The organism is Dermabacter sp. HMSC08H10, from assembly GCF_001807585.1.
Lineage (GTDB): Bacteria > Actinomycetota > Actinomycetes > Actinomycetales > Dermabacteraceae > Dermabacter > Dermabacter hominis.
The window spans coordinates 1-57,671 of record NZ_KV789415.1 but is presented as its reverse complement, the minus strand read 5'-3'; the positions used below and the strand labels follow the sequence as shown (position 1 = coordinate 57,671).

The 57,671-nt window shown below is 63.4% G+C and carries 48 protein-coding genes and 1 tRNA gene (1 of these 49 running past the window's edge); 15 read left to right on the top strand and 34 right to left on the bottom strand.

The window, feature by feature from the left end; all coding sequences use genetic code 11:
* A protein-coding gene (locus tag HMPREF3176_RS00745; RefSeq protein ID WP_070457430.1) for a formate/nitrite transporter family protein crosses the window boundary here: on the bottom strand, window positions 1-671 show its 5' portion. Its footprint begins 235 nt before the window's first position; 671 of the gene's 906 nt are visible here — the first part of the coding sequence; its start codon is at window positions 669-671; the stop codon falls past the left edge of the window.
* A 101-nt stretch (window positions 672-772) separates the two neighbouring features.
* Complete coding sequence (locus HMPREF3176_RS00740) at window positions 773-3,031, bottom strand: HAD-IB family hydrolase (protein ID WP_070457428.1); 2,259 nt, start codon at window positions 3,029-3,031, stop codon at window positions 773-775.
* 83 nt (window positions 3,032-3,114) lie between these two features.
* On the opposite strand from HMPREF3176_RS00740, the gene HMPREF3176_RS00735 reads away from it, so the two are divergent.
* The 3 genes from HMPREF3176_RS00735 to HMPREF3176_RS00725 are packed head-to-tail and all read left to right on the top strand — an operon-like array spanning window position 3,115 to window position 6,340.
* Window positions 3,115-3,933, top strand: a complete 819-nt coding sequence (locus HMPREF3176_RS00735) for an SDR family NAD(P)-dependent oxidoreductase (protein WP_034370987.1) — start codon at window positions 3,115-3,117, stop codon at window positions 3,931-3,933.
* Window positions 3,930-4,640: a lysophospholipid acyltransferase family protein gene (locus tag HMPREF3176_RS00730; RefSeq protein ID WP_070435657.1), complete on the top strand. Its 711-nt coding sequence runs from the start codon at window positions 3,930-3,932 to the stop codon at window positions 4,638-4,640. The genes HMPREF3176_RS00735 and HMPREF3176_RS00730 overlap by 4 nt, the downstream gene beginning before the upstream one ends.
* The gene (locus HMPREF3176_RS00725; RefSeq protein WP_070457426.1) at window positions 4,637-6,340 is read left to right on the top strand and encodes an FAD-binding oxidoreductase; all 1,704 of its coding nucleotides are present in this window, start codon (window positions 4,637-4,639) and stop codon (window positions 6,338-6,340) included. Before HMPREF3176_RS00730 ends, HMPREF3176_RS00725 begins: the two co-directional genes overlap by 4 nt.
* A gap of 345 nt (window positions 6,341-6,685) precedes the next feature.
* Here HMPREF3176_RS00725 and HMPREF3176_RS00720 read toward each other — a convergent pair.
* From HMPREF3176_RS00720 to HMPREF3176_RS00700, 5 genes are all read right to left on the bottom strand, one after another.
* A tRNA-Arg gene (locus HMPREF3176_RS00720) sits at window positions 6,686-6,761 on the bottom strand.
* A 123-nt stretch (window positions 6,762-6,884) separates the two neighbouring features.
* Window positions 6,885-7,862, bottom strand: a complete 978-nt coding sequence (locus HMPREF3176_RS00715; RefSeq protein WP_070457424.1) for a hypothetical protein — start codon at window positions 7,860-7,862, stop codon at window positions 6,885-6,887.
* 79 nt (window positions 7,863-7,941) lie between these two features.
* A complete protein-coding gene (locus HMPREF3176_RS00710) occupies window positions 7,942-8,787 on the bottom strand; it encodes a hypothetical protein (protein ID WP_070457422.1) in 846 nt (281 codons plus the stop codon).
* A 59-nt stretch (window positions 8,788-8,846) separates the two neighbouring features.
* Window positions 8,847-9,677, bottom strand: coding sequence for an SGNH/GDSL hydrolase family protein (locus HMPREF3176_RS00705; protein ID WP_070457419.1), 831 nt, complete (start codon window positions 9,675-9,677; stop codon window positions 8,847-8,849).
* A 1-nt stretch (window position 9,678) separates the two neighbouring features.
* Entirely contained in the window at window positions 9,679-9,990 is a 312-nt protein-coding gene (locus HMPREF3176_RS00700) for a cell division protein CrgA (protein ID WP_083286148.1), read from the bottom strand.
* Between the two features lie 200 nt (window positions 9,991-10,190).
* Between HMPREF3176_RS00700 and HMPREF3176_RS00695 the strand changes: the two genes are divergently transcribed.
* Both HMPREF3176_RS00695 and HMPREF3176_RS00690 read left to right on the top strand, forming a co-directional pair.
* The gene (locus HMPREF3176_RS00695; RefSeq protein WP_016663348.1) at window positions 10,191-10,886 is read left to right on the top strand and encodes a class E sortase; all 696 of its coding nucleotides are present in this window, start codon (window positions 10,191-10,193) and stop codon (window positions 10,884-10,886) included.
* Window positions 10,886-11,065: a hypothetical protein gene (locus HMPREF3176_RS00690; protein WP_016663347.1), complete on the top strand. Its 180-nt coding sequence runs from the start codon at window positions 10,886-10,888 to the stop codon at window positions 11,063-11,065. The genes HMPREF3176_RS00695 and HMPREF3176_RS00690 overlap by 1 nt, the downstream gene beginning before the upstream one ends.
* Before the next feature lie 64 nt (window positions 11,066-11,129).
* On the opposite strand, the gene HMPREF3176_RS00685 is transcribed toward HMPREF3176_RS00690, so the two are convergent.
* From HMPREF3176_RS00685 to HMPREF3176_RS00650, 8 genes are read right to left on the bottom strand one after another with little or no spacing between them, the layout of a single operon-like run.
* Complete coding sequence (locus HMPREF3176_RS00685) at window positions 11,130-11,855, bottom strand: anthranilate synthase component II (RefSeq protein ID WP_371327098.1); 726 nt, start codon at window positions 11,853-11,855, stop codon at window positions 11,130-11,132.
* Complete coding sequence (gene pknB / locus HMPREF3176_RS00680; protein WP_305790910.1) at window positions 11,806-13,974, bottom strand: Stk1 family PASTA domain-containing Ser/Thr kinase; 2,169 nt, start codon at window positions 13,972-13,974, stop codon at window positions 11,806-11,808. Before pknB ends, HMPREF3176_RS00685 begins: the two co-directional genes overlap by 50 nt.
* On the bottom strand, window positions 13,971-15,299 hold the full coding sequence (locus tag HMPREF3176_RS00675; RefSeq protein ID WP_070457417.1) for a serine/threonine-protein kinase: 1,329 nt from the start codon (window positions 15,297-15,299) through the stop codon (window positions 13,971-13,973). Before HMPREF3176_RS00675 ends, pknB begins: the two co-directional genes overlap by 4 nt.
* 1 nt (window position 15,300) lies before the next feature.
* Window positions 15,301-16,746 carry a peptidoglycan D,D-transpeptidase FtsI family protein gene (locus HMPREF3176_RS00670; protein WP_070457415.1) on the bottom strand — a complete coding sequence of 482 codons (1,446 nt, stop codon included), beginning with the start codon at window positions 16,744-16,746 and terminating at the stop codon, window positions 15,301-15,303.
* Window positions 16,743-18,152, bottom strand: coding sequence for an FtsW/RodA/SpoVE family cell cycle protein (locus HMPREF3176_RS00665; protein ID WP_070457413.1), 1,410 nt, complete (start codon window positions 18,150-18,152; stop codon window positions 16,743-16,745). The genes HMPREF3176_RS00670 and HMPREF3176_RS00665 overlap by 4 nt, the downstream gene beginning before the upstream one ends.
* Entirely contained in the window at window positions 18,152-19,438 is a 1,287-nt protein-coding gene (locus HMPREF3176_RS00660; protein ID WP_070457412.1) for a PP2C family protein-serine/threonine phosphatase, read from the bottom strand. Before HMPREF3176_RS00660 ends, HMPREF3176_RS00665 begins: the two co-directional genes overlap by 1 nt.
* Window positions 19,435-19,950, bottom strand: a complete 516-nt coding sequence (locus HMPREF3176_RS00655) for an FHA domain-containing protein FhaB/FipA (RefSeq protein WP_070457410.1) — start codon at window positions 19,948-19,950, stop codon at window positions 19,435-19,437. Before HMPREF3176_RS00655 ends, HMPREF3176_RS00660 begins: the two co-directional genes overlap by 4 nt.
* Before the next feature lie 7 nt (window positions 19,951-19,957).
* A complete protein-coding gene (locus tag HMPREF3176_RS00650; RefSeq protein WP_051120598.1) occupies window positions 19,958-20,707 on the bottom strand; it encodes an FhaA domain-containing protein in 750 nt (249 codons plus the stop codon).
* A gap of 47 nt (window positions 20,708-20,754) precedes the next feature.
* Here HMPREF3176_RS00650 and HMPREF3176_RS00645 point away from each other — a divergent pair, with 47 nt between their 5' ends.
* The 3 genes from HMPREF3176_RS00645 to HMPREF3176_RS00635 all read left to right on the top strand — a co-directional run bounded on the left by HMPREF3176_RS00645 (window position 20,755) and on the right by HMPREF3176_RS00635 (window position 24,061).
* Complete coding sequence (locus HMPREF3176_RS00645) at window positions 20,755-21,630, top strand: serine hydrolase domain-containing protein (RefSeq protein WP_070435201.1); 876 nt, start codon at window positions 20,755-20,757, stop codon at window positions 21,628-21,630.
* Window positions 21,631-21,692: 62 nt separating this feature from the next.
* A complete protein-coding gene (locus tag HMPREF3176_RS00640; protein ID WP_070457408.1) occupies window positions 21,693-22,877 on the top strand; it encodes an NAD-dependent epimerase/dehydratase family protein in 1,185 nt (394 codons plus the stop codon).
* The gene (locus HMPREF3176_RS00635) at window positions 22,868-24,061 is read left to right on the top strand and encodes a glycosyltransferase family 4 protein (RefSeq protein ID WP_246826599.1); all 1,194 of its coding nucleotides are present in this window, start codon (window positions 22,868-22,870) and stop codon (window positions 24,059-24,061) included. Before HMPREF3176_RS00640 ends, HMPREF3176_RS00635 begins: the two co-directional genes overlap by 10 nt.
* A gap of 11 nt (window positions 24,062-24,072) precedes the next feature.
* Here HMPREF3176_RS00635 and HMPREF3176_RS00630 read toward each other — a convergent pair whose 3' ends face one another.
* The 9 genes from HMPREF3176_RS00630 to hemE are packed head-to-tail and all read right to left on the bottom strand — an operon-like array spanning window position 24,073 to window position 32,972.
* Window positions 24,073-24,594 carry a hypothetical protein gene (locus HMPREF3176_RS00630; RefSeq protein WP_070457406.1) on the bottom strand — a complete coding sequence of 174 codons (522 nt, stop codon included), beginning with the start codon at window positions 24,592-24,594 and terminating at the stop codon, window positions 24,073-24,075.
* Window positions 24,595-24,598: 4 nt separating this feature from the next.
* Window positions 24,599-25,885, bottom strand: a complete 1,287-nt coding sequence (gene hemL, locus HMPREF3176_RS00625; RefSeq protein ID WP_070457405.1) for a glutamate-1-semialdehyde 2,1-aminomutase — start codon at window positions 25,883-25,885, stop codon at window positions 24,599-24,601.
* Window positions 25,886-25,910: 25 nt separating this feature from the next.
* The gene (gene hemB / locus HMPREF3176_RS00620) at window positions 25,911-26,921 is read right to left on the bottom strand and encodes a porphobilinogen synthase (RefSeq protein WP_070457403.1); all 1,011 of its coding nucleotides are present in this window, start codon (window positions 26,919-26,921) and stop codon (window positions 25,911-25,913) included.
* Window positions 26,921-27,676 carry a uroporphyrinogen-III synthase gene (locus tag HMPREF3176_RS00615; protein ID WP_070457401.1) on the bottom strand — a complete coding sequence of 252 codons (756 nt, stop codon included), beginning with the start codon at window positions 27,674-27,676 and terminating at the stop codon, window positions 26,921-26,923. The genes hemB and HMPREF3176_RS00615 overlap by 1 nt, the downstream gene beginning before the upstream one ends.
* The gene (gene hemC, locus HMPREF3176_RS00610) at window positions 27,673-28,617 is read right to left on the bottom strand and encodes a hydroxymethylbilane synthase (protein WP_070457399.1); all 945 of its coding nucleotides are present in this window, start codon (window positions 28,615-28,617) and stop codon (window positions 27,673-27,675) included. The genes HMPREF3176_RS00615 and hemC overlap by 4 nt, the downstream gene beginning before the upstream one ends.
* On the bottom strand, window positions 28,614-29,744 hold the full coding sequence (locus tag HMPREF3176_RS00605; RefSeq protein ID WP_070457397.1) for a ferrochelatase: 1,131 nt from the start codon (window positions 29,742-29,744) through the stop codon (window positions 28,614-28,616). The genes hemC and HMPREF3176_RS00605 overlap by 4 nt, the downstream gene beginning before the upstream one ends.
* Window positions 29,741-30,436 (bottom strand): hydrogen peroxide-dependent heme synthase, encoded by a 696-nt coding sequence (gene hemQ / locus HMPREF3176_RS00600; RefSeq protein ID WP_016663327.1) that lies wholly within the window; start codon window positions 30,434-30,436, stop codon window positions 29,741-29,743. The genes HMPREF3176_RS00605 and hemQ overlap by 4 nt, the downstream gene beginning before the upstream one ends.
* Window positions 30,433-31,905: a protoporphyrinogen oxidase gene (hemG, locus tag HMPREF3176_RS00595; RefSeq protein WP_070457395.1), complete on the bottom strand. Its 1,473-nt coding sequence runs from the start codon at window positions 31,903-31,905 to the stop codon at window positions 30,433-30,435. Before hemG ends, hemQ begins: the two co-directional genes overlap by 4 nt.
* Before the next feature lie 11 nt (window positions 31,906-31,916).
* Window positions 31,917-32,972, bottom strand: coding sequence for a uroporphyrinogen decarboxylase (hemE, locus tag HMPREF3176_RS00590; protein WP_070457393.1), 1,056 nt, complete (start codon window positions 32,970-32,972; stop codon window positions 31,917-31,919).
* Between the two features lie 103 nt (window positions 32,973-33,075).
* On the opposite strand from hemE, the gene HMPREF3176_RS00585 reads away from it, so the two are divergent.
* Together HMPREF3176_RS00585 and HMPREF3176_RS00580 are read left to right on the top strand one after the other, a co-directional pair.
* On the top strand, window positions 33,076-34,509 hold the full coding sequence (locus HMPREF3176_RS00585; protein WP_070457391.1) for a glutamyl-tRNA reductase: 1,434 nt from the start codon (window positions 33,076-33,078) through the stop codon (window positions 34,507-34,509).
* Window positions 34,502-34,822, top strand: a complete 321-nt coding sequence (locus HMPREF3176_RS00580) for a hypothetical protein (protein ID WP_083286147.1) — start codon at window positions 34,502-34,504, stop codon at window positions 34,820-34,822. The genes HMPREF3176_RS00585 and HMPREF3176_RS00580 overlap by 8 nt, the downstream gene beginning before the upstream one ends.
* A 38-nt stretch (window positions 34,823-34,860) precedes the next feature.
* Here the strand turns inward: HMPREF3176_RS00580 and HMPREF3176_RS00575 are convergent, their stop codons facing one another.
* The 4 genes from HMPREF3176_RS00575 to HMPREF3176_RS00560 form a co-directional block, all read right to left on the bottom strand.
* Window positions 34,861-36,963, bottom strand: coding sequence for an acyltransferase family protein (locus HMPREF3176_RS00575; protein ID WP_083286146.1), 2,103 nt, complete (start codon window positions 36,961-36,963; stop codon window positions 34,861-34,863).
* Window positions 36,964-37,002: 39 nt separating this feature from the next.
* Entirely contained in the window at window positions 37,003-38,316 is a 1,314-nt protein-coding gene (locus HMPREF3176_RS00570; protein ID WP_070457388.1) for a M18 family aminopeptidase, read from the bottom strand.
* A gap of 84 nt (window positions 38,317-38,400) precedes the next feature.
* Window positions 38,401-40,455, bottom strand: coding sequence for a DUF6541 family protein (locus HMPREF3176_RS00565; RefSeq protein WP_070457387.1), 2,055 nt, complete (start codon window positions 40,453-40,455; stop codon window positions 38,401-38,403).
* Window positions 40,456-40,574: 119 nt separating this feature from the next.
* Entirely contained in the window at window positions 40,575-42,965 is a 2,391-nt protein-coding gene (locus tag HMPREF3176_RS00560) for an acyltransferase family protein (RefSeq protein WP_070457385.1), read from the bottom strand.
* Window positions 42,966-43,078: 113 nt separating this feature from the next.
* On the opposite strand from HMPREF3176_RS00560, the gene tgt reads away from it, so the two are divergent.
* Both tgt and HMPREF3176_RS00550 read left to right on the top strand, forming a co-directional pair.
* Window positions 43,079-44,338 carry a tRNA guanosine(34) transglycosylase Tgt gene (gene tgt, locus HMPREF3176_RS00555; RefSeq protein ID WP_141742306.1) on the top strand — a complete coding sequence of 420 codons (1,260 nt, stop codon included), beginning with the start codon at window positions 43,079-43,081 and terminating at the stop codon, window positions 44,336-44,338.
* A gap of 35 nt (window positions 44,339-44,373) precedes the next feature.
* Window positions 44,374-45,867: a DUF3375 domain-containing protein gene (locus HMPREF3176_RS00550; protein ID WP_070457383.1), complete on the top strand. Its 1,494-nt coding sequence runs from the start codon at window positions 44,374-44,376 to the stop codon at window positions 45,865-45,867.
* Here HMPREF3176_RS00550 and HMPREF3176_RS00545 read toward each other — a convergent pair.
* The 3 genes from HMPREF3176_RS00545 to HMPREF3176_RS00535 all read right to left on the bottom strand — a co-directional run bounded on the left by HMPREF3176_RS00545 (window position 45,845) and on the right by HMPREF3176_RS00535 (window position 47,702).
* The gene (locus tag HMPREF3176_RS00545) at window positions 45,845-46,444 is read right to left on the bottom strand and encodes a hypothetical protein (protein ID WP_070457382.1); all 600 of its coding nucleotides are present in this window, start codon (window positions 46,442-46,444) and stop codon (window positions 45,845-45,847) included. The two genes, HMPREF3176_RS00550 and HMPREF3176_RS00545, sit on opposite strands and share 23 nt — an antisense overlap.
* Window positions 46,441-46,869, bottom strand: coding sequence for a hypothetical protein (locus tag HMPREF3176_RS00540; protein ID WP_070457380.1), 429 nt, complete (start codon window positions 46,867-46,869; stop codon window positions 46,441-46,443). Before HMPREF3176_RS00540 ends, HMPREF3176_RS00545 begins: the two co-directional genes overlap by 4 nt.
* Before the next feature lie 236 nt (window positions 46,870-47,105).
* A complete protein-coding gene (locus HMPREF3176_RS00535; RefSeq protein WP_070457378.1) occupies window positions 47,106-47,702 on the bottom strand; it encodes a hypothetical protein in 597 nt (198 codons plus the stop codon).
* A 117-nt stretch (window positions 47,703-47,819) separates the two neighbouring features.
* On the opposite strand from HMPREF3176_RS00535, the gene HMPREF3176_RS00530 reads away from it, so the two are divergent.
* Both HMPREF3176_RS00530 and HMPREF3176_RS00525 read left to right on the top strand, forming a co-directional pair.
* A complete protein-coding gene (locus tag HMPREF3176_RS00530) occupies window positions 47,820-48,578 on the top strand; it encodes a DUF4194 domain-containing protein (protein ID WP_246826597.1) in 759 nt (252 codons plus the stop codon).
* Window positions 48,575-51,994 carry an ATP-binding protein gene (locus tag HMPREF3176_RS00525; RefSeq protein ID WP_083286145.1) on the top strand — a complete coding sequence of 1,140 codons (3,420 nt, stop codon included), beginning with the start codon at window positions 48,575-48,577 and terminating at the stop codon, window positions 51,992-51,994. Before HMPREF3176_RS00530 ends, HMPREF3176_RS00525 begins: the two co-directional genes overlap by 4 nt.
* On the opposite strand, the gene HMPREF3176_RS00520 is transcribed toward HMPREF3176_RS00525, so the two are convergent.
* The gene (locus HMPREF3176_RS00520) at window positions 51,978-53,381 is read right to left on the bottom strand and encodes a phosphotransferase (RefSeq protein WP_070457376.1); all 1,404 of its coding nucleotides are present in this window, start codon (window positions 53,379-53,381) and stop codon (window positions 51,978-51,980) included. The genes HMPREF3176_RS00525 and HMPREF3176_RS00520 overlap by 17 nt on opposite strands.
* 93 nt (window positions 53,382-53,474) lie before the next feature.
* Here HMPREF3176_RS00520 and HMPREF3176_RS00515 point away from each other — a divergent pair, with 93 nt between their 5' ends.
* On the top strand, window positions 53,475-55,457 hold the full coding sequence (locus HMPREF3176_RS00515; protein WP_070457374.1) for an Ig-like domain-containing protein: 1,983 nt from the start codon (window positions 53,475-53,477) through the stop codon (window positions 55,455-55,457).
* A gap of 6 nt (window positions 55,458-55,463) precedes the next feature.
* Here HMPREF3176_RS00515 and HMPREF3176_RS00510 read toward each other — a convergent pair whose 3' ends face one another.
* Together HMPREF3176_RS00510 and HMPREF3176_RS00505 are read right to left on the bottom strand one after the other, a co-directional pair.
* Window positions 55,464-56,954 (bottom strand): beta-N-acetylhexosaminidase, encoded by a 1,491-nt coding sequence (locus tag HMPREF3176_RS00510; RefSeq protein ID WP_070457373.1) that lies wholly within the window; start codon window positions 56,952-56,954, stop codon window positions 55,464-55,466.
* Between the two features lie 226 nt (window positions 56,955-57,180).
* Window positions 57,181-57,671 (bottom strand): C40 family peptidase (locus HMPREF3176_RS00505; RefSeq protein WP_141742304.1); only part of this gene is annotated, 491 nt, incomplete at its 5' end.

Genomic DNA, 57,671 nt, shown 5'->3' with positions numbered 1-57,671 from the left:
AGCCAGCCCATCGGGAGCATGAACATGTTTGCGACCGAGTGCTCGAAGCCGGTGGACACGAAGATCACGAGCGGAACGACGATCGCGAGGCCCTTATCGAGGAACGAGCGACCCGCGAAGGTGAGCCACACGGCCATGCACACGAGGAAGTTACAGAGAATACCGAGCACGAAAGCATTGCCCCAGTCAAGCGAGAGCTTGCCCTTCGTAACGTTGAGGACGATGAGACCCCACGCGCTCTTGTTCGTGGCCGGGGTGTTCGCGAGAAACACGAGGATCGCAATCGTCACCGAACCGATGAAGTTCGCGACGTAGGAGAGGCCCCAGTGGCGGAACAGCTGGCCTGCCGTGATGCGCTTCGACAGGAGCGGCATGATGTTGAGCGTCGTGCCCGTGAAGAGGTCAGAACCGGAGTTGATGACCATGATGAGGCCGGTCGCGAAGAATGCGCCACCGATCATTTTCGTGATGCCGAGCGGCCACTCGCCGGGAGCCCCCTGCTGAGTGGTCACGAACATGATGAAGCCGAACGCGATGTAGGCGCCGCCGGTGAGGCCCAGCCAGAAAATCTTCCAGGCCGGCATCGTGGCCTTCGCGTACATGCCATCTTCGACGGCCTTCGCCATGGCAGGCGCAGGCGGAATATTGAGCTTATTTGCGAGGTCGTCCATGGGACGTCTCCTTTAGGGATCAGGGGTAAAGGGACCTTTGGCGCATTAAGCGCCCTGGTCATAGCCTACGCCTTCGCCCCAGCTTTAGTGGAAATTGGCGGCTATTTCCACTCGACGATTGGCCAGCGGTTCTTCTTCGCCTCGGCGTAGAGGCCCAGGTCGGGCGAGATCGCCGTGGGGTTCCCGAGCACCCCGAGCCAGGCGGCGTCGGCATGCGAATCACCGTAACCGTAGGAATGAGCGAGATCGTAGTTCCCGTTTTGCGTGTACTTCTTTAGCCAATTTGCGCGGGCTTCACCGACCACCGGGGGAGTGGCGAGATAGCCCGTGAGGACGCCGTTTTCTTCGTGCATGTGGGTTGCCACGACCTCGTCGAAGAGATCCGCGAGAGGCTCCACCAGGATGTCGAGGGCTCCCGTGATGAGGATCGTGCGGTGCCCGGCGGCGCGGTGCTCCTTGAGGCGTTCGAGTGCCTGGGCCTTAATCTGGCCGCGAACCTTCTCGCCGAGCTCACCTGCGAGAACGCCCTTGAGTTCCGCCGTGGTGAAACCGCGGTAGCGGCGCATGACGCTTCGAATGAACTCCGAGCGCGAGTGCTGCTCATTGCGCAGGTACTGGGGGAGTGCCCCCGCGAGCTTGACGACTTCCTTTGCGCCATCGGCGCTTGAACGGGTCTCCTTCACGATCGCGAGATACTGCTGCACGATGTTCTGCGCGATCACGGTGCCGTCGAGGTCAAACACGGCGAGAGTGTCGCTCGAGGCGGTCAGCTCACTCGGCTTGCGTTCGGCTCGAGCCTTGCGGGCCGCCTTTTGGCGTGAGTAGGCGTTCGTAAGCTCGGTGACAGCGGGCAGGTGGTGATCGCGGAAGTACGAGGTCCAGTCGAGATCCGTGATGTCGAAGTCGTACTTCTCGAGGAACTCCTTGGGGAGCGATTCGCGAAGCGCGCGCGTGTTCGCGTCGTCAAAGACCATTTCGGTCTTCGTGTACGCCTTGTAGAGACCCATGAACTTCTTGAGGGTGTCGAGGGCGGAGGAGCTCTTGTGGAGCTTGCCAGCCCAGGCGCGGGTAGTGCGAGTGCCGGGGAGGCGTCCGACGGCAACCTCGGCTGCCTTGACTGCCGTGTTTGTGGCCCAGAACTTCGCCTCTACCAAATCGACCGACGGGAAGGTCCACATGGGAACCGCGATCGGCTCGCCCTTGTCGTCCGTCAGAGGGTTCTCCACGAAGTAGTCGTGGACGATGCTCACCATCTCGTGGAGGGGGAGTGGGTTCGAGTTGCCCGAGGCGACCTGATAGTACGCCTCATCGCCCGTGCGCTCAACGTTCTGAGTTGCCAGCGCAAGGATGACACCGACGATGTGATCGACGGGGATGATGTCGAGGATCGAATCGGGCAGGCCCGGGAACTCCGAGAGCCGACCCTTGCCGTAGGCCATGATGAGCGGGTCGGCGACCTTGTACCCGTCGATCCAGCCGGGGAAGGGGTGAGAGACAGCAGATTCGATGATGGCGGGACGCACGAAACTCAGGCGGTGGCCGGAATCGGCCCACATCTCTTCGCCGACGCGCTCGGCCATGGCCTTCGTGAACGTGTAAATGTCGGTCCAGCCAAGTGAGTTCGCGCGCTGGAGACCGTAGTCCTGCAGGCGGGCGCGCACCCACGCGCGGCGAGCGTCCTCCGCGACCGAGGCGATCGCCTTCGGGCCCATCTTGCCGCTCTTCAGCTCGGCGAGGCGCAGGTTCTTCTTGATCTGTTCGGGCGTGCGCGAGAGTGCATCGACTTCGCGTGCCGCCGCAAACGCGGCGTCGTATTCTTCGCGCCAGTTCACGTCGTGCGTGAGGCGGCCTTCACGGCACAGACCCTTGGCGAGACCGCTCACGTACGAGGTGGACACGTGAATGACGTGGGGATTCTGGCCGCCCGGCAGCGTCTTCTTCGATTCGAGGAGAGCCTCATACAGGTTCTTCGCTCCACCCACATTCGTGGCGAAGGCTTCGTTAATGGGCGGGTCGAAGCTCACCGAGCTCGCCGAGTGCACAACGACATCAAACGTCCGCTCAAGCGGGGGGAGATTCGTCAGGTCACCCTCGATGACGTCGGTGCGTTCCTCGAAGGCTTTGCGCACGGCGTCTTCGCCTACGCGATCACTCCACGAGGTGAACGATGGCTTGCGAAGCAAGGTTGCAAGCCGCTTCTTACCCGTGAGCGTCCCCTTGGGACGCACGATAGCCGTCACGCGAACCTCGGGGAAATGCTCGAGGAAAGCCTGGAGAACAGCCTGGCCCAGGAAGCCTGTCGCCCCCGTGAGAAGAACTTCGCGATACTTGGTATTTGCGCTGGTAGAGGGCACAGACATGCGGTTAAATCCTCGCGATCGAGCAATGGTGAAAGTATTGGGGCGCCCGCGTGGGCATGCGCGCCTAGTGTATCGTAGAGGCCATGCATAGGGCCCTCATCACCGGCGGCACCTCTGGTATCGGGGCCGCTTTCGCGCGCGAATTCGCCAAGCGGCGTGTCGACCTCGTGTTGGTCGCCCGCAACGCCGATCGTCTTTCGCGTTTCGCACAAGACCTCCGCAGCCGCTACGACATCGATGTTGAAGAAATGGTGTGCGATCTCGAAGTTGTCGCAGATCGCGATCGCGTCGAAGCGCGTCTGGCCCAAGAAAGCAGCGAGTACCCGGCGGTCGACATCCTCGTGAACAACGCGGGCTTCAGCGTGCGTAGTGACATCCTCGGCGAGGATCTCTCGCTTCACGACTCGGGTATCGACGTGATGATCAGGGCCGTCCTTCACTTCTCTAACGCAGCCGGCCGCGCCATGGCTCGCCGCGGTAAAGGGTGGATCATCAACGTGAACTCCGTTTCCGGGTATCTCCCGCAAAACAACTACTCCGCGATCAAGGCGTGGGGCAATACCTACACCGAAGCGCTCGCGGTTCGTCTCGCGGGCAGCGGTGTGCACGTGACCTCGCTCCAGCCGGGCTGGGTCCGTACCGAATTCCACCAGCGTGCGGGTATCTCCGGCTCCTCGATCCCCGATTTCCTGTGGCTCTCGCCAGAGCGCCTCGTGAGGGAGTGCCTGCAGGATGTGGCGCGCGGAAAGCTCATTTCGGTCCCCTCAAAGCGTTTTAAAGTGCTCGCCCTCCTCGCCCGGATCGCTCCCCGGAACATCATGCATTCAATCGCGGCGTGGTTCACGAAACGGCGCAACAGCGAGAAGCCGCTTTCTCAATCCGCCACGAAGGGAAGCAAGTGAGCAGGTATCACGACCCCTCCCTTTACCGCTCGACCTGGCGCGCGTATCTTCGCGCGCTGCTCGTGCGAGTCGGATTCAAGGGCGTCGTGAAGAGCGCCGTGACGCAGAAGATCGTCGTCGATCCCGCAGTGAAAAAGGTACGCGGTGCCTACCTGCTCGTCGCAAACCACTCGAGCCACCTCGATGCGCCCATGCTGGCGCAGGGCCTCCCCTTTACCCAGGGAAAATACCTCTCCACGGGCGTCGCGCGAGAGTACTTCTTTGACATTTGGTATCGCCGCATCTTCGTGCGAGCGCTCTTCAATGCCTTCCCCATCGACCGCGACGGCTCCCGCAAGCACTCGGGCATCACGCGAACACTGCTCACCGCGGGCATCCCCGTGCTTGTTTTTCCCGAGGGGACACGGTCGAAGACGGGGAAGATGGCCGAGTTCAAACCCGGCGCCGCATCACTCGCCATCAGCGAAAACGTGCCCGTTATTCCAGCTGCACTGATCGGTGCGCATGAAGCGATGCCCAAAGGTCGCAGCTGGCCAAAGCCGGGAAAGCCCCCGGTCGGGGTCGTCATTGGTGCGCCCCTTCGAGCTGAGGAAGGCGAGAGCGCACTCAGCTTCAACGCGAGGATTCAGGCGGCCGTCCGAACTCTTAAAGCCCACAATTACGAAGCCATCATGGGAACCCAACCACCCGAGGAGCAAGCGTCATGAACAGCCCCATTTCGGCACGCGAGGTCAAGCGACACAAGTGGTGGGGGTGGGGTCTTGACGACATCACCTTCCGCTGGGACAACAAGCCCGCTTTCCCTGGCTTCGCAAAGTCGAAGATCGGCATGGACCTTGAGAAGCTCACGCCGACCCCGGAGCCGCAGCTGAGCGACTACGACGTTCCCGCGAGCCGCCTCGGCGCCGAGGACCGCGCCGCTCTCGCTGGCATCGTTGGCGAAGAGAACCTTCTCGATGACGACGAGTACCGCGTCGTTCACTCTTTCGGTCGCTCCGTGATCGACCTGTTCCGCGCGCGCACCGGGGACTTTGCTCGCATCGTCGACGCCGTGGTCTACCCGAAGAGCGACGATGAGGTCCAGCAGATCCTCGCCTACATCGTCGACCACGACCTCGTGGCGATCCCGTACGGCGGCGGCTCCTCGATCTCCGGGTCCGTCACCCCGAACGTTGGCGAACAGCGCCCCATCATCACGATCAACCTCGGCCGTATGCGCGAGGTCATCTCGATCGACGACACCTCCGGCCTCGCCCGCGTTGAGGCCGGCGTGTACGGCCCCGATCTCGAAGAGCAGCTCAACGAGCTCGGCTGGACGATGGGGCACTTCCCCGACTCGTTCACCTATTCGACGCTCGGTGGCTGGGCCGCGACACGCTCGACCGGCATGCAGTCGGATCGCTACGGCGACATTGAGGACATCGTGCGGGGTCTCAGGGTCGTGCGCCCCGACGGCATTGTGGAGACCAAGCCGATCCCCGGCCGCGACTCCGGTTCGAGCATCCACGAAATGATCCTCGGTTCCGAAGGTCGCCTCGGCATCATCACGGAATGCACCGTGCGCGTGCACCGCATGGCAGAAAACCGCGTCGTCATCGCGTACATGTTCCCCGATTGGGAGTCTGGCATCCGAGGCATGCACGCCATTGCCCGTAGCGAAGTCCACCCCGTGTTCACGCGCCTGAGCGACGGCCCGGAGACCGCCTTCAGCCTGTCGATGCTCAAAGAGCCCAAGGATAAAAAGGGCGAGATCACCCGCAAGGTCCAGGACACTCTTTTCGCATATCTGCGCAAGAAGGGCTGGGACACCGAGAACGAGATGTGCATGAGCTACGTGTGCTTCGAGGGATCGAAAGCTCAGATCAGCCGCGAGCAGGCCGCAGTGAAGAAGATCGTCAAGAAGGCCGGCGGCATTACCCTCGGTGCGGGTCCCGGGGCGATCTACGATCAGAAGAAGTTCGATACCCCCTACCTTCGCGACTTCCTCCTCGGGCTCAACGTGTTCGGCGACGTCTCCGATACTGGCACCACGTGGGCACGGATTAACGAGATGCACTCGAAGGTGTATGACACGTTCTACGCGAAGCTCGATGAGCTCGGGATTCCCGGCTTCTTCTTCTGCCACATGAGTCACAGCTACCACCAGGGTGCATGCCTGTACTTCACGTTCGCCGTTCCCTACGCGAACAACAAGGTCATGCTCGAGCAGTACACGGCGATCAAGCATGCGGTGCAAAGTGAGTTCCAGAAGCACGCCGGCACTCTTTCGCACCACCACGCGGTCGGAACCGAGCACCAGCCTTGGATTGAAGAAGAGGCGGGCCCGCTGGGCGTCAAGATGATGCGTGATCTCTACGAGACCCAGGATCCGGGCAAGAACCTCAACCCCGGCAAGATCGTTTCCTGACGCTTGCCTCGCGGCCATTGAGGCTGCACGAAAACGCCGCGCCTTCGCGCCCATGCCGGGCGGGGTGCGGCGTTTCTTTGTGGGGCGATGGGGGAGGGCAAGCGTCGGATCCCGGCCCGGCACCGCGGACCCGCCATGCACATATCGCTCTGCCCGCTGGCCACCCCTCCGGCCCGGCTCACCTCTTCCGCCCGGGCTTCTCGGCCCTTTTCCTCATCTAGGAAACTAAACCCAACGTTTGTGGCGGAATGCGGCCGGATACCGCCACAAATGTTGGGCACAGATTCACGTATCGACGATGGAGAACGCAAAAAGACCCTCCACCGAAATGGAGGGCCTTTCTGCTGGCGCGCCCGGAGGGATTCGAACCCCCAACCTTCTGATCCGTAGTCAGATGCTCTATCCGTTAAGCTACGGGCGCTTTTTGCCTGTTCTCTCGAACTGACTTGTATTACTTTACTCCGGTACGTCCCGAAGTGCGAGCCGAGGGCCCGTGAGTCTAGTCACGAGCCCTCGGCTGCGATGCGCTCAGGGCGCGGAGGGGTTACTGCTTACCGAAGGTCTGGCCGGGATTGTCCTGGGGGCCCTGATTGCCAGGGTCGCCGAACGGGTTCTCCTGGAATCCCTGGTGAGGAGGCTGCTGTCCCTGCTGCGGTGCTTCGTAGCTGCCCTGCTGGGGAGCCTGGTAGCTCGGCGGCTGGGGCGCGTTCGAGGAGCCCTGCGAGGGCTGCTGGTCGAAGCTCGGCTGCTGGAAGTCGTTCGCGGAACCCTGCAAGGGCTGCTGGCCGAAGCTCTGCTGGCCCTGCGCGTAGCCCTGCTGACCCTGCTGCTGGAAGGAACCTTGCGCCGGGCTTTGGTTGAAGCCCTGCTGCGAGAAGTCTGCCTGTCCGGCACCGGACTTCTTCTTGCGCTTCATGAACACGAGGGCGCCGATGACGACCGCCGCAAGGACAAGGAGAAGAACAACAACGACCACGATGATGACGATGAGCCAGGGGAAGCTGCTGCCCTCGGCCTTGATATTGATCTCTGAGAAGTATTCTTTCGTGTCGGTGATGTGGACCTTGTTGCCGTCGATCTTGCCGACGCTCGATTCGGTGACCTTGCCGGGGAAAACGAAGGTGAAATCAACCTTGAAGCCGGCAGCCGCCGCCTGGTCGCCAAACGACCCTTTGGAAGCTTCCTTGTAGGTGTAGGTGTCCGATTCCTTGTCGTACTTCAAGGCATCGCCCATGGGGTTCTTTTCGTCCTTCTGGCCAGAGAAGGTGCACACGACCTCGTCGTCTTTCTCCTCTAGCTTGAGATCCGGCTTGGTCTCACCAGTAAATTCCTCAAGAGCTTCATCGCCGCAGAACTGCGAGGGGGTCATGCCGATTTCCTCGAGTGAGGATTTCTTTATTGAGACGACGCCCTCGAGGGTGATCTTTTCGGGGCTCTCGATGGTGACCGTCGCGTCGAGCTTGCCGCAGCCCGCAACGACGAGCATGAACGGGATGAGCATCAACGCTGCGATCTTCTTCAAAGGGTTGGCCTTTGGTGCTGTCACAGGGAACCTCTACTTTCGTGGAATCCGGAATGTGGTGGACAAATCTGTGGGTACGTCAGCGACTTACGGGGCCGGGGCCCTGATCGCTATCGATACTGGGCTGACCGTTGTGATGTCGAGAATCGGAGCACTCAGAACCGCGGTAGTTGGGTTCGTGCATCTCGAGCTGCTGGCCTTGCCTACTTTGTTGCGTAGATGAGCTGTTGTGAAACGTTTGGGCGTTTGCGGCAGGGGCCTTTTTCCTTTTGCGAGCGATGACAATGAGAGCCGTGATGGCGAGGGCCACAAAGAAGAGGAGCACAAGTACTACCGCGATAATGATGACGACAATGAGCCACGGAAACCCAGGGCCTTCGGACTTGATCTCGTAGTCCGAGAGAAAACTCCTGATATCGCCGATTTGAACCTTATTACCGGCGATCCTGCCGACGTTCGATTCAGTAACCTTGCCTGGCATGACGATGGTGACGCAAGCCATGAAGGCGCCAAGTGAGAGCCGCTCGGCGATTTCGGGGGCAGGCATGATGCCCTTCAGCGTGTAGGTGTTCGAGTCCTTGTCGTAAGTGAGGATCTGCTTGAGCTGTTCGGGATCCTCTATCGTAGTGCTGAATTCGCACTCGAAGATGTCGCCTGTTTCGGTCAGCTTGGTCTCGAGTGTGCCTTCGAAGGCTGGTCCACCAGCACCCGTCGTATCTTTCGAGGTACAAACATCCGCGGGTTTCATGCCGTATTTTTCAAGCACCGAACTGTACCCCCGAGCAACGCCTTCGAGGACAACTTTGTCGGCGCTTTCTACTGTCATGGTTGCTTTGAGGTCCCCGCAGCCGGCGATGAGGAGGAGAAAAGGAATCACTAAGAGCGCAGCGAACTTTCTCAGGGGGTTCGACTGAGTCGTCGTCATGGGGAGACCTTGCGTGTAAAGGGACGGGCGCGGCTGTACCCTATCGCACAACCATGGTCTTATTCTTCGCCTTCCCGTGAGGCTGAGCCCGGAGGCATGCCCTGCCCGAACACGGGGGAGGCTTCTGGGCGCTTCGGGTGAACCGCATCTCCCGAACTCTCGCCGCGAATACGCCGCATAACCCAGGGGCCGAGGTGATCGCGAGCCCACACGAGATCTTTCTCGGCAGCCTGGCGCCACGTGCGCCTCGGCGGCTCATGTGGGGTGAACTCGCGTAGATCATTCGGCACATCGAGCGTGGCAAGGACCTCGCGCGCGATGGTGTGATGGCCGAGCGGCGAGAAGTGCAAGCGGTCCTCGGCCCACATGCTTTCGTGGACGAGCTGGCGGGCTGCCCACAGGTCCACGACGAACGTGTTGTAGCGCTTCGCGATCGTGCGCATGTTTTCGTTGTAGATCGCGGAGCGGCCTCGGATGAGATTGAGAACGGGGGTGTCGCCAACGTCGGGACCCGTCCAGAGAATAATGTCGGCGCCAGTCTCAGCGAGGCGTGCGATTGCTGAGTCGATGTCCGAGGCGATTGCGTCGGGGTCACCACGGCGGATCACGTCGTTCCCGCCCGCGAAGAAGCTTACGAGATCGGGCTTGAGATCGATCGCGGGCTCGAGCTGCTCGTCAATGATCTGTTTGTAGAGCCGGCCGCGGATGGCGAGGTTTGCGTAGGCGAAATCGGGGCACGTGCGCCCGAGCTCTTCAGCGACGCGATCCGCCCACCCACGAACACCACCGGGGACGTTCGGGTCGGGGTCGCCGATACCTTCCGTGAAGGAGTCACCGATGGCCACGAAGCGGTGCCACGGGTGAAGTGGTGCCTGGGGGGTTTCGGTCATGCTACCTCCAGAAGGTGAGAAGCCCGCCGCCCGCGAGAAGGATGCCGATGCCAACGGCGAGGTTCCAGTCGCCGATGGGGAGCGGATACTGCGCGCTCGAAATGTAGTACACGACCATGTACAGGATACCGAGGATGAGGAGTGTGACTGCGGTGGGCACGAGCCACGTGGGGCTTGGTTTGTAGGCTTCGGCTGCGCTCTCTTGGGCGCGGCGGGAGCGGCGGGTTTCGGCCTCGGCGCGTGTCACTCGATCCCGTGCAGGTTGGTTCTGCTGGGTGGGGATGGTCGAGGAGCGCCGAACTTTCTTGGCCATGGATAACCTTTCACAACTTTAACGAATGTGCCGGGCCTGCTCCGAGGGGTGGGAGCGGTGCCGGCAGCGGCATATATTAGGGTACAGTGCGCGAAGGAATACGTTGGTTTTATTCCGACGCCTGCCGATTAACCCCCTGCCGAATCGGAGACATTGTGCCTTCTTCCCGCCATAGGCGAGCGCCCGAGCGTAAACGGAGCGTGGCCTCGAGCATCATCGGTGTGCTCGGTGAACTGTTGATTACCGTCGGAGCTTTCCTCCTTCTTTTTGTTGTGTGGCAGCTGTGGTGGACGGATGTCATCGCTGACCGCGAGCATGCCGTGATCATCCAGGAGCTCCAGTCGAAGTGGGGCGGGCCTGCGCCGAAGACGGTCGCGCCACCTGAAAAGGGCGAACCGCCGAAGATCGAGAATGTCAAAGAAAACGAGGTGTGGGGGGAACTCCACGTGCCGAAGTTCGATAAGGTCACGTCTCCCATGGCCGAGGGCGTGAGCATGGAGAAGGTCCTTAATGTGATCGGCAACGGGCACTACCCCGGCACGGCCCTCCCGGGTGAAGTGGGGAACTTCGCTTTTGCGGGCCACCGTTCTACATATGGGCGTCCACTTCACGACATCGCGCGCCTTCAGCCCGGTGACCCGGTCATCGTTGAGGGGCCGAAGGCCTATTACGTGTACTACGTAACGGGATCGGAAATTGTGAAGCCGAACGATGTGCAGGTGATCGCCCCGGTTCCGAATAAGCCGGGGGAGGAGCCAACGGAACGGATGCTCACCATGACGGCGTGCCACCCCATGTATTCGGTTGCGGAGCGGTACATCACGTACGCGAAGTATGACCACTGGGTTGATCGCAGCAAGGGAATCCCGAAAGAGCTCGCGGAGGTTAAGAAGTAATGTACGGCTGGCTCTACCGGATTATTCCTGGCCCGTGGTGGGTCAAGGTCTTGGTGCTTTTGATCGTGTTCGCGGCGATTGTCGTGCTGCTCTTCGGGTGGGTGTTCCCCGTGATCGCACCGTACATGCCGTTTAACCAGGTCAACCAGGGTACGATTTCAGCGCTCGGCGCCCTGTAGCCGCGGCGTCGACAACGGCATAGGCAGTCCCTGCTTTACGGGGTCTACCTCCCTTTCCTCCCCCTCAGTGAGGGGCCGCAGAGGTGAGCAGCGGCGCGAGAGTGCGGGCTCGCTCGCCAGCCCCCGTTCCGTCTCGACCTTCTGCGAGTTCGAGGAAGTGCGCGAGGATCGTGTGCCCGCCGTTAGTAAGCACGCTCTCCGGGTGGAACTGGACACTGTGGAGCGGGAGGCTCCTGTGTGAAAGCCCCTGGATGCTGCCGTCGTCGGCGCGAGCCGTGATCTCGAGAACTGCCTCGTCGACCGTGTCGGGCACGACAGCGAGCGAGTGGTAGCGGGTCGCCTGAAACGGTGAGGGCAGCGACGCAAACGGCCCTTGGCCTTCGTGGTGGATGAGGCTTGTCTTGCCGTGCATGAGCTGCGGCGCATGCGTCACGGTCGCCCCGAAGTAATGGCCGAGACACTGAAGCCCGAGGCATACCCCAAACATAGGAGTCGACGTGCGGGCACATTCACCGATCACGTCGAGGCTTCGCCCGGCGGTGAGGGGGTTGCCAGGACCTGGGGAGATGAGAACGCCGTCAAATCCCGAAAGATCGGGGACGCCGGACGAGGTTTCAGATACTGCGTCGTTGCGGACAACTATGCACTCGGCTCCCATCTGCTCGAGATACCCGATGATCGTGTACACGAACGAATCGTAGTTATCGACCACGAGGATGTGGCATGAGGTGCCGGTGGGGTCAGTTGCCGCCATTGCCGCGGCCTCGCCCGTTGCCGGCTCCATTTCCATTGCCATTTCCGTTGCCGTTGCCGTTGCCGTTTCCTTCACCGTCGACCGGAGTGACCGAAGGCGCGGCGGGGGTTGTCGTCGCGGTCGGCGTGGGGGTAGGCGTGGGCTCAGGGCCCTTCGACACGATGATCGTGACGCTCGACCCGGACTTTACCTCGGAGTTGACCTCCGGATTCGTGCGGATCACCCGGCCCTTTTCAACAGTCGGGGAGAACTCCTCCTGCACCTGCGTGCCGAGATTAAGCTCAGGGACGCTCAAGCGTGTGCGCGCTTCCTCGAGAGTTTGACCCACGACATTCGGAATGGTCACGGGGCCGGCTTCAGCCGCGACGACGAGGCGCACGGTCGAGCCCTTCATTGCGGTGCCGTCGGCGGGCGTCTGTTCGAGAACGGTGCCGACGGTTTCCCCATCCTTTGCCTCGCGGCTCGCCACGGTGACCTCGAATCCGGCATCCTTGAGAGCCTGTTCGGCGTCGGCCTGAGTGAACCCAACTACGCTCGGGACGGTGAGCTGACCGCTCGAAATCCAGACCTTGACGGCGCTGCCTTGCGGGGCGCTCGCGCCGTCGCCCGGCTCGGAACGGATCACAACATCCTTATCGAACTCGGTTGAATCTTCGGTGCCGGCAACGGTCATCGTGAAGCCGGCGTCCTCGAGAGCCTTCTGTGCCTCATCCTTCGTGAGCCCTTCGAGCTTAGGCACGCTGGCGGAGTCCGGGCCGCTCGAGACCACGACGTTGACGGTAGAGCCTTTGACGACCTGGGCCTTTGCTTCAGGATCGGTTGAGATGACGAGCCCTTCGTCAACCTCTGTGCTCGCCTTTTCAGTGAACTTCGGGGTGAGCCCTGCTTCGGTAAGGGTGCGCTTCGCATCGTCTTCCGCCATGCCCACGACCGACGGTACACCCACCTGTTCGGGCTCGCGATTCTGCTGCGCGATGAACCACCACGCGGCGCCCGCCACAATAAGCAGCAGGAGGATCAATCCGGCGACCCACGCGCCCACGTGGCGTTTCTTTTCCTCTTCCGGCGCAATCTCATCGAGCGCGCTTCTCGGCCCCTGCGGCGTGGGCGACGCTTCCGCCGCGGCTGCAGGAGCGGACGGGGCCATCGGAGCCGTATGCGTGGGAATGACCTGGGTTTCCTGGTCCTGGAACGCCGTCGTGTTCTCAAACTCCGTGGGGCTCAGCACCTGGGTTGCCGCTTCGGCACTAGCGGGGCCCGCAGCGCCTGCGGCAAGGGTGCCAAGAATCCGTGGCTCGCGGCCCGCCGCAGCGTCGCTAATATCCTTCGCGAAATCAGAGGCGCTTTGATACCGCACCTCGCGGTCCTTCGCGAGGCCGTGGAGCACGACGGCATCCATGAATTTGCTGATGTTCGGGTTGTAGGTCGAGGGGACCACCGGAGTTTCGCGCACATGCTGGTACGCGATCGACACCGGCGAGTCGCCCGTGAAGGGCGGGCGCCCCGTGAGGAGCTCGTAGAGAACAACCGCCGCAGAGTACACATCGCTGCGCGCATCCACCTGCTGGCCACGCGCCTGCTCCGGCGAGAGGTACTGTGCGGTGCCCATGACGGCTTGCGTCTGGGTCATGGCCGCGGTCGCTTCGGATACCGCGCGTGCGATACCGAAGTCCATGACCTTGACCTCGTTGTTCTTCGTGATCATGATGTTGCCGGGCTTGATGTCCCGGTGAACGATTCCCGCGTTATGTGAGTACTGGAGGGCGCCCAGCACACCCCCCATAATCGCGCACGCGCGCTGCTCGCTCATGGGGTTTTCCGCCGAGATGAACGATCGAAGCGTGTCGCCCTCGACGTACTCCATGACGATGTAGGGGATCGTCACCTCTTCGCCCGTGGGCTCAGTGCGGTGGTCTTCGCCAGTGTCGTAGACGCCCACGATCGTGGGGTGGTTGAGACCCGCGGCCGACTGTGCCTCACGGCGGAAGCGTTCCTGGAAGTGGGGATCGCGCGCGAGGTCCGAGCGCAACACTTTGAGGGCGACCGTGCGATGCAAGCGCGTGTCGCGCGCAAGATACACCTCAGCCATGCCGCCACGCCCAAGGAGACGCCCAATCTCGTAGCGGTTACTGAGTAACATGCGGTCTTCGCTCACGATGCCACCGTAGCCTTCCTCAAGAGTGCGCTCACATCAGCGCCCGTCCATTCTAATGAGTGTGTACTCGCACCAAGGGATACCGTTCCGGTTGCCACGAGAATCGCCACAATAATGGCGATCGCAACGACGGCGATCACGATCAGAAGTGGCAAGCTGACCCTACCGACACTCTGTCCCGTGGATGTTCCGCGCCGCGCTGCTGCCCTGTGATCACGACTTGCGCTACTCGCAGAGTTAGCGCTCGCCGCCGAACGCGCGCTCGGTGCCGACGCTGCCGTTGACGAGGACCTGATGGTGACCGGCTTTGAGCCGACGCCCGCGAGCGGCATCGCCGCCGTTCGGGTTCCAGTGGGCGAAATCGGGTTCGCCGTGCGCGAGTTGGCTTTCGAGGTGATTTTGCGGCTCGAATGGCTGCCGTCGCGCTTGGAGGCGGAGGCGGAGGCATCGGAACGCCCGCCAGAGGCGCGCACGCTGCTCGTCCCGAACCGGGGCTCCTCGCCTCGTTCGATCGAATCGAGAATGCGGGCGACAACCGCTGCCGACCTAGGGCGATTGGCGGGCGCTTTCGCGAGCATCATCATGACGAGACGGCGCAGGTCCGGGTTGATGCGCTCGGGAAGCTCCGGTGGCGCCTCCTTAACCTGGGCCATCGCAATCTCGACTTGGCTCGTGCCCGTGAATGGGCGTGAACCGGTCAGCATTTCGTAGGCGACGATGCCGAGCGCGTAAATGTCGGAAAGACTCGTAGCTTGCTTGCCCATGGCCTGCTCGGGAGACAGGTATTGGGCGGTGCCCATGACCAGACCGGTCTTCGTGAGCTTCGCCTGGTCGTTGGAGCGGGCAATCCCGAAGTCGGTGATCTTGAGCGCCCAGTCGTTCGTGTCGTCCACGAGAACGTTCTCCGGCTTGACGTCGCGGTGGACGACGCCTTTGACGTGCGCGGCATCCAGCGCTTTCGCGAGTTCCTTGAGCACGGCGATCACGCGATCTTCGTCGAGGCCGTCTGGGTTTTCTTCGATGATGTCGGAGAGAGGGCGGCCCTTCACGAGCTCCATGACGATATAGGCGCGCCCGTCAAGCTCTCCGTAGTCATAGAGGCCGGCGATCGCGTCGTGCGCGAGCGCGGCGGTATGGCGCGCCTCGGCGCGGAAACGCTTGAGGTAGCCCTCTTCGCCCGCGAACTCTTCGCGCAGAACCTTGACGGCAACGGGGCGGTCGAGCTCCTGGTCCTTGCCTTCCCAGACCTGGCCCATGCCACCCGTGGCAATGAGGCGAGTGAGTTCGTAGCGTCCTTCGAGAACGAGTCCTTTACGTGTTTTCATGCTATTCCTCGATCACTGCCTTCATGAGGTCTCGCGCGATGGGGGTGGCAACGGCGCTTCCGTAGCCACCCTCCTCGACGACAACGGCCACCGCCACCTTCTTATCGCCCTTCATGGCATAGCCAACGAACCACGAGTGCGGCTTTTTCCCTTTCGCCCACTGCGCCGTTCCGGTTTTTCCGCCGACCTCGGCGCCGTCGATCTGAGCGCGCTTTGCCGTTCCATCCGTCACCGTTGCTTCCACCATTTGCCGCATCTGCGCGGCGTGAGCGGCGGACAGCGGCTGGCTCTTCTCGCGCGGAGCGAGTGCCTTGACCTCTTTGAGGTCGCCCGTGCGAACAGACTTGACGAGCTGGGGTTCCATGACGATGCCGTCGTTGGCGAACGAGCCCGCCATCATTGCCATCTGCAGGGGGGTCACCTTGTCCTCGTATTGCCCGATCGAGCTCAGGGCGAGTTGTGCATCGTCCATATCGGAGGCCATCGACGATGGTGTCACCGAAAGCGGGATCTGCATTTTCGTGCCGAATCCGTATTCCGCGGCCTTGTTCTTCAGAGCGTCTTCGCCGAGCTGGACGCCGAGCATCGCGAACGAGGTATTGCAGCTTTGCTGGAGCGCCGACTGCAAGCTCGACACGTCGTTCGGGCCGCACGGGGAAGTATCGCCGTTCGGGTGGTTCGACATCGACGTGGACGAGTTCGGGAGCTGATAGCTTCCGGGCCCGGGAATTTCCGATTCGGGAGTGTAGCTGCCGGATTCGAGCGCTGCCGCGGCGACGAGGAGCTTAAACGTCGAGCCCGGCGGGTAGAGGTTACCCGCAATCGCCCTGTTATTCAGAGGCTTATTTGGGTCGTCATTGAGTTTGGACCACGCCTTGCGGACAGACTTCGAATCGTGTGAAGCCAGGGCGTTCGGATCGTAGCTCGGGGTCGAGACCATCGCGAGAATCGCGCCTGTATCGGGGTCGATTGCAACGGCCGCGCCGCGATGGTCGCCGAGAGCCTCGTAGGCGGCCTTTTGCGCCTTCGCATTGATCGTGAGTTCGACTTGCGCGCCCTGGGGGTCGTGGCCCGAAAGCACGGTCATGAGGCGGTCGTAGAAGAGAGAGTCGGCCTTGCCCGAAAGCTCTTCGTTCATGGCTTTTTCCATGCCGCCGAAGCCGTACACGACGCTGTAGTAGCCCGTGACGGGTGCGTACGGGCCCGGCTCAGCGTATTCACGCTTGAGCCCGTAGCGGTTGTTGACTTTCGTGCTGGAGGCAACGGCAACACCGTCGACGACGATCGGCCCGCGCGGCCGCCCAAACTCGTTGTAGATCGTGCGCGCGTTGCGGCCGTTCGCGTTGAGTTCCTCCGCTTTGATGACCTGGAAATAGGTGGTGGAGCCGAAGAGGAAGAGGAGCAATACGGTGAGCACGAGCGAGACGTGGCGAAGCGGTTTGTTCATGCTGTGACCTCCGCACTCATCGCGTGCGGCGCGCGTTGATCGGCCGCGACGTGCTTTTCGGTTTCGCCAAGGCTGCGTGCCGCGGGCCTTCGTGCGGCGTCGCTCAGTTTCATGAGGAGCCCCACGATGATCCAGTTGGCCACGAGGCTTGAGCCGCCCGCGGCCATGAAGGGAAGCGTGAGGCCGGTCAGGGGAATCACGCGCGTCACGCCACCCACGACGATGAACGTTTGAAGGCCCAGAGTGAACGAGAGCCCGGCCGCGATGAGTTTCCCGTAACCGTCGGAAATGCCGACCGCTGCGCGCAGCCCGCGCTGCACGATAATCGCGTAGAGCGTGAGAAGCGCGAACACGCCCACGAGCCCCACCTCTTCGGCGACCGACGCGAAAATGAAGTCAGACTGCGCGAACGGAACGGTGTCCTGGCGGCCTTCGCCGAGGCCGACGCCGAACAGGCCGCCATTCGCGATGCCGAAGATGCCGTTGTTAATCTGCCCGCAGTTGCTGAAGTTTCCGCTGCCCATGGGGTCGAGCCAGCACTCGAAGCGGCGCTGCACGTGACCGAGCTTGAGCACGTAGTAGATTCCCGGGGGTGCGAACATGAGGGCGCCGATGATGAACCAGCTCAGGCGGTCCGTTGCGGTGTACAGCATGACGACGAAGAGCCCGAAGAACAACAGGGACGTGCCAAGGTCATTTTGGAAGACGAGAACGGCGGTCGCGCCGGCCCACGCGAACAGGAGCGGGCCGAGATCCGACCAGCGGGGCAGGGTAATGCCAAGGACGCGCGGTCCCGCTAGGGCCAGTGTGTCGCGCCTCGAGACGAGGAAGCCGGCGAAGAACATCGCGAAGAGGATCTTCGCGACTTCGGCGGGCTGGAATGAATAGCCCGCGATCCGGATCCAAATCCGTGCGCCATAGTTGGCGGCGCCAATGCCGGGGGCAAGCGGCAGGAGTAGGAACAGGAGTCCGACGGCACCTGTGATCCAGGTGTAGCGGCGGAGCTGGCGGTGATCCCTCATGAGCATGAGAACGGCGACGACGCACGCGAGGCCGAGCGCTGTCCACATGACCTGGCGCGAGGCGAAACCATGCGCCCAGGACGTGTATTTCTCGTAGACGAGATCCACGCTCTTGATCGTGGCGAGGCCGATGAGGTTGATCAGGAGAGCGGTGGGCAGGAGCAGCGGATCGGCATACGAGATGCGCGCTGCCGCAACGATGTACACGATGAGCGCCCCGACACCGAGCCCGCCAATCTGCCACCAGGTTGATGTGGCGATCTGTTCATTGCGCCCGAGGTCGACGAGGACGTTCGCGCCGAGACCGATCGCGAAGGCAGCCAGAAGCAGAACAAGGTGCAAGATGCGCCGTGTTCGTGTCTGGTAGCTGATGACCGTCGCCATTAGCGCCCGCCGTCCGAGGGAGCCTGGCCGGTTTCGGCCCCGCCGCCACTATCGCTTGCGCCGGTCTGCGGGTCTTTCGAGAGGCGCCCCTCCGCCGCGAGCTGCGCGACGATGCGGTCGGCGTCGTCTCTGTTCTTTGCGCTGATGGTGTTTGTGACCTGGGTTTGGGTCACGGGTTGAAGGTCGCTGAGGACCACGTCGGTGACGGCCTCTTCGTGGGAGAGCGAGAGGGGGCCGAGGTCTTGCGCGATGCCCTTGTAGATGACGACCTGTGAGCCGTTGGTGCCGACGTAGTACTGATCTTGCGTCCAGTTGTAGGCGAACCAGGCACCACCGACGAGAAATGCGGCGATGAGGGTGAAGAGCGCCGCCACCGGCCAGTTCGAGCGCCGCGGGGGTTCCTCTTCGTAGTCTTCGTCTTCGTACGGCGCCTCTTCGCGCGTGAGCGCGGCGGCGCGTGCGGCGGGTCCCGTCGCGGCGGTGGGGCGATGGCGGTCGCGGGCGGCGGCACCAACGACGATGTTTCCACTCGAGGGCCCGGGATCGCCCTTGTGAAGGTCATCGATGTCGATGACGTCGGCGATGACGCACGTGATGTTGTCGGGGCCGCCCGCTTTGAGGGCGAGTTCGACGAGGTGCTCGGCGCATTCATCGGGGTCGTCGATGCTCGAGAGGACGTCGCTGATGGTTTCGAACGAGACGAGCCCCGAGAGGCCATCGGAGCACAGCATCCAGCGGTCGCCTGGGACGGCTGGTTTGAGGCTCAGGTCGAGTTCGGGATCGGCGTCGACATCACCGAGGACGCGCATGATCATAGAGCGCTGCGGGTGGCGTTCAGCTTCTTCCGGGGTGAGGCGCCCTTCGTCGATGAGGCGCTGCACGAACGTGTGGTCTTTTGTGACCTGGGTGCACGTGCCTTCGCGCACAAGGTAGGCGCGGGAGTCACCGATGTGGACGAGCGCGAACTTATTGCCCGCGCGCAAGAGCGCGGTGACGGTCGTGCCGAGGCCCGCGAGGAGGGGTTCTTCGCGTGCGCGCCGCAGGATGGCATCGTTTGCGTCAAGGACGGCGCCCTCGAGTGCGGCGACGATGTCGGTTCCAGGTGCGTCGGTTTCGAGTTCCGCAAGCGTGCCCACGGCGACTGAGCTGGCGACGTCGCCACCGGCGTGGCCCCCCATCCCGTCGGCGACGACGAGAAGGTGGGAGCCGGCATAGCCGGAGTCCTGGTTGTTCGAGCGTACGAGCCCGACGTCTGTTTTCGCTGCGTAGCGCAACGCGATGGTCATCGGGGGCCTCGCCTCAATTCAATCTGAGTGTTGCCGATCGTGATGGCGGCGCCTGGCTTGAAGGGCGCGGCGGCTCCTTCGAGGGGCTTGCCAGCGAGGGTCGTGCCGTTAGTTGAGCCCAGGTCCTCGACGTACCACTCGCCATCGTGAGGGAATACGCGCGCGTGGCGGTTGGACGCGTATTCGTCGGAAAGCACGAGGGTGCATTCCGGGGCGCGGCCGATGAGGATCGGCGAGGCCGCGAGGCGGATCGTGGTGCCGCGAAGGGGGCCTGCGGTGACGACCAGCTGGGTTTGAACCGCGTTCGGATCGGTGGTTTTTTGACCTTGTTGGAGAGCGGAAGGGTCGCTCACCGTGCGTCTCTCGGCGCCTGCTTTTCGGCCGCTTCCGCCGCGCGTGATGACCGTGGTTCCGAAGAGGTCGTTGCGCAGGACGAGGAGCGCAACGATCACGAAGAGCCACAGCGCAACGACGAAACCGAAGCGCAGGACGATGAGGGTTAGCTCGCTCACGCGGACCTCACCACTCGGAGGGCGCGCCCGTAGGCAAAATGACGGTGAGACGCGTGCGCCCGATGCGGATCGTCGCGCCGTCGGGGAGCCCGGTGGGGGTCGTAATGCGCTCGCCGTTCACGAAGGTGCCGTTCGTGGAGCCAAGGTCCGTCGCGGTCATCGATGTGCCGTCAACGCGGAGTTCAAGGTGGTGGCGGCTCACGCCCGTGTCGTCGAGGATGATGTCGCTATCGCCGCCGCGGCCGATCACGGTGACGCGGCCCGTGAGGAGGTACTGCTGGCCGTCGATTTCGAGGATCGGCTGGAAGTTTTCGCCGCCCGTCGTCGCCGGTGCGAGCGAGGAGCGCTCGGTGCTCGATTCGGTTTCGAAGCGCCCGGCCTTGACGTCATCGTCGCGCTTGAGCGCGACGGTTACGTTCCCCACAAACAGGTATTTCTGCTGATCGGCGTGATCGACGAGGATCCGCTGGAGTTCATCAACGAGGGTGTCCTCCCACGAGGCGAACCGTTCGTAATCCACCGAGTTGAGGTACACGGAGTACGTGTTGGGTGCGAGCGTGCGGGCGCGGTCGAGGACCTGAATCTGATCGTCGCATTCGCGCTTGAGCCCTTGGGCGAGGTCGAGTGGCTTGATGCTGCCGCCGCGCGAGAACACGTTCGACACTCCGCGGTCGAGGCTGCGCTCGATTCGGTCGAGAAAACTCAACGTGGGTCTCCTTGGGTAAACGTCGTACGCCGCGAGTCTATCGCGTGTCATGCACGCACGATTCGTTCAGATGTAATGATGTGGTGGAGGATTGGTGCATGAGTGATGTGCACGCGAATCCCGCCCACGTTGATCCGGAGTCTCTTGAGCCGCTTCTTTCGTCCTTGAGTTTTGATTCGGCCGTTGGCCTCATCAGTTCCGACGGTCGCTTAATCACCGCGTACGGGGATCTTGACCGAGTGTTCCCGCTCGCGAGTGTCTCGAAGCTGATCGCGACGTACGCCGCGCTCGTCGCAATCGATCGCGGAGCCCTTGCCCTTGATGACGCTGCAGGTGAAGAGACTCCGCAGGGCTGCACTGTCGAACACCTGCTCGCCCACGCCGCCGGTTACGCGTTCGAGGGCGGGGAGTTCCTTGCCGCGCCGGGAAAGCGCCGCATGTACACGAATGCGGGGATCGAGCAGCTCGGGCGCGTCGTCGCGCGCGCGGTCGGAACGGATTTTGACCGGTGGGTGTGCGAGAGCGTGACGGAGCCGCTCGGGATGGAGACCGTCGAGGTAGCCGGCTCGCCCGCCAAAGATTACCGCGCAAGCATCGAGGATCTTCTTGTACTTGGCCGGGAGTTCTTGACTCCCACGCTCATTTCTTCCGAGCTCGCCGAATCAGCGCATCGCCCCCATTTCCCGGGCCTTTCCGGTGTGCTTCCCGGTTACGGCCGCCAAAGCCCGAATGACTGGGGTCTGGGTGTGGAGATCAAGGGGAAGAAGGAGCCGCACTGGACGGGCGCGCTCAACTCGGCCCGCACGTTCGGGCACTTCGGGCAGTCGGGGTCGTTCCTCTGGGTTGACCCGGAAGCGATCCCGGGTGGGCTCAGCGCGGCATTTTTGTCGTCGAAGCCGTTTGGCGAGGAGCACGCCGGCGTGTGGCCCGCTCTCAACGACACCCTCGTTCGCGCGGCGCGAGCTCGTTCCTGAACAGCAATAGTGTTCATTAGGTCACTATTGTGGAGTGACGACACGAGGCGAGAGGACGAGCAATGCAGCAGGCCATCAACGAGGCTAGGGACCGAGGGCTCCGCATTATTGTCGCGGGCGGTGACGGTTTTTGCGGCTGGCCTACGGCGCTGTACCTCTCGAAGCAGGGGCACGAGGTCACGATTATTGACTCCCTTGTGCGTCGCGACATCGATGACGAACTCGGCTCGAACTCAGTGACCCCGATTCTCCCTCTCGAGCAGCGAGTCGCCGCATGGGAGGAAGTCTCGGGTTCACGTATCGACGTTCGGATCGGCGATCTTAGCGACTACGAGTTTCTGAGCGCAGTCGTCACCGACGTGCAACCCGAGGCCTTCGTGCACTTCGCCGAACAACGAAGCGCCCCGTACTCGATGATCGACCGTGAGCACGCCATTTACACGCAGCGCACGAACGTCGAGGGGACGCTCAACGTGCTCTGGGCGATCCGCGACTACGCTCCCGAATGTCACCTCGTGAAGCTCGGGACGATGGGCGAATACGGCCAGCCCAATATCGACATCGAGGAAGGCTTCATCGAGATCGAGCATCGCGGCCGCAAGGACCGCCTGCCGTTTCCGAAGCAACCGGGCAGCTTCTACCACCTCTCCAAGGTGCACGACAGCGACAACATCATGTTCGCGTGCAAGATCTGGAATATCGCCGCGACCGACCTCAACCAGGGCATCGTCTACGGGCTCCACACGAATGAGACCCGCATGGACCCCCGCCTCGTGAATCGCTTCGACTATGACGCGGTGTACGGCACGGCGCTCAATCGCTTCCTCATTCAGGCAGCCGTCGGCCACCCCCTCACGGTGTACGGGGAAGGCTCCCAAACACGTGCGTACCTCAATATCGAGGACACCGTGCGGTGCATCGAACTCGCGTGCACGAACCCCGCGCAGCCTGGAGAGTTCCGCGTGTTCAACCAGTTCACCGAGTCCTTTAGCGTCGAGGAACTCGCCGTCAAAGTCGTCGCAGCAGCCTCGACGCTCGGGATCGATGCTCAGATCAATCACGTCGAGAACCCGCGCGTCGAGAAGTACAACCACTACTACAACGCGGTCAACACTCGCCTCATTGACCTCGGCCTTGAGCCGCACCTTCTTACGGAGGGTGTGCTCGCCGAGATTCTCGAGGTGGCCCGCACACATGCGGGGCGTGTGAGGAACGAGCTGATCCTCCCGAGCGTGACGTGGCGCTAGCAGACTCCGCCGCCCGCGGCCGGATGCGCGTGCTCCTCGTGACCGAGACGTTCGTGCCGAGCGTTGACGGGGTCGTCACGCGCCTGAGCCACCTCGTCGATCATCTCCTTAGCGAGGGGCACGAGGTGGAGATCATCGCGCCGGGGCTCGGCATCGACGAATACGAGGCAGCGTCGGACCCCAAGAACTCACGCCGGAGCCCTGGCGCCCCCATTCACGGCGCCTCAACCGTGCGCGTGCCCTTTTACCCGAGTCGGCCCTGGTCGCTCCCCACACCCTCGGTGCACCGCATGACCGAGCGAGTGGTGCGGGAGTTTCGCCCCGACGTCATTCACGCCGCTCAGCCGATCCTGCTGGGACGCGCGGCCGTTCGCGCCGCCCGCCGACACCGCATTCCTCTCGTCGCGAGCTACCACACGAATCTTCCCGCCTATCTTTCGCGCTACCGCGCATGGGCGTGGAGCGCACCACTCATCGCGCGCGCAACCCGCCGCATGCACCGCGATGCCCAGATCAATGCCGTCACGAGCGAGGCCATGCGCAGCGAGGCTCGTGCACTCGGGCTCGAGCACGTGCACGTCGTGCGCAGGGCAGTGGACACGCGCCTCTTCCACCCCGGTGATAGCCCGACGGCCGCTTTGCCTTGCGACAACCAAGATTCCAGGTTGCGGCTGCTTTTCGTCGGGCGGCTTGCGGCCGAAAAAGACCTCACCCGACTCGTGCCCCTCATGCACCGCCGCGATGATCTAGAGCTCACGCTCGTGGGCGATGGGCCACAGCGCGCCAACCTCGAACGCGATTTTCGCGGAACCCGCACACACTTCGCAGGGGTTCTCCGCGGCGAAAAGCTTGCGCAGACCTACCGCGACCACGACCTGTTCGTATTTCCCTCCGTGACCGAGACACTTGGCCTCGTGCTACTGGAGGCGATGGCCTCGGGCCTGCCGCCGCTCGCCGCACGCTCAGGCCCGACGATGGAGCAAATTGTTGATGGCGACACGGGGTTCCTGTTCAGCGACGAGAACGAACTCGAACGCTGTCTCGAGGCGCTCGCGGGTGAACGAGGTGCACGGATAAGGGCGTCCGTGGGTGCCGCAGCGCGCCGCGAAGCCGAAAAGCATTCGTGGGCAGCCGCGAGCGAAGATTTCGTGGACCTGTACCGCCGTGCGCTCGCGGGCGGATAGGGCGACGAGATCTACTTCTTAGTGCCGTACAGCAGCCAGGTTGGGCGCGTGGTTGCGATCCAGCGCATTCCCGCGACCGCGAGGATCGACACGATGCCGAGCAGAATCGCCGGGGTGTAGTTTCGCGTTGCGGGCTCGGTCTCCGGTTGCAGCGCGAGCGTGAGCGCCACGGCAACCCCGACGGTGGCTACGCCAAGGACGATGCCGACGACCATAAAGGTGCGCGCGAATGTGCGCAGCCACGCCTCGCCGTCCGCTGGGTACCCCACTCCCGCGCGGTGTTTCTTTGCGGCGATGCCCGCGATGCATCCCGCAACGAGCGCGCCAATCACCCATGCAACGAAAAGTCCGAGCGAAAGCCACCACGTGATTTGCGAGGCGGCAAGCCCTGCGAGGACGCCCGCGAGGGCGCCAAGCAACCCGAGGCGCGCGAGGAAGGCCGCGCCTTCGGCGTCGGTGTCGAGGTTCGGCGGGAAAGCCGCGAACGCGTCGGCACCGTAGCCTTGGGCGTTCCAGTCCTGCGACTCGCTCATGAGGTCATCCCTTCGGTGAGGCCGCTGCCTTTGCTGCGGCGGGCAATGCGGCGATGATGCGTTCAAGGATATCGGGAGTGTGGGCCCTAGAGACGAAATACGCCTCAAACGCGCTCGGCGGCATGTAGATGCCCTGGGCGAGCATCGCGTGGAAGAACCGAGCGAAGGCATCGGTGTCCTGGGATTTTGCGTCCTCATAGCAGCGCACGTCGCGATCGGTGAAGAACACGGAGAAGAGGGTGCCGAAGCGGTTGATCGAGTGCGGCACGCCTTCGGCGCTCAGCGCGTCGTCGAATGCAGAAATGAGGGTTGTTGCCGAATCGTTGAGCTGCGCGTAAAGCGCGCCATCGAGCTGGCTCAACGTCGCGATGCCCGCGGCGGTTGCGAGAGGGTTACCCGAGAGAGTGCCCGCTTGATAGACGGGGCCGAGGGGAGAGAGGCGTTCCATAATGTCGGCCCGGCCGCCGAAGGCGCCCACCGGCATGCCACCGCCGATGACCTTGCCGAAGGTCACGAGATCCGGCACGACGCCATCGATCCCGTGGGCTCCCGTAGCGCTCGCGCGAAAGCCGGTCAGGACTTCGTCGACAATGAGGAGCGCACCGGCCGCGTGCGCCTCATCGAGGAGGAATGCGTTGAAGTCGCCCGGGTCGATGACGCCCATGTTGCACGGGGCGCCCTCGGTGATCACCGCGGCGATGTTCTCTCCGTGTTCGGCGAACGCTTCGCGCACCGCCTCGCGGTCGCCGTAGGGAAGCACGAGAGTTTCGGCAGCCGTCGGATCCGTGACTCCCGCCGAGCCCGGCAGTGAGAACGTGGCTACCCCCGAACCTGCCTCCGCGAGCAGCGAATCGACGTGGCCGTGGTAGCAGCCCGCGAACTTCACAATGAGATCGCGCCCCGTGAAGCCGCGCGCGAGGCGCAGTGCGCTCATGGTTGCCTCGGTTCCCGAGTTCACCATGCGAAGCTTTTCGACCGCGGGGACGCGATCGATCACGAGTTCGGCGAGGCGAATTTCGCCCTCGTGGGGAGCGCCGAAGCTCAGCGAGTGCGCCGCGGCCTCAGTGACGGCGTTGACGACGGTCGCCTCGGCATGGCCGAGAATCATCGGTCCCCATGAGCCCACGAGGTCCACGTATTCGTTTCCCTCGGCGTCCGTGAGGAGCGCACCGTTGCCACTCACGAGGTACGGGGGAGTGCCGCCCACGCTCCCGAAGGCGCGCACGGGCGAATTCACCCCGCCGGGAATGACGTGCTGCGCGCGGGCGAAGAGTTCGGCGTTCGTGGGCATCAAGACCTCCTAGATTGAGCGGTGATCAGGCGAATTCGCGAAGGTGAGGGGGAAGATCGGCGAGGAGCTTCGCTGCGTACGGCGCGTAGTAGGTGAGCACGTGGGCGGCCCCCGCTCGCTTGAATGCCAGGAGAGACTCGAGAACTGCGCGATCGCGGTCAAGCCAGCCGTTCTCGCACGCCGCCTCGATCATCGCGTACTCGCCAGAGACCTGGTAGGTGCCAACGGGAACGGGGCTCGCGGCCGCAACGTCGGCAAGCACATCGAGATAGGGCAGCCCGGGCTTGACCATGATCATGTCGGCGCCCTCGCCGAGGTCGAGCTCGAGCTCGCGAAGCGCCTCGCGCCCGTTCGCCGGATCCTGCTGGTAGGTCTTGCGATCGCCCGTCAGTGACGAATCGACGGCTTCGCGGAACGGCCCGTAGAACGCGGAGGCATACTTCGCGGTGTAGGCGTAAATCGCGACGTTCGTGAAGCCTTCCGAATCGAGCGCGTCGCGGATAGCGGCGATCTGGCCGTCCATCATGCCCGAGGGGGCAACAACGTGGGCACCCGCGCGCGCCTGAGCGAGGGCCATCTCGCGATAGACCTCGAGCGTCGCGTCATTGTCCACGCCACCATCCTGGTCGAGGACCCCGCAGTGGCCGTGATCCGTGAATTCATCGAGGCACAGATCGGCCATCACCAGCAGCGAATCGCCGAGCTCGTCACGCAGGCGCGAGATAGCGACGTTCAGAATCCCGTTCGGGTCGGTTGCGCCGGATCCGACGGCATCCTTCTTCTCGGGGATGCCAAACAGCATGATGCCGCCAAGACCGAGGTCGGCGGCTTCGCGGGCGGCCGTGACGAGGGAATCGAGCGAATGCTGCACGACGCCGGGCATCGACGCGATGGGGCGAGCCTCGCTCGCACCCTCGCGCACGAATGCCGGAAGAATGAAATCGGCGCTGCGCAGGGTCGTCTCGCGATTAAGACGGCGCATCGCGTCGCTCGCGCGAAGGCGGCGGGGGCGATGGAAGGGGCGCTTCACGGTCATTACTCGGTGTCCTTTCCCAGTACTTCGGCAACGGCTTCAGCGAGCGCGCGATCACTTGGATCTTTCGCGACCGCTGCAACCGGGAGATTCACGCTGATCGCCGCTTCCTCGCTCGGCTTGCCGATCACGACGAGTTTCGTACTCTCGTGGATCGCGAGCTGTGAGAGAGCGCGCACGATCATGGGGCTCGTCGCGACGACGGCGCTGAAGCCGCCTGCGGCGAGATTGTCGACGACGTCGCGCGGTTGTGGGATCGTCTTGGGGCGGTAGGCGGTCTCGCGCTGGACGTCGTATCCGGCCATGCGGAGCGCGAGCTCGAGCTGCGGCGCGGCAGCGGAACTCACGGGATAGAAGATGCGCTGAGCGAGTCCGTCCCCACCCTGCTGATTGACGGGGAAGACATCGATGAGAGAGGCGGCGCTTCCTTGTGCGATGGTCTCGACCTCGAGGCCCGCTTCGCGCGCGGCAGCTGCCGTCGCTTCGCCGACCGCAGCGGCCTTGAATTCCTGGACGGCGGGAAGCTCCGACCATTCGGGCAACGCTCGAAGCGCTTTGACCGTCGTGACTGACGTGAGGAGAAGCCAATCGAACTCGCCGTGCGCGAGGTCGCGAAGGGCATCGCGCAGATCGGCGTCCGTTTCGAACGAGAACTCCGTGAACGGAGAATGCACGGCCTCAAAACCGCGAGCGTTGAGCTCCGCGACGAGGCCTTCGCCGCGCCCCTCGGGGCGCGTCACAAGAACGGGTGCTGTCATGCTAGCCACTCCTCAGCAAGTAGATCTCGGGCGCCAGCGGCGAGCATGTCCTCCGCAAGCGCCCTGCCCGCGGCCTCGGCCGAGGCCGCCGTCACCGGTGTATCCGTGCGGCTTTCGCGAACAAGATGCGTGTTTCGACCGTATACCCCGGCCTTGAGAACGAGTCGATTATCGTCCGTGACCTCGGCGAATGCGGCGACCGGCGCCGAGCAACCCGCCTCGAGCGCGCGCAAGAGAGTGCGCTCGGCGATCGTCGCAAACCTGGTCGGAAGGTGATCGAGCGCCTCGAGCGCGCGAGCGAGGTCGCTTTCGCGGTCGAGATCCTCGCGAACCTCAACCGCGAGCGCCCCCTGCGCGGGCGCAGGCAGAAACTGCCACGGATCGAACGATTCGGCGATGCGGTTCCCAAACCCGAGCCTATGCAGGCCCGCCGCGGCGAGAACAACCGCATCGAGCTCTCCCCGCTCGGCATACGCCATACGTGTCTCGATGTTGCCGCGGATCGGAACCACCTCGAGATCGGGCCTCGCGAGCATGAGCTGCGCTGCGCGTCGCGGGCTCCCGGTGCCCACGCGCCCGCCCCGAGGGATCGCGTCGAGGCTCGCAACCCCCGCGCGAGTAACGAGAGCGTCGGCGGGGTTTTCTCGCACGGGAACCGCCGCGAGGCGAATCCCGTCGGCTGGCAGCGTGGGAAGGTCCTTGAGCGAATGGACGACGACGTCGACCTCGCCGGCCAGAAGAGCCTCGCGGACGGCGGAGACGAACACCCCGGTGCCGCCGATACGCGTGAGCGGGCTCGTGCGGTCGCGATCCCCGTGAGTGGACACGTTGACGAGCTGGAAACCGTCGGAATCTCCCTCGCCCCCTGCCACCAACTGACGCGCAACCCACGCGGACTGCGTGCGAGCGAGCGCGGAGGCGCGAGTGCCGAGCCGCATCATGCGAACGTGCCTTCCGGGGTGCGCACGAGGCAGCACTCGAGTCCGCAGTCACCGGTGCGCTTCTCGTTCTCGAGCGCTCCGGGGAGGTCGATCATTGCTTGGCGTTCAAAGCCGGGCGTGACAGCTTCCTGAACGAGGTCGGCGAGGGCACCGATAAAGCGGTCGTCGCTGCCCGAGGTTGCCACTCGCACAAAGGCGAGGCCCTTGTCTTCGGCGGTTTCTTTCGCCTCGGTGTCGAGGTCCCACACGACTTCGACGTGATCGGTTACGAAGCCGATCGGCACGACAACGACAGCCGAGCGTCCCTCGAGCTCATCGATGACGTCGTTGATGTCCGGCTCGAGCCACGGCACGTGCGGTGCACCCGAACGCGATTGGTAGACGAGCCGGTAGTTCTCGGGAGTGTGCGCAGCGCCCAGCTCTTCGCGCACGCGGGCCATGACGTACTCGATCGCTGCTTCGTGCTGAGCGACGTACCAGCCGCCCGAGCCCTTCTCCCACGTGTGTCGTGGCCCCGAGACATCCGCCATGCTCGTGGGAATCGAGTGCGTCGAGAAGAGGATCTCGATCGCTTCGGGCTCGTGCCCGTTTGCGCGGTGCGCCTCCAGTGCGCTCTTCACGCCGTCGACGACGGGCTCGAGGAACCCCGGGTGGTTGTAATACACGCGGGCCTTATCGATCGCGAGCGTCCCCTTCAGCCCAGTCTCGTCGAGGGCTTTGCGGAAATCCTCGTGGTACTGGTGGCAACTCGAGTAGCTCGAGTACGCGCTCGTCACGAGACCCACAACTTTCGTGTGGCCGTCGTCGTGCATGTCGCGGACGGTATCGGCAACGTAGGGCTCCCAGTTGCGGTTGCCCCAGTACACGGGAAGGTCGATGCCGCGGCGCTTCAACTCCGCTTCGAGACGCGCGATGAGGGCGCGATTTTGCTCGTTGATCGGGCTCTTCCCGCCGAGCGCGCGGTAGTGGGTCGCGACCTCTTCGAGGCGCTCATCGGGGATGCCGCGCCCGCGCGTGACATTGCGCAGGAACGGGATCACGTCCTCGTGTTTTTCGGGTCCGCCGAACGAAGAGAACAGCACTGCCGTGTAGGCGCCGCCGTTCTCGGTCACTGCCGCCTCGGTCACAGAAGCACCTCCACGACCTCGTCGAGCTCGGCGATGCGGTGGCCCGTGTGGAAGGGAAGCTCTTCGCGCACGTGCAGGCGTGCCTTCGTGTAGCGCAGGTGGCGCATCATGTCGACGAGCTCCGGGAGGGTGTCGGCCTCAAAGCTCAGGAGCCACTCGTAGTCGCCGAGCGCGAACGCGGCGGTCGTGTTGCCCCACACGTTCGGGTATTCGCGGCCGTACATGCCGTGCTCTTTCATCATCTCGCGGCGCTCATCTTCCTCAAGGAGGTACCAGTCGTAGCTGCGCACGAACGGGTACACGGTGATCCAGTCCTTGCGCTCCTTATCGGCCTCCATGAATGCGGGCTTGTGGCTGCGCGAGAATTCGTGGCCGCGGTGCACGCCCATCGCCTGCCATTCCTTCTCGAGGTAGGTGCCTGCGATCGAGTTCTCGAACAGGCGCAGGGCTTCCTGGAGTGCCTCGGGGCGCTCGGAGGCGAGCCACACCATGAGGTCGGCCTCCGCCCGGAAACCGGAAACATCGTAGAAGCCGAGCACCTCGACGTCTGCACCGGCGAGTGAGGCGACGGTACGCTCGAGATCCTCGAGCACCTGTTCGGGGCTCACGATGCCCTCATCGTTCAGCCCGCCGATCTTGCGGTAGACGGAATAGGCGGTGAAACGGATTTCTTCTGTGACGTCCTCGCTCATGAGTGAGTCCTTTCTTCGTGTGGTGTTGGGCGTTGTCGCGAGGCGAGCTCGCGTGTGAAACGGGTGATGGCCTCAAGCCCGTTGCCGGCGCGCCACGCGCCGGTCAGCTCGAGGTGGGGGAGGGCGGCGCCCGCTCCCGTATCGCGCTCGAGAGCGTGTGCGAGTGTCTCGAGGGCGGCTGTGTGGCCCGGGCCGGATTGGCGCATCGTGCCGGTCCAGTCGGTGAGGGCCCAGTTCGCGACGGAAAGGTCCGACGGCTCCATCCCGAATATTGCGGCCGCATCGTCGATCGCGAGCCACGGGAACTGTTCGGGCCCCGGCAGCTCTCCATCCTCGCCGGGGCTGTAGGAGAGCCGAACGACGGCGCGTCCGGGCTTCGAGGCGTTGGCGGCTCGGTGGATGTGCTCCCACTTGGCGCTCGCGTGAGTCATGGCCTTCGCGCGGATTGAGGTGGCGGCGGGAGCGACGAGGACGCCGTTGCCGCGCGGCTTCGCATTCAATTCTGGATTATCGAGCACGAGCGTGGCGAGGCGAACCGGGGTTGCGGGCGCGAGAGGGATGAGGCTTGCGATGTGTGGCGCGGGGGCACTGAGGAGGTGTTGCGCGAGTTCGGGTCCCGTGGCGATGACGATGCTGCGAGCCTTGAATTCGCGCGTGAAAGCTGCCGCTCGGGTCCCGGCAGTCACGGTCCAGGTGCCGTCGGCGCTCGACGCACGCAGTCCAAGCGCGGGGGTCTGGGTGAAGATCTGGCCCCCGTGCTCTTCGATGTCGCGCGCGAGCGCCTTCGGCAGCTCCGCCATCGACGGCGCGAGCGAATGCACCGCGGAACCCGAGCTTGAGCGCGCCCCTCGCTTCTCGAGGATCTCTTCGATCGCTTTGCGCGCGCTCCCGAGCGCCTGCACCCTTTCTGGAAGCGTTGGCATGACGGCGCGTAGCTCGAGTTTTTCCGGGTCCGCGGAGTGCACGCCACGAATGATGGGAGCGACGAGGCGCTCGAGGACTTTTCTGCCGTAGCGCGCGGTGACGAATTCTGCGACCGTCACGGACTCTTCCGAGGCGCGGGAGGCGGGAACGAAACGCTCGCACCACGCGCGCAGCGCTCCCCAGAACCCGAGGGCCTCACGAACATCCGTGGCGAGTGGGCGGGCGGGCATGCCCAAAACGGCATTGCGCGGGGAGGCGTAGGCGTGCGTGTCTCCAACGATGAAGCTCGACCCCGTCGCCGGGGACACGACCTGCTTTTCGAGCCCGAGGTCTTTCACGAGCGAAAGCATATTTCCGCCGCCGATCGCGAAGGCCTCCGCCCCCGTGTTCGCCTCGATTCCCTCGAGCGTGTGCGACCACACGGCTCCACCAACGTGGTCGCTGGCCTCGAGAAGAACAACCGTGTCACCGCGCATCGCGCGTTCGCGCGCGTAGATAAGTCCAGAAACTCCACCACCGACGACAACGGTGTCAAGCGTGCGCATTGCAGGTACTCCTACTGCTCGTGGATGAAGGCCACGAGATCGGTGAGGACATGCGGGTCCGTCTGAGGTGGCACCCCGTGGCCGAGGTTGACGACGTGCCCGGCGGCAGCGCGGCCCTCGCGCACGATGCGCTCGGCCTCGGTGAAGCGGGCTTTTTCCGAGGAGAACAGGAGGGCCGGGTCGAGGTTTCCCTGCAGGCCCGTGCCCGCCGGGAGGGTTTCAACGGCGGTGGGAATGGGGGTGCGGTGGGCGAGTCCGACGGTTGTCGCACCTGCCTCGAGGATGGCGGTGAGCATGTGCCCCGTGCCAACGCCAAAGTGGGTCCGGGGCACATCGAGGTCCTGGACGTAGGTGAAGGTGTGCGTGGAAAAAGGCAGGACGTGGGTGCGGTAGGTGGCTTCGGAGAGGGAACCCGCCCACGAGTCGAAAAGCTGGACAGCGCTCGCACCCGCTTCAACCTGGGCGCGGAGAAACTCGCCCGAGATATCAGCGACCCACTGGGCGAGGCGGCCCCACAATTCGGGCTCGGCGCTCATCAGTGCGCGGGTGCGAAGGTGGTCGCGGCTCGGGCGCCCCTCAACCATATAGCTCGCGACCGTAAATGGAGCACCGCAGAAACCGATCAGAGGGGTGGAACCGAGTTCCGCGACGGTAAGGCGCACGGCCTCACGAATCGGCTCGAGAGCGGTGCGGTAGACGTCGTCGACCGAGGGAAGCTTGTCGATATCCGCTTTAGAACGCACGGGGTGGGCGAGCACGGGTCCAACACCGGGTTCGATGCTCACGTCGATGCCCGCAAGCTTGAGCGGGACCATGATGTCGGAAAAGAAAATGCCGGCATCGACACCGTGCCTGCGCACCGGTTGAAGTGTGATTTCCGCGGCAAGCTCGGGCATGAGGCAGCTCTCGAGCATGCCGATACCTTCTCGAACCTTGCGGTATTCGGGTAGGGAGCGCCCCGCCTGGCGCATGAACCACACACTTGGCGGCGCGTCAGCAACGGCCGACCCTTGCCCGGCTAGGCGTTGCACAAGAGCGCTTTCGCGCGGCGAATTCGAAGCTGTCATGGCATCACGTGAACGGTGAGAGAGAGGCAAAGTAGCGTGGTCATCGCCTCTATTGTGCCCGATGTCGATGAGAAAGACGTCCCAGCTGACTTAGGCTAGGTGCATGCTGATTGCCCTGAGAGCGACCCACGACAATCTCGGGCTCGATGGACTCGAGCGCGTCACCCGCGGATCGGCGCAGCTCGATGAACAGCTTGCCGCCCTTAACGAGGGCCACCCCGAACAGCCCCTCACCGGCTGGGTGTGCCTCGCGACGTGCAACAGGCTTGAAATTTACGCGGATGTTGACCTCTTCCACGACGCCATCGATCTCGTCACCCGCGCCGTTCACCACACGAGCGGCCTGCCGCGCGAGGAGGTCGCTCGCATGCTCGTCGTCGATGCCGGCATCATCTCGGCTCGGCACATGTACGAGGTTGCCGCAGGTATGAACTCCCAGGTGCTCGGTGAGGCCGAGATCACCGGCCAAGTGCGGGCGAGCTTCACGAACGCCCTCGCCGCCGGGCACACCACCACGCTCCTCAACGACCTGTTTCAGGGGGCGTTGCGCACCGCAAAGCAAGTCACCTCGAAAACCAAGGTTGGAGCCGCCGGGCGAAGCTCCGTCGCGGTCGCCCTCGACTCCGCGCACCTCTTTCGGACCGAGCTCGAGGGGCGCGACGCTCTCCTGATCGGCACCGGTGCCATGGCCCGCGTGGCAAGCGCCGAGCTCCACCTCAGGGGAGTCGGCAGCCTTCACGTGTTTTCCCCCAGCGGCCGCGCCGAACAGTTTGCCGATTCGCACGGTGCCCTGCCGGTAGCGCCCGAGAATCTCGAAGCGACACTCGCAAAGGCCACCGTCGTCATTGCCGCCTCCGGCGGCGGCACGCATTCGATCGACGCTCCCATGCTCGCCCGCGCCCTTGAACAGCGGGCGACGAGCGAAGACCTCGTAATGCTGGACCTGGCGCTTCACAGCGACATCGAGCCCGCAGCGGTAACACTCCCGGGCGTGCGCGTCATCCCGCTCGAATCGATCAGAGCCGGCGAAAGCGGCCACGGCGAGATCACGCGCGCACGCGAACTGATCGACACCGGCGTCGTACGATTCGAAGAACGCCAGCAGATCCGCGCCGTCGACCCCGCCGTGAGCGCCCTGCGTCGAAGCGTCAAGGAGATGATCGTTCTCGAAGTGGACGAGGTGCGCCGAACCTCCGGCGAAGCCGCAGCTGAACAGGTGCAGCGCTCGCTGGGGCGCGTCTACAAGAAGTTCCTTCATTCCCCGATGGTGCGCGCGCAAGAGCTCGCCAAGACCGGCCAGGCTCATCAGTTCCTCGAAGCCGTCCACACAATTTTTGGGGTGGACGTCTCGGGAACACTGAGCGTCGATGGGACCGGGGCGCCGTCGGAACCGACCGCGCCCACAACAGACGGCCTCGAACGTCCGCCGATGACCGTTGCCACGATGGAGAACATGCGCCGCGAACTGGACGCGATGCAAGCCGCCGAGGCGCGGCAGGCCGCTCAGTCCACGACGCAGGGAGACCAGTATGTTTGACGATCGCGTTGAGATGAGTGAAGGTGCGAGCGAGCGCCTGCGCGCACTCCTGAGCGAGGTGGCCCCGGCTTCAAGCGCGAGCGCCTTCGCGTCGCTTCCCGCGCTCCTCGTCGACGGGGACGACACCCCCGAGGTGATCCATGCGCGCATCGACCTGGCGCTCCTGTGTGCCGCCGAGGGACTGCTCGACAGCGCCCTCTATCAGATCGACGAGCTCACCAAGGACGCCCGCCGCGTGCGGGACCTCTCCGGTGATGAGTCGATAGTCGAGCGCGCGGATGCGGCGCGCGACGCGATCGAATCAGCACACTAGACGTTTGTGCGCTCGCACGCGTCTGTGCGATTTCCCCGTCACCGATTCCAATGGAATTTGGCATCGCGCAACTGGCGGTCAATAGCGCGGTCGAGTGTCGACCCGTACCAAGCGGTGATGTGGTTAGCGTCGAGGAAAACCGTGGAATTGCCAACCGCGGGAACGCACACGCCATCCGGGCAGATCGACAGCACAAGGTCAATCGGTATCGTGCCGGTTCGTGAAACCTGGGCCGCGTCCGGACGCTTTTCAGGCATGTTCGTCGAGATTTGAGCGCTGCAATCCTTGCGGCCATCCGTGTTGGTCTCTCCGCACTCGGTGAGCGAAAAGCTGAGTCGGGGCATGTCGCGAAGCGCGACCACTCGGATCCCCGCGTCCTGAAGCTGCGAGACGAGGTCCCAGACGGAGTCGCTCGTGTATTCCATGCCCTCACCAGCGGGAACGAAGGTCGTGTTCATGACCACCACCTCAGGCTTTTGATCTAGCAGATATGCCAAAGACGCCCTAGTGAAGGATTCGCATTCCGCATTTCCACCAAACCCGGGGGCGCAGCCGCCGAGTAATAGCGAGATCTGCGACCAGCCTGCATCATCCGCGAGGGGCTCAAAGCCGGCGGCCACCTGTTCGACGCGCGAGTTTCCCCAGTACACGATCGTGGGGGAGGACGGAGTTTCTCCTTGACGATACGAGCAGTGGGAGTCGATCTCGCCGGGGACCGGGGTACCGTGCTCCCCGCAACCGGTGCCAGATAGACCCCACCAGTCCTTGGGCGCCTGAGCACTCCCCGGATACTCTGGGGCGTCTTCTTCCACATCTGCGAACGGAGTGAAATCCGGCTCGAGGACATGCGCCCCAGGATTGTTCTTGTAAGCCTCGGCCCGGATTTGCTGCGTGCGGTAGTGCAGGTATTCCTGCGCACCGATCACGGGAAGGAGACCGACGGCCACTGTCACGAGCGCGACCCCAACAGACCTGCGGGTTTTTGCCCCGGCCCATTTCCATCGACGGAACGGGGTGTCGACGAACTTTGTGATGAGCCACGCGAGCGCGAGGCTCGCGATCACGAGGACCACACCGAGCCAGAACGGCGCCTTGGGAATCTCGAGAACTTGTAGCGTCAGCACGAGCAGCGGCCAGTGGGCGAGGTAGAGCCCATAGGAAATTCCGCCTAGCTTCTGGAGGGGCTTCGAGCTGAGGATGGGGTTGTAGCCCATCACCATGATGAACGCTGCTGCCGAGAGTGGCCAGATCGCGAGCCACCCGGGGAATTTCCCGGCGACGTCCACGAGCATTCCCATCGAGACGAGCGCGAGAACGCCCAGCATTGACAAGGCGAACCGCCACGGTCGGCCCTTTGGGCTGTTGGGGTGGAGCGTGTCGGTGCGTTCGGCGATCAGGGGGAGAGCGATTGCCACGAGCCCGCCGAGGCCGAATTCCCAGAAGCGGGCGAACGTATCAAAGTACGCGACCTGCTGATTTGCCGCAGTCTCCATCACTGACCAAATGAAGCTTGCGAGAGTGACGGCTCCGATTGCAATGCCGCTCGAGACCCACACGCGGATGTTGTGCTGATGCTGGCTCTTTGGTGGGAAACGCCTCTCCCATGCCTTGAGGGCAAGTGCCAAAAGAGCGAACAGCAGCGGCCAGGCAAGGAATACTTGCCCCTGGATCGAGAGCGACCAGAAATGCTGGAACGGACTGGCAGACGTGCGATCAGCCGCGTAATAGTCAGTCGCCTGCTCGACCAGCCACCAATTCTCTGCCTGAACGAGGGTGAAGAACGCATCCTTGAGCGTCGGAGCGTATGTACTCGCGGGCAGAAACACGTAGGTCGCTGCCAGAATCGCGAAGGTCACGACGACCGTAGGCGGAAGTAGGCGCTTGAACGTCCTGCCCCAATACCCAACGGCAGCGATAGGCTTCCCTGTCTCCATGCGGCGCACGAATGTTCCGGTGAGGAAGTAGGCCGAGATGAAGAGGAAGACGTCGACGCCGCCGGAAACGCGCCCCACGAAAACGTGGTAGATCACGACGAGGAAGACCGCGAGCCCTCTGAGTCCATGCACGTCGGTGCGGAAGACTCGCTGTTCCTTAGGAGGTTCAGCTCGATGCGCGAGGGGCGGCGTTGCGGTAGAGGGCATGAAAACGTTTCGGTAGTAAGGAGAGGGAGTCTCTCGAGGCTATGGAATTGAGGAGACCTCGGGCGAGAAGACTGCCGTGGCGGCCAAGTAGAGATCATGCGGGTCGGAGACCGCCGTAAGTTCGCGGCACGAGTGCATGGAGAGGATGGGGACGCCCACATCGACAGTCGTCATGCCGAGGCGCGTCGCAGTAATCGGGCCGATTGTGGATCCGCACGGCATTGAGTTGTGCGACACGAACTCCTGGTACTCGATGCCAGCATGGGCGCATGCACGAGCCCAGAATGCGGCCCCGCGAGCGTCGGTCGCGTAGCGCTGGTCGGCGTTAATCTTCAGGATAGGACCCTTGCCAGCTACCGGCTGGTTGGCGGGGTCATGGCGCTCGGGGTAGTTCGGGTGGACTGAGTGGCCGACGTCTGACGACACCACGATCGAGCGGTTAAATGCGCGTCGCCGTTCTTCATCGCTTGCGCCGAGCGCGGAGTAAAGCCGGACAAGAACGTCCTCGAGGAATGGGCCCGCCGCCCCGGAACGGCTTGCGGAACCGACCTCTTCGTGGTCGTTTGCGACGAAGAGGGCAATGTGGTCGTTTGCGGATGCTTCCTGGCCCTTTATCGCCTCGAGTCCCGCAAAAGTGGAGAGGAGATTATCAAGCCGTGCGCTCGCGAGGAACTCTCGTCGGGCGCCAATGAGCTGAGGCTCCTGGGCATCGACCGTCACAATGTCGTAGCCGGCGATGTGCTGCGGATCAACCCCCGCGATCGCGGCGAGATCGGCGAGGACGTCATGCTCGCCACCCTCCGCAAGTCCCGTGATCGGCTGGAGGTGCTTTTGGGCATCGAGCGTGAGCCCATCGCGATTCACCGCTCGGTCCAGATGGACCGCCAGTTGCGGAACCCTCAGGTACGGTCCCGTGTGCACGAGGACTTCCTCGCCGTCCATGAGGACGATGCGACCGGCAAGCGCGAGGTCGCGGTCGAGGAAAGAATTAAACAACGCACCGCCATAGACTTCGACGCCAACTTGGTTGAAACCGTGCGAGGTGATCGAGCTCTTGGGCTTGAGTTTCAGCGCTGGTGAATCCGTATGCGCTCCGAAGATGCGAAGCGCGGTGGTCGAAACGGCCGTATCCGGAACGACAAACGCGATGACGGAGCCATCGCGCGTGACGACGTAGCGTCCACCGGCAGTGACGCTGGTCCAGGATTCGGATTCATCAAGCTCGAGGAAGCCTTGTTCGATGAGGGATGCCTTGACGGTTGCTGCGGCGTGGAACGAGCTTGGCGACTGAGAAACAAAACGCCCGAGTTCCTGGGCAAAAGCTTGGGTGGCTGCAGTGTCAGAGCGGTTCACGTGAAAGTCCCTTCGCTGGAGAGTAGCGTCACAAGTTTACGCGACTACGACTAATCGGGCACTGGGCGGACGTGTGCTGCCTGGCTAAGAACCGCAGCCATCGACGCGATACAGGAAGGCGTTTCCTCGCCGGTACACGATCGTGAGCCCCTTGGTTTTTTGGAGGTGCGTCAAACCCGGGCGTTGAATGCCCGCAGAGTTGACGTTGTGGCCCTCGAAGCGGATGACGTAGGGGGCGCCAACGTCGCGAAGCGCCATGCAGACCTCGGGATTGGTGTCGATCTCGTTGAGGTGGTCCCTCACGTAGATGGAGGAGGGGTCTGAGTCGTAACTGCCCATGTGGCGACCCGTCACGTTGATTCCGGTGAAGGCATAGATAAGGCCCTCACCGTGCCAAGAGTCCGTCCAGACCACGGCATCCTCCGGGAGATGACGCGGGAGAGATTCGATGAAGAACATCTCCTGGGTGTTAACGGTGTTGGATGTACTCGTCACTGAGTAGAAACGCTCCATCCCGTCGATTTTGGCGTCCATGGTCGGGGTTGCTTGCGTTGCGAACACCGTTCCGAGAGCCACGAGTGCTGAAGCTGACGCCGCCACGAGGTGCGAATAGTGGATCCTCCCGCGGAGTCGGTAAACGAGAGTGGTGGCAAGGGCGGCGAGATACCCGAGCCCCGCTATGGCGAGAGGTACTGTAGTGAGCCCAAGCAGTCCGTAAAGACGCTCGGGATCGGAGTACCATACCCCGACGAGCGCGGTTCTCAACGGACCACGAGAGAATGATGCAGCAACGACATAGAGAGCTGCGCTGATTCCCCAGAAAACGATAAGTGGGTAAATCGAGCGGCGAACAGCTGCCCAGAGACCGGTGAGCACAAGAAACCCCACCGCCCACTGTGTCACACCGTAAATAGGGTGGTGGATGATCGTCGTGCCAATCGCTTGCGTCACCGTGAGATCCGGGGCCCAAGTATCCGCTGAAGAGCCGGAAGGGCGGAGCCGCGCCCATGCCTCTACCGTTGCGACACAAAGGGCCAAAGTAAGGACGCCTCGAAGAGCAGCACTTTTCCACTGCCTGGAGACCACGGCGCGTCCGGAATGGAGAAGTGCATACGCACAGCAAAAGAGCATGACGACGAGCGCGGCGGTGGGGTGCGCTAGAGCTGTGCCGAACGAACCAAGGACGCCGCTCACGACGATGAACGGCACGTCTTTACTGCGACGGGCAAGACCATTGACGAGGGTGATGAAAAGCGCGACGAGGGCTGGAACGAGGCAGTAGCCGAGAAAATTAGGGTACAACACCCCGAAGTCCAAGAAGTGAAAAGGAAACGCGGGTATGGCTGCAAGAGCGACTCCACCGGGCAGCACTGCGTACTTGAGTAAGTCACGTGGAAGGGTGACCCGCATAAGAGCGGCTATGCTGGCTGGCCATACGAACAACAGAACCGCGATAATCGCGGCATTCGTGCCGAGCGATACGTGAACGGACTGAACTGAGCTGAGGGCCAGGGAGGCAATGTCGTGCCAGGCCGCAGGGTAGAACTGCGATGGTGAATCGGGAGTGATGTGTTCTTGAAGCGTCAAGCTCGAAGCGCGACCTGTATCGAGAATGCCGCGAATCGCGTTCAAGTGAAAAACGTTGTCGTATTGCTGGCCGAAGGCGTACGGCGTTTGTAAAAAGTTGCGGACGTGGCGCAGCATTAGTGCCCAGTAACCCACGGTTGCGACCGCGAGCATTGCCGGCATGGATGTGAGCGCATGGCCGATTTTTGAGAGTGTTAATTTTGCGTTCGCGTCGGTATTGTCTGGCACGGCGCGCCGACGGGAAACCATGTCTGCGCGGTGAGAGTGGTGTCCCTTTCCGCGACGACCGCCCCTGTACTGACGAATCAACCAGGGCGTCCATGAAATCGCGCACAGCACCACGGTTGCCAAAAGGACGGGGAGCGGCCCCCACTTTATCCCGACACTCTGGGCGCCGATCGCGGTGAGAACGATGATGCCCACGGACACGAGTGGTGCAAAAAGAACTTTCGATACCCAGTCCGAACGCCACCCCGAGACGGCGAGAATACCCGGCACGGTCACCCACAAGCACGCGAAAACCGCGGGGAGGATTAAAGGTTGCCAGGTCATGTGCCGCCTTGAAGTGAAAACTGAGCGCTATGGGTGAAAGAAGTACCTCACGAGAGTACATGGAAAACGGTGCGCTTCGCCTGGCGCTGGGTCTTCGTGCCAATCATGGCAGTAAACGGCTAGGTCCCCTCACCGTCGGAACCCGCCTTGCCCGCGCCCTCGCCGAGCGGAATCTCGAGCTCTTCGAAGCGGGCTGTCACCTCCTTCGCGATCCCGCTTGTGAAGACGCGAGTGAGGTGGTTGTCGTCCATGTACACGTAGGCGTTGCCTTGAATGGGGGCGCAGTGCCCGTCCGGGCAGATCAGGTCGCTGATATCCATGCGGAAAACCCTGGCCCCGCCCGCGCCGCTCATGTTGTCGAGCACCTCGCTCGGGTCGGTCGATGCGAGCTTGGTGCTGAGGTCAGCGCCGCATGCTTGATCGGCGAGCTCCGGGGTGCCGCCTGCGTCAATAACGGCTTCGGCGCACGTGTAGAGGCTCGTTGGCCAGCGCGGCGCATCGCGGATGGCGAGAACATTGACGCCTTTATCGAGGACAGTCTGGACCCCTTCGCGTGTGCCCGGTGGGACGGTTTCCTCCGTCCCGGTCGGGGTCGCCGCGGTCGACGTCATGAGCACGAGATCGGGGTGGTGGGTATCGATGGCTTTCATAACCTGGTCGAAGTAACCCTTGCAGTATTCGCCGTCACCCAGCATGGAGTCTTCGCGAAATGGGCACGCGTTCTTGGTGAAGTTGATGATCTGCCAGTTCTTGGCCTTCGCTTTGTCGAGGATTGTGGGGATGAACTGGCGTGAGTGAGACGAGCCGACGACGAGTACGGTCGCGCTGGCTTTGGAGCCGAGGGGCCGGAGGGTTTCGCACGGAATATCCTTTGTGGCGACGAGCACTCCCGAGGGGTCATCGCACAGGTGTGGAAGGTTCGGCCACTGGCCGTCCAGCTCGAAGCCCTTCGGACTGAGGGTATCCGGGTTGAAGGTCGCCGTGAGGGCGTTCGAGTTCTTGGTTGCCCCGGCGGTGATGGGGGCCGACGTTTGCTGGCTCGCAAGGTAGCCACGCAGCCCGAGAGCACCGCCAAGAACGAGCGCGAGGCACGTACCGATCACCGTGAGGGAGCGCCACCACGGGGCGGTCTTCCACGCGGGCTTGCGGAAGCGTGAATCGACGATCGTCGAGAGGACCCACGCGAGGGCCATGCTCCCGAGGATGACGATGAGGCCGTCGAGGGCGCCTGCGCGCTTTTGTCCGGAGTGCGCGAGCCACAGGATGAGGATCGGCCAATGGACGAGGTAGAGGCTGTAGGAACTCGACGCGAGTGCCCGAGGGAGCTTCATCGTGAGAACGCGGTCGAATCCCCACGAGGTTCCGGAATAGCCGGCGACGATGATGAGGCCCGCGCCTGTGAGCGGCCACAGGGCGATCCAGCCGGGGAAGAGCCCCTGGACGTTGAGCACGATCCCAAGCGACACGAGGAGGGCGAAGCCGGCCCAACCGGCGAGTGCGCGCAGCGTGCGGTGGCGGGGTGCCTCGGGCGATCCGGGGCGGGCGGACCCGAGCAGACGATCGAGGGTGGGAAGGGCGAGCGCGAGCAGTGTTCCGCAAGCGACCTCCCACGCGCGCGCGGGCGTGGAGAAGTAGGCTGCCGACTGGTGCGTTGCCGTGTAGTAGATCGAGAACACGAATGACGCGGCTGCGATCACGGAGAAGAATCCGAAGGCTACGCGGCGCGGATGCGCGCTCTTCCTCGCGGCAAACTTAGCGGCGATGAACAGGAGCGGCCACGTGAGGAACACCTGCCCCTGGAGCGAGAGCGACCAGAAGTGCTGCAGCGGCGAGGCGGCCGAGGCATCAAGCGCGTAGTAGTCAACGCTCGTGATCGACAACCAAATGTTTTGGACGTAGGTCGCGGACGCAATCGCGTGTGAGATCACGGTTTGCCACGAGGATTCGGGCAGAATCAGGAAGCTGCCGAGGAGGGTGCCGAGGATTGCGATGGTAGCGGGCGGCATGAGCCTCGTGAAGGTCCGCAGCCAGTACCGCACCGGCCCGAAGGGCTTGCGTGCATCGAGACGCCGCGCAAACGAGGAGCCGAGGAGAAACGCGGAGATGAAAAGAAAGACGTCGACCCCACCGGAAACACGCCCAAGCCACACGTGGTAGATCACGATCATGAGCACGCTGACGGCGCGAAGGCCCTCGATTTCGGGGCGGAAGTGCGAGGGCTTGGATGCTTTCGCGGGAGTGGTCTGGGGGCGAGTGTCAGGGGCGGGGGAGTCCGACGCTTGCTCGGCAACCTGGGGTTCCTGGTACCACACGAACGGCTCGCCGGTGTCTTCGGCGGCGCCCCACGCGGCGATATCTTCGCTTTCGCGTTCTTCGGCTTCCTGCACCCACGAGAAGTCGTCGACGGTCTCGAGCGCGGATTCTTGCGCGTCTTGAACGAAATCCTCAAGCGAGAAGCTGGGGGCGTCTTCGCCCGGTGAATGGGCACGGTGCCCGCGTGCGTTCGCCATGTGCCCTTCCAGAGGAGTAATTGTGGAACGGTACAGCACTTTACCGGGTGCGGGCGGCGGTGCCACCTCTCGCCGCGTCGACTGCGGGCGCGGGGTCGTGGGAAAATAGCGGAATGAGCACGAGCGAAAAGGAAGGCGCGGGGTTTGATATTGCCGCGCGTCACGGAGAGAAGGCCCGCGCGGGCGTGATCCACACTCCGCATGGCGACATTCACACCCCGGCGTTTATCCCGGTCGGCACGAAGGCGACCGTTAAGTCGGTTCTTCCTGAGTCAATGGCACAGCTGGGCGCGCAGGCGATCCTCGCGAATGCCTACCACCTGTATCTCCAGCCGGGCCACGACCTCATTGATGAGGCAGGTGGGTTCGGCGCATTCATGAACTGGGATGGCCCCACGTACACCGACTCGGGCGGCTTCCAGGTCATGAGTCTCGGTGCCGGTTTTCAAAAGGTGCTCTCCGAATCCTTCGCGGGCAGCGACCGCGCGAGCACGCCCGACGGCACGGACCACGCAACCAAGAAGGGCAAGGAGCGCCTCGCCCACGTGGACGACGATGGCGTGAATTTTCGCAGCTTCATCGATGGTTCCGAACATCGGTTCACACCGGAGTTCTCGATGCAGATCCAGCATTCACTCGGCGCGGACATCATGTTTGCGTTCGATGAGCTCACGACCCTCATGAACTCTCGCGGCTATCAGGAGAAGGCACTTGAGCGCACGAGACTCTGGGCTGAGCGGTGCATCGCCGAGCACAAGCGGCTTACCGAAGAGCGCGAGGGCAAACCCTACCAGATGCTGTGGGGCGTCATTCAGGGCGCGCAGTACGAGGATCTTCGGCGCAAGGCTGCGCGGGACCTCGGCGCAATGACCGTCGATGATTGGCAGTTCGACGGCTTCGGCATCGGCGGTGCACTCGAGAAAGAGAACCTCTCCACGATCGTCGGCTGGGTCACCGATGAACTCCCCGAGGAGAAACCTCGCCACCTTCTTGGCCTTTCGGAGATGGACGACCTCTTCGCGGGCATCGCCGCGGGCGCCGACACGTTCGACTGCGTCTCTCCCTCGCGCGTCGCGCGCAACAGCGCCGTGTACACCGCTCGAGGGCGGGTGAACCTCACGGGCGCGAAGTACCGCACTCAATTCGCGCCGATCGACGACGACTGCGATTGCTACACGTGCACCCACTACACGGCCGCCTACATTCACCATCTGTTCAAGGCGAAGGAGATGCTTTCCTCGACCCTGTGCACGATCCACAACGAGCGCTTTGTTGTGCGCCTCGTCCAGGAGATTCGCGCAGCTATTCTCAGCGGCGATTTTGAAGCGCTTCGCGAGGAGCGCACGGGCGCCTACTACGGCGAGTACCGCTAGGCCGTACCCGGCTTCGATAGTGTTGAGGCGTGAGTGTGAGCGATCTTCAAACCTTCGGCGGGCATAGCGCGAACGAGCGCGCCGAGGCTTACGAGCGGCTTCGCCGCATGTCCACGTGGCGGCTTCTATCCGCCACGAAGGCGCCCGCGACCCTCGCGATTTTGCAGACGGTTTTCCCCGCGGGCGACCGTCGGCTCGACCGCTCCGAGCTCGTGGCCCGCGTAGCGAGCCACCTCGACCTCCTGCGAGGCGACGAGGATGTTCAACGCGGCGCTTCGGAGTATGTCGACTCGTGGGTGCGCGAGGGCTATCTCACGCGACGCGACGACCCCACGACGGTCGAAACGACCTTCGAACTGTCGGTGTCCACCGTGGAGGCGATCGGTTTCATTTCGTCCCTCGAGGAGCATCGCCCCACGACGACGGAATCCCGCCTCACGCTCGTCATGCAGCAGTTTGAGCGGCTTGCCGAGGACACCGAAGGCGATCGAGATGTGCGCCTTCGCGGACTCCAGCTTCGCCGCGCGCAGATCGAAAGGGAGATCCAGGCGCTGAGCGAGGGCGAACTCATGCTCCCGCCGGCCGAGCATTCCGCGGAGCGACTTCGCGACATTCTCCAGGTCGCCGACGAGCTGAGCGGAGACTTCCTTCAGTACCGCGAGGACCTTCGCGCCGTTGACCTGCATCTTCGTGAGCAGATCCTTTCGCCCGAAGGCTCGCGCGGCGAAATCCTCGAGCAGCTCCTCGCGGGCGATGACCTCCTCGGTCAATCCAAGGTGGGCAAGACCTTCACGGCGTTCTTCAGGATGCTCAATGACCCCAAACAAAACGAGCGAGCCCAGGACCTCGTGGATCGCCTCCTTTCGCGCGACTTTACGCGCACTCTTACGCGCCGCGAACGCGACCGCCTCGCGAACGTCTTCAGCGACCTGTACGAGCCCGCGCAAGAGGTCCTCGACGTCAAGACCGAGCTGTATCGCTCGCTTGCGCGTTTTGTGCGCAGCCAGGACTTCCGCCAGCACCGCGTCCTTCTCGACCTTCTTCAAGAGGCACAGGGCATTGCACTCGCGCAAAAAGACAGCGTGAGCCATCGCAAGGCCGAAGAGGTCGATCTGGGGCTCTCGCGCGCGCAGATGGGCTCTGTCGCTCAGCACCTTCTCAAGGATCCGAGTGATCCCGGCGTGCCGCCAGAGGCTGAGGTCCACGACGCCTCGCGTCTCAGCGTCGAGGTTCTGGATGAGCTTGTCCGCACGAACGACATTGACCTCGTGGGGCTCACATCGTCCGTGAACGAGGTCGTTCACGCGAAAGGTCAGGCGAGCATCGGGCAGGTCGTTCGCGAACAGGGAGCACCGCAGGGGCTTGCGAGCGTCATCGGCCTCATGTTTCTCGCAACGGCACACGCGAACGCTCGCGAGGGGGACACGGAGATCGTGCGCTGGCGCGAAGATTCCCTCGAGGCAGGTGGCACGGACTACGCAGCGCGCGTGCCCGCGTTCTTCTTCCTCAGCGAGGTACCGGAGCCATAGTGGGCTCGACTGGAGGCGCGGCGCCTCGTTGCCGCGCTCCCGCGACGGCGATACCCGCGAGCGGCATCACGAGGAATCGCACCGAATCGATCACGAATGGCACGAAAATCAACAGCAGGTTGAACCGGGGAAGTTGGTCGCGAAGCGACTCAGGATCCGGTGAAAAAGCGACAACCACCGGGGCGAGGACCAGGGCCCAGATTGCCGCGCTCACGAGTGCGCCTGCGAGAAAAAGGAGCGCCGCGATCGCCCCGAATCGGGCGGCTCCCTTTGAGGGGCAGCGTTTAAGGGCGCGAACGATGGCGGGGGTGGCCGCGAAGACGAGCATATTCGCCGTCAGCGCCGACACGACGCACACGAGGACCGAGCGGAAAACGGTATACGTGAGGGTGTTCACGCCTCGGAAGGCCGGCATCGTGTTCGGCGGGTCCTCGATGAAGATGGGAAACGCCAAGAGGGCGAGTGCCACGCCGGGCGCGAGAACGAGAAGGGCGGCCGCGATAGACGTCATCAGAACCCACACGCGAGCGGGAGCGCGATGAGTGTCGCCTGTATACGCGTGAACCGGAGCGATCACGGCGCCTCCTCGAGCGCGGAGGGTTTGACGAGGTACACCCGAATGCTCGCGAAGAAGAGATACACGAACCTGGCGATGTCGAGGATCGGTGGGATGGCGAAGGCAGCGGTCACGAAAGGCACAGCGACGTTCCGTGCGCTCTCGTTGTTTGAAGTTGCCGCGTCGAGCACATTTATCATCACGAGGTAGAGGACGAGGAGCACGACGAAACTGAGAAACGCGATAACGGGGCCCACCACGAAGTAGATGAGCGAGCGAATGTTAGTCCGGAAAACCTTGCGTGTGCACCGCTTGAGAGCCGTGAGCGCAAACGGGAACGAGAACAGAGCGAGAAGGTTCGTGCCGACTAGCCAGCAGACGATGAGGACAGCGAGCGATTTCAGGCTCTCCACGAGCGAGTCGAACTGCATCGCGTAGGTGCCCACATCATTTGGACCCTGAGGCGATGGTGAAGGGGACCCGCTTAACAGGAAAAAAATGATAATCGGCAGTACGGGGATCATGGCCAGTGCGAGACCGCTGAACAGCATCCATAGCGCAGCGGGGCGTCGGTGTGAGGGGGGTGCAGGCACCGTCACGCTACCTCCCTGGGCTCATTGAAGGTGACGTACACAACCTTACGGCACGCGCGCGGGGTGGGGGAGGCAGACGGTTACCGCGCTCAAGCAGAGCCGGTGGGGTCAGAGCGTGGATCAGCGGAGTAAACGATGACCCCCGCAAACGACAGGACGGCGAATCGCACAAGATCGATGGCGAGCGGGACAGCGAATGTTCCAAAGACGAGCAAAGCTCTGAGCCCTTCCCACTCGGCCCTCACCGCGCCTGTGGCGGGATTGCTGGAGACCTCGGTCGGGAGGGTCAAGGAGAGGGCGACCATGGCGGCTGCGCTCAGAACGGCGAGGAGCGGCCCGAGGATGAAGACGATAATCGCCGTGAGAGCAAAACCGGTGCGCGCCGCACCTTCGCACCGCGTCAGTGCCACGATCGCAAACGGGACCGCAGTAAGCCCGGCGAAGTTCCCTGCGCCGAAGAACACGCCGAACACGAAGAGAAACGCGGCGGTGCGCGAGAGGAGTTCCTCGAGCCCGGCCAGCGGGCTGCTGTCCCCAGGAGACTCGGGGGCGACAGGCACGAGCCACATCGCGCCAGGGGCGAGGAACGGCCCCAAAACGACACAGACGAGAGCGATCGTTGCAAGAATGACCCAAATCCTCGCGGGGCTGCGATGGTTGTTGGCTAAAAGCGAGGGTAGGGACACGGCGGCTCCTTCGAGTGAGGTGAGCGGACGTAGTCAACCTATGAACTCAGACGCGGGCCAGATAGAGGGGGGTTGAAAATTGTGGATAACTCTTGTGCGGCCGGTAGGCTTGAGGGCGTGGAAAATGAGAAGGGCCCGCGCATGCGTGAACACGAGGAAGCCGCCACCGACGGTCGCACTGCTCCGGAGGCAACGCCGAGCACTGACCGCGACGAATGGGCGCTCGCAAGCGACGACGAAGACCTCACCTACGCCGGCTCCACAGGGGGAGCGCTCGTCGAGGACTCCCGCCGCGTTCTCGTTGCCCTGCTTCAAGGGCCCTACCTGGACGGTCGACGCGACCCCCAGCGCTACGGCCAGCTCCTTCGCGATCGCGCCTACATCGAGCAGCGCCTCGCCGATATGTTCCTGGAACTTGTTCTCGACGACGACGCGCAGGTCGCATTCGTGCGCCAGAGCGAGGACGACCCCGATGCCCCGAAGCTTCTGCGTCGACTCACGGGCCTCAACCGACTCGACACCGTCCTCCTCCTCGTGCTGCGTCAGCACCTCCTTACGCAGTCCTCGCGCGGCCAGCGCGCCGTTGTGAGCGAGGCGGAGCTCATCGCCAACATCGCCCCGTATCGGCGCTCGACCTCGACCGATGAAGCCGGCTTCACGAAGGACATCCGGGCCTCAATCGCAAAAATTCAGCGCGCGGGCCTCCTCGAGGAACAGGGTGACTCGTTCGAGGTTTCCCCCGTTCTCAAACTCATGATCAACCCCGATACGGCGCGCACCTTTATCGACCTCTACGAGCGCGCGGGCGACGACATCACGGGCGCAGCCAGTGCGCTCGACAACCCCGGAGCCACGAACGAAGGGCAGGCGAAGTGAGCAACACGACCGGCGAAGTGCCCCTCAGCGACGTGCACAACACCCTCGACGGCTTGGGCGAAGCAGGCGTCCGAACCGCCCCCGAAAACCCCCGCCGCGAGCCGAGCGACCCCGAGCACCCGCACCCGGGCCAATGGCGCCTCAACCACGTGCAGCTGAGCAACTGGGGAACCTTCCACGGCACCCACGACCTCGAGATTAGTTCGAAGGGCTACTTCCTCACGGGTGGTCCCGGCACCGGCAAGTCCACGTTGCTCGACGCGATCAGCGCGCTCTTGACACCACCTCGTGCGCTCCACTTCAACGCCGCGGCCTCCGACGCCGGGCCGCGCAGCACGAAGTACCGCCGCACCGTCGCGAGCTACGTACGCGGTGCGTGGGCGATGCACTACGACCCCGCAACCGGCGAATTCAGCCAGGAAGTTCTGCGGGAGAACACGACACTCAGCGTCGTGAGCCTTCGCTTCGGCAACGGACTTGGGGAAACCCTCCAGCTCACACGCATGTTCTTGCTTCAATCCGGGCACAGCGCGGATTCTGACGTCAAGAGTCTTTACGTCATCTCCTCGAAATCCTACAACGTGAGCGAACTGCGTCCATTTGTGGGCACGAGCATCGAGGGCCGCGAACTCGAAAAGACCCTCGAGGGCACCGAAACCTTCCGCCAGTTCCGCGAGTACCGCGCGCGCTTCAGCCAGATCCTTGGGATCCCCGACGAAAAAGCGCTCGGCTTGCTCCACAAAATCCAATCAGCGAAGGAGCTCGGCGACGTCAACGCGCTCCTTCGCGACTACATGCTCGACGAGCCCCGCACGTTCGACCTCGCCGATCAGGCACTCGCAAACTTCCAGAACCTTTCCGAGGTGTATGACGCGCTCGTGACCGCGCGCGAGCAACGCGACGTTCTCACGGGCCTCAAGAATGCCGACCAGGTATGGCGCGAAGCTCGCTCTCGCGGAAGTGAACTCGTCGACCGCCGAAACGACATTGACGTGTTCGCCGCGAGCCACCTGGTGCGGCTTCTCGCCGATGAAAAAGACCGGCTGGTGCGCGACCAGGACCGCCTCCGTGCGCACCGCAACCGTCTCTCGCAAGACATTTCCGACGCCCGCGGCGACCTTGCTCAACTCAAAGAGCAGCGCAAGAGTGCAGGTGGCGGTGAGATCGATGACTGGAAGAAGCAGATCGCGGGCCTCGAGGTTGAGCGCGACCGCCGTCGCGAACGCGCGACCGAATTCTCGGGACAGCTCGCGCTCGCGGGCCTGCACACCCCCTCGAACGAAGAAACCTTCACGCAAACCCAGCGCGAGGTCGCGAAGCTGCGGGCCGCACTCGAGGACGACGAAAAGAACGAGGCACAAACCCAGTGGGAAGCCGAGGCCAAGGTCCGCGAGCACGCGCACGCTCTCGAAACGACCCGCCAGGAACTCGCCTCTCTCACGACGCGCGCCTCGAACCTCCACTCGGATGACGTCGCGCTTCGCGATCTCCTCGCTGAACGCACTGGCGTAGCGCCAACCGACCTGCCGTTCGCCGCCGAGCTGCTGCAAGTGCGCGCGGGAGAGGAAGAATGGACGGCCGCCGCCGAGCAGGCGCTGCGCGGCCTCGCCCGCTCGATCCTCGTGCCCGAACGGGCCTACCGCGCTTTCGCGCGCGAGATCGACGGTATGAAACTGCGGCGGCGCGTGTCCTATAACCGCATCAACACGAACGTCAAAACCGCCCCCAAGAAACTCGATGCGCGCGCGCTCGGGGCGAAGATCGAGATCCGCGAAGGCGAGTTCCACGAGTGGCTCTCGAACGAAGTTGCCTTGCGTATGGACTACCTGTGCGCCGAAAACCTCGATGAGTTCACCAAGCATCCTCGAGCGGTATTGCGCTCCGGCCAGATCAAGCACTCCGCGACACGCCACGAGAAAAACGCTGAGCGGCAGATCAACGACCGCTCCAATTGGGTGCTCGGTTTCGATAATCGCGCGAAGCGCGCCGTGTTCGAAGCGGAGCGTACACGCGCTGAACAGGCCCTGTTCGAGGCGCAGGCCCGGCGCCGCGATCTCGAAAAGGAAGCCCAGACCCGTCGCGAAAAGCTCTTCGCGCTTCAGGCGATCCAGGCCGTGACGTGGGACGACGTGGATGCCGCGAGTGTCGCTCGCCGCATTGCCAACCTCGAGGACATGGTGCGTGCAGCCGAGGACGGCTCCAGCGCCCTTACAGAAATTGCGCGGCAGATCGATCAGGTCGAAATGTCGATCAGCGAAGGCGATGAGGAGCTTCTCGAGATCGTGGGCCAGCTTGGTCGCGTCAACGAGCAGCTCGATCAGATCAGCGAACGCCACCTCCAGGCCGAAGCCCAGCTCGAAGAGCGCACGCTCTCACCGGAAACGACGACCGACCTCGAGGAGCGCTTCCGCGCAATCGCACCCACACTGCTCATCTCCAACATCGACCAGGTGACGCGCGATGCCTCCGCAACACTCGATGCGGAACTGATGGCGCTCACGAAGAAAACCGCGCGCACTGAAGAAGATATGCGCACGGCCATGCGCGAGTTCACGCGGCGCTGGCCCGCGGGCGGTGCTGATGTCGACACCTCGCTCGAAGCCGCCCCCGAGTACCTCGCGATCCTTCGCGGCATCGAAGAGGAAAAGCTTCCCGAAGTCGAGGACCGCTTCTTCGAATTCTTTACCTCGAACACCCTCGGCGACGTGCAGGCTCTCGCGACAGCGATCGCGCGCGAGCCCGCCCAAATCCGCAAGCGCCTCGCGAAAATCAACGAGTTGCTCGCGCAAGTCGAATTCCACGAAGGGCGCTATCTCCAACTGTCGATGCGACCCGTGCACCTCGCCGCGCTCGACGAGTTCAAGCGCGCGCTCAACGAGGCAACGAGCTCAAGTCTCGAAAACGACCTCACGCTGGACCGAGACAAAGCGGAAGAACGCTTCCTCGCGCTCCAAAACCTCATGGACATCATCACGAAGGCCCGCACACGCGAAGACCTCGCCTCCAGGGCGATCCTCGACGTCCGCCGCCACGTCCACTTCCACGCCGAAGAGGTTAACGAGGCCGGCGAAGTTGTGCACGCGCACGAATCGGGCGGCCCCCTCTCGGGTGGCCAGAACGAGCGCCTGACGACGTTCTGCCTCGCTGCAGCTTTGCGCTACCAGCTCGCCGGGACCGGCGTGGATGTGCCCAGGTATGCGCCCATCATCATCGACGAGGCGTTCAGCAAGGGTGCGGGCAAGTTCATTACCGCCGCGATGGAATCCTTCCGCCACTTCGGTTTCCAGGTGATCCTCGCGAATCCTGGAAAGAATCCGCAGGCGCTCGCGCCGTTCATCGGCGGCGTAGGCGTCGTCTCGATCCGCGAGGACCGCTATTCCTCCGTGAGCCCGATCGATTTCATTCCGGCTGCGTAGCGCTTGCGGTGAGCTCCTCGAGGGCACCGAGGGGGATCGCGAGCCACTCCGGTCGGTTTTGCGATTCGTACACGGCCTCGTAGGCGGCCTTGTCGAGCTCGAACACGCGCAAGAGAACGCGCAAATCCTCCGGGTCGCCCTCGCCCCCGCGCGCGGAACGCTCGGCGAGATACGCCTCGAGGAAGGCCTCCCGCGCCTCGCGTGCCCATGCGCGTGCATCGATGCCCTCATTGAGTTCAACGTAGGCCGCTGCGTAGTCGATGCTGCGCAGGATCCCCGCGACGTCCCGGCAGGGAGAATCGACCTTCACGCGCTCCGCCATGGGGCGCAGCGGCTCGCCCTCGAAGTCGAGAAACACCCAACCCTCGCTCGGTGAATTGAGGACTTGCCCGAGATGGAGATCGCCGTGGATTCGTTGGAACGGCGGCCACGAGATCCTTAAGGCCTGCGTGTAGAGAGCGTTTGCGGCGTCGGTGAATTCCTCGAGTGCCGGGAGCGTCTCCACGTGGTGTGCGAAACGGCGCTTCATCGACTCGAGGGTGAGCGCGAGCGTATTGGTGCTCACGCGATCGGTGGGCAGGGCGCGCGCGAGATCCGTGTGGATCTGTGCGAGGGCAGTGCCGAGGCCCGACGCCTGCTCGGAAAAATCGATGCCTTGGGCGGCAGCGATGAGGGCCTCGCGCCAGGCATCTTGCACATTCGGCAGGAACCGGTTGAGCAAGGCGACGTCGGAGCTGCCCAGAGCGTCGGCACCGCGCACGTACCCGAAGAATTGCGGGATCTGCGTATTGCCCTCGGATTGGAGCGCCTCTTGAAGCTCGGCGTCGGGGTTCGTGCCTTCATCGAGGTGGCGGAACAGCTTGAGGATGTACTCGCGGCCGCTTTCGGTATGAATGATGAGGGACGTGTTCGACTGCTCGCCCACGAACCTCTCGGTTGCCGTGATCGCCTTGAGGTCATCCTGTACGCGCTGCGCGGTTTCAGCGATCAGCATCGGTTCAAGCGAGAGTCCCTCGCCTGAAGCCCCTTCGAAAAGGGCGCGCGCGAGAAGCGCGCGAGCACGATCAATCCCGGTGGCGTCATACACGTTGTGCTGCCCCACGGGAGTGTCGACCTGCGTGATGAGACTGTCGAGCTCACCATCGTCGACTCGACCGTCCTTGTTCCAGGCCACGGGCAAAGCGAAGCGCACGCCATCACCTGCACCGAGTGCGACAAACGACACCACGAGATGATCGTCCTCGGCAAGACGAGTCCAGCCGGCAATCTGAAGCTCGGGAGCGGTGCCGTGCACACCGCCGTACCAGCGCTGTCCCATGATGAAACGCGAGGCATCCTCGAGGAACTTTTCGCGGCGAAAGTGATCGGAAAACACGATGCTGAGCATGGGACTCCCTACGCTGGGATACTTGGGCCCTTTTAGACTAACGCCGCTGGTAGTGTGGCGGGTGAATTCGAGGCATTCGTGGGAAGGAGAATCGTGCGAAAGGAGTCGATTCTCCGCCGCACCCTGGCGCGCACCGCAGCGTGCGCGCTCGTGCTTGCGGCAACCGTCGGACCAGCCCTTGCTCCTGTGCCCCACGCCCCTGGCGCCGCATCCCTCGTTCCCGCGGCGCACGCAGTCGGTGAAGACGGTCCCTTCACGCTCCCCACGAACCCGAACGCGCTTACGCAAGAAGCGACGCTCGGCGATGAAGGAGTTTTCGACCTGTTCCTCATGGTGTCATCAGATGATCTCGCAACTCTCGATAGTGACTCGATGACGCTCCTCGGGACGGCCGACTCTCCCGAGGCAAAACCTACGCGCGGTGGCAAGAAGCTCTCCCTTGATGGGGTAGGAGAATGGACAATTCAGGACACGCGGGTGAGGTTCACGCCGACGGACCCCAAAACCGGTGGCTCCCACAGCGTGAAGTTCTCGGTACGTTCGAAGGCCGGCTACGAATCCGCACCCGTCACCCTGACCGTGACCTATCCCGGTATTCCGAGCGTGAGCGCACGCGCCGCGGAAGGCAAAAAAGTAACGATCCCCTTAGCTATCGACGGCACGGGTGTGGACCCCGCCACGCTTGCCTTCACGCTCGAGGGGCTCCCCGCGGGCAGCACGCTCGTCGAAGGCGGCACGCGTCTCATCGTCCCCGATGAAGGAACGTGGGTCCTCGCAACCGACGGCCACCCGAGTGTCACCTTTACCCCTCGACGCGAAAGACTCGGAGCCCAACCACGACCCGTGACGCTTGAAGGGCGCGACCAGAAAACGCACCCCGCCGCGAGGGGCACGGTGACCGTGAATACTCCTTCGATCAGGGACATCACGCGCGCAGCGGGCTACGGCCAACCGGTCGTTTTCGAACTCGCGAGCGCCACGTCACACGTGGATCCTTCGACGCTTAAATTAGCCCCCTTCGGCGGTGAAACCTCCTACTACACTTCCGGTGACGGTCTTTCGGTGACCGTTGCTGACCAAGGCACGTGGGTTCTGGACCGATCAGCACAAACGCTCACGTTCACGCCCTTGAGTGACCGGGTGCGAGACGTGACGCCGATGGGAGTGACGGCAGCGGACAGCGAAGGCAACACCTCCTCGGTTGCCCCCATGAACGTGGGCTACCCCCAAGTTGGTGCACGCTATACGGCCGTGAAGTGGGGGCAGGCTGCAATGTTCACCCCGCTCGACGGTTCCCTCAACGTCCAGCCTTCAACATTCGCCTTCAGCGACCACGAGATGCCCGCGGGAACGAGCCTTTCCGGTGATCGGAAGACCATGCGAGTACCGAGCGAGGGAGTGTGGAAATTCGATGCGAACGCGCGCACCGTGACGTTTACTCCCGACAGCTCCCTACGCGACTCGCCCCATGTCGCCACCTTTACGATCGATAGCGCTCTCGCTTCCAACACGACGAGCGGAACTCTCCACGCGCAATACGCGAGCGCGGTTCCCACGGCACGTGACGACGAAGCCCTCTCCAACAGTCGAGTCAACTCAGTGACCATTGACGTCCTCGGGAACGACACCCCCGCGAGCCCCGGCCAAGGGTTCGATTCCGAGACCCTCGTGCTCCACAGCGCGAGCGCGACCAACATCCAAGAACTCGTCGCAGGCTCAGGGCGCCGCCTTGAAATCCCCGAAGAGGGCGTATTCGAGGTGACGAGCGCGGGCGGCGTGCGCTTTACGCCCGCCGCCACATTCGTGGGTCGAACAACACCCATCGAGTACACGGTCGAGGACGCTTCCGGGCTCCGCACGAGCGCTCACATCGTGGTCGACGTTGAACCTCTCGTCCCCGGGTCCAGCTCCGCCCGGCGCGAAGCTGGACTCAGCGCGATCTTCGGGCGCCTCATGCCTTCCTCGAGTGCGACCTTTGCGGTCTTCGCGACGAGCACGGCGCTCCTGATCTTCACGGGAATCGTGTCCCTGTGGGTCGGCGCGCAGATGCGCCACGACCGTAAAGGCGACCGCTAGAACCCCTCAGTCGAGGATCTTGCGGGACTCGACGCCCAGGTGCGCAAGCAGAGGCTCGTGCGCGCGAATCCGCTCGCGGAGCTCCTCCACCTCGATCGACGAGCCCCACGCGTGCTGTGCGATCGCCACGAGACGAGGGAAGAGCATGTACTCGAGGTGGCGAGCAGTCGGAATGTACTGGCCGAATGCCGTTGCCTCGATGCCGAGCACGAGTGCTTCGTGCTCCTTCTTCAGTCGCTTGGGGAGGGGCTCCGCTTTGAGGACGTCCTCGAGGCTCAACTCGGGACGCGCGCCCACGGGCTCGTTCCGGCCCTGCACGCGGTCAAGGCCGAGCACCGATTCGGGCGCTGCGACCGTCTGAAAGCCGCGCGAAGCCGCAGACTTGGCGCCCTTCGGATCGCCTCCTGCAAGCACAATCGCGTCGTCGGGAATCCGTACGAGCCTCGACGAATCCCATACCGCGAGGCGCTTGCCCTTATCGCGTAGGACCTCGCCCGCGAACGTCATAAAGCGGCCAAGGATCTCGCTTTCGCGCGAATAACCCCACTCCTCGCGGCGCGTGCGCGCCTCGGCAGAGTGCTCCCACTCCGTCAGTGGGGCATCCTCGCCACCGACGTGTACGAACGGGGAATCAAAAATATCGGCGACTTGCTCGAGCACGTCGCGCACAAACTGGAAGGCCGCTTCCGATGTGCCAAGCACGTGGTTGCTCACGCCCCACGTCTCGCGCACGAGCAGCTGGCGTTCAGGGTAGTTCCCGAGAGACGGGTACGCGGCGATCGCCGCTTGGGCGTGACCTGGAAGATTCACGCCCGGCACGACGGTCACGCCGCGCGAACGCGCGTACTGCACAAGCTCACGCAGTTCCTCCTGCGTGTAGAAACCGCCGTGGCGGTCCTCCGCGAACGTATCCTCACCCTCAAACATCGGGGTTCCCTCGACAGTGCGTTCGCGCCATGCGCCAACTTCGGTGAGTCGCGGGTATCCACTCACCTCGAAGCGCCAGCCCTGATCGTCGGTGAGATTCATATGCAGGATGTTGAATCGGTACACGGCCATCACCGTGATGAGCCGCTTGAGATCCTCAACAGGCAGGAAGTGCCGCGCTGGATCAACGAGCAGGCCGCGCCATGCGAACGCAGGAGAATCGCTCAGGGTGAGCGCGGGGATGCGGTAGGTCGCCTCCGACGGTTGCTCGTGACCCACCGTTGCGGCTGCGGCGAGTTGGGACCGCACTGCCGAAAGGTGGACGATCTGCGCGAACGCATTGCGACCATCGGCGAGTGCCGCCTCGCTACCGGCAGTAATCGATGCGCCGTTCTTGTGGATCGCGATCGAGAAATCGGTGCGCGGCAGGTCCTTATTTACGCCGACCGTGACCTCGCCGAACGGGTCCGATGTTCGCCAGTCCTCAGCTGGAGAATCCCCCCAGCGAACCGACACCGGCTCGGGGATGAGGGGGAGGGGAGCGGTATTGAGCTCGGGTTTCGTGGACATGGCACTCCTGGGGTAGATCGGCGGCCCTGCGCGATGATGCACAAAGATACAGTTCAACCCTGTCACGCGGGGATAGGTGCACGCTGGAAAAGGGATGGCCGATGCCTGCCGGGAGGTGTCGGACAGAAAAACGGGCAGCCCCGAGGGGCTGCCCGCATGAACTGACCGGTGTGGCCTCGATCCTCTTCCCACGACGCAGAGCGTCAGGATCGAACCCCTCTCCCGATCAGCGGTAGGTGACGAAGATGACCTTCGATGTCCAGATATCGCGGTGGACGACCTTCTGGCGCGAACGGCTCGCGTCGACAACCTTGCCGTCGCCTGCGTAGATGCCCACGTGACCGTAGTTGTTCTGCGTGAACACGACGAGATCGCCGGGGCGAGCCTCGCTTTCCGAAATGATCGTGCCGGCGAAGGCCTGCTTGCGTGCCGTGCGAGGAATCGAGATGCCGTGTTCGCGGTACACCGTCGAGGTGAGGCCCGAGCAGTCGAGGCCGGAGGGCGACGAGCCGCCCCACACGTACGGGGTGCCGAGGTATTTCTTGGCGCTTTCGACGATCGCCTCGCCCGAGACATCAGACTGGGCCGACGTCTTCGGAGCGGGAGCAGGAGCCGCGGTGCTTGCGGCGCGCGATGTCGAGATCTCGACCTTACCCGAGTTGAGTTTGTCCCAGGTGCGGGGACCTACGACGCCGTCGACGCCGATGCCGGCCGACG

Bases quoted from the DNA above. Each gene is read 5' to 3' on its own strand.
- HMPREF3176_RS00520 (WP_070457376.1), bottom strand. From the start codon at position 53,381: ATGCTCAGCATCGTGTTTTCCGATCACTTTCGCCGCGAAAAGTTCCTC.
- HMPREF3176_RS00630 (WP_070457406.1), bottom strand. From the start codon at position 24,594: ATGAGCGAGTCGCAGGACTGGAACGCCCAAGGCTACGGTGCCGACGCG.
- HMPREF3176_RS00510 (WP_070457373.1), bottom strand. From the start codon at position 56,954: ATGTCCACGAAACCCGAGCTCAATACCGCTCCCCTCCCCCTCATCCCC.
- HMPREF3176_RS00690 (WP_016663347.1), top strand. From the start codon at position 10,886: ATGTACGGCTGGCTCTACCGGATTATTCCTGGCCCGTGGTGGGTCAAG.
- HMPREF3176_RS00560 (WP_070457385.1), bottom strand. From the start codon at position 42,965: ATGGCGAACGCACGCGGGCACCGTGCCCATTCACCGGGCGAAGACGCC.
- tgt (WP_141742306.1), top strand. From the start codon at position 43,079: ATGAGCACGAGCGAAAAGGAAGGCGCGGGGTTTGATATTGCCGCGCGT.
- HMPREF3176_RS00685 (WP_371327098.1), bottom strand. From the start codon at position 11,855: ATGGAAATGGAGCCGGCAACGGGCGAGGCCGCGGCAATGGCGGCAACT.
- hemQ (WP_016663327.1), bottom strand. From the start codon at position 30,436: ATGAGCGAGGACGTCACAGAAGAAATCCGTTTCACCGCCTATTCCGTC.
- HMPREF3176_RS00665 (WP_070457413.1), bottom strand. From the start codon at position 18,152: ATGGCGACGGTCATCAGCTACCAGACACGAACACGGCGCATCTTGCAC.
- HMPREF3176_RS00650 (WP_051120598.1), bottom strand. From the start codon at position 20,707: ATGACACGCGATAGACTCGCGGCGTACGACGTTTACCCAAGGAGACCC.
- HMPREF3176_RS00725 (WP_070457426.1), top strand. From the start codon at position 4,637: ATGAACAGCCCCATTTCGGCACGCGAGGTCAAGCGACACAAGTGGTGG.
- HMPREF3176_RS00585 (WP_070457391.1), top strand. From the start codon at position 33,076: ATGCTGATTGCCCTGAGAGCGACCCACGACAATCTCGGGCTCGATGGA.
- HMPREF3176_RS00670 (WP_070457415.1), bottom strand. From the start codon at position 16,746: ATGAACAAACCGCTTCGCCACGTCTCGCTCGTGCTCACCGTATTGCTC.
- HMPREF3176_RS00565 (WP_070457387.1), bottom strand. From the start codon at position 40,455: ATGACCTGGCAACCTTTAATCCTCCCCGCGGTTTTCGCGTGCTTGTGG.
- HMPREF3176_RS00705 (WP_070457419.1), bottom strand. From the start codon at position 9,677: ATGACCGAAACCCCCCAGGCACCACTTCACCCGTGGCACCGCTTCGTG.
- hemL (WP_070457405.1), bottom strand. From the start codon at position 25,885: ATGCCCACGAACGCCGAACTCTTCGCCCGCGCGCAGCACGTCATTCCC.
- hemG (WP_070457395.1), bottom strand. From the start codon at position 31,905: ATGCGCACGCTTGACACCGTTGTCGTCGGTGGTGGAGTTTCTGGACTT.
- hemC (WP_070457399.1), bottom strand. From the start codon at position 28,617: ATGATGCGGCTCGGCACTCGCGCCTCCGCGCTCGCTCGCACGCAGTCC.
- HMPREF3176_RS00660 (WP_070457412.1), bottom strand. From the start codon at position 19,438: ATGACCATCGCGTTGCGCTACGCAGCGAAAACAGACGTCGGGCTCGTA.
- HMPREF3176_RS00575 (WP_083286146.1), bottom strand. From the start codon at position 36,963: ATGCCCTCTACCGCAACGCCGCCCCTCGCGCATCGAGCTGAACCTCCT.
- HMPREF3176_RS00615 (WP_070457401.1), bottom strand. From the start codon at position 27,676: ATGACAGCACCCGTTCTTGTGACGCGCCCCGAGGGGCGCGGCGAAGGC.
- HMPREF3176_RS00700 (WP_083286148.1), bottom strand. From the start codon at position 9,990: ATGGCCAAGAAAGTTCGGCGCTCCTCGACCATCCCCACCCAGCAGAAC.
- HMPREF3176_RS00645 (WP_070435201.1), top strand. From the start codon at position 20,755: ATGAGTGATGTGCACGCGAATCCCGCCCACGTTGATCCGGAGTCTCTT.
- HMPREF3176_RS00735 (WP_034370987.1), top strand. From the start codon at position 3,115: ATGCATAGGGCCCTCATCACCGGCGGCACCTCTGGTATCGGGGCCGCT.
- HMPREF3176_RS00580 (WP_083286147.1), top strand. From the start codon at position 34,502: ATGTTTGACGATCGCGTTGAGATGAGTGAAGGTGCGAGCGAGCGCCTG.
- HMPREF3176_RS00710 (WP_070457422.1), bottom strand. From the start codon at position 8,787: ATGACGACGACTCAGTCGAACCCCCTGAGAAAGTTCGCTGCGCTCTTA.
- HMPREF3176_RS00740 (WP_070457428.1), bottom strand. From the start codon at position 3,031: ATGTCTGTGCCCTCTACCAGCGCAAATACCAAGTATCGCGAAGTTCTT.
- hemB (WP_070457403.1), bottom strand. From the start codon at position 26,921: ATGACCGTGAAGCGCCCCTTCCATCGCCCCCGCCGCCTTCGCGCGAGC.
- HMPREF3176_RS00675 (WP_070457417.1), bottom strand. From the start codon at position 15,299: ATGAAAACACGTAAAGGACTCGTTCTCGAAGGACGCTACGAACTCACT.
- HMPREF3176_RS00640 (WP_070457408.1), top strand. From the start codon at position 21,693: ATGCAGCAGGCCATCAACGAGGCTAGGGACCGAGGGCTCCGCATTATT.
- hemE (WP_070457393.1), bottom strand. From the start codon at position 32,972: ATGACAGCTTCGAATTCGCCGCGCGAAAGCGCTCTTGTGCAACGCCTA.